This is a genomic window from Nonomuraea roseoviolacea subsp. carminata (assembly GCF_024172185.1).
Taxonomy (GTDB): domain Bacteria; phylum Actinomycetota; class Actinomycetes; order Streptosporangiales; family Streptosporangiaceae; genus Nonomuraea; species Nonomuraea roseoviolacea.
Map to the genome: position 1 here is coordinate 8,829,826 of NZ_JAMZEC010000001.1, position 55,651 is coordinate 8,885,476.

General features: G+C 73.9%; 54 protein-coding genes and 1 pseudogene (2 of these 55 running past the window's edge). 23 read left to right on the plus strand and 32 right to left on the minus strand.

What is annotated here, in order from left to right:
- The 3 genes from HD595_RS41115 to HD595_RS41125 form a co-directional block, all read left to right on the plus strand.
- On the plus strand, window positions 1-2,380 hold the 3' portion of the coding sequence (locus HD595_RS41115; protein ID WP_253779110.1) for a sensor histidine kinase. It extends 161 nt beyond the left edge of the window; the window shows 2,380 of its 2,541 coding nt (coding positions 162-2,541); its start codon lies off the left edge, out of view; the stop codon is at window positions 2,378-2,380.
- A gap of 88 nt (window positions 2,381-2,468) precedes the next feature.
- Complete coding sequence (gene nhaA, locus HD595_RS41120) at window positions 2,469-3,731, plus strand: Na+/H+ antiporter NhaA (protein WP_253779112.1); 1,263 nt, start codon at window positions 2,469-2,471, stop codon at window positions 3,729-3,731.
- Window positions 3,732-3,911: 180 nt separating this feature from the next.
- Window positions 3,912-5,048 carry a low temperature requirement protein A gene (locus tag HD595_RS41125; protein ID WP_253779115.1) on the plus strand — a complete coding sequence of 379 codons (1,137 nt, stop codon included), beginning with the start codon at window positions 3,912-3,914 and terminating at the stop codon, window positions 5,046-5,048.
- Between the two features lie 3 nt (window positions 5,049-5,051).
- Here the strand turns inward: HD595_RS41125 and HD595_RS41130 are convergent, their stop codons facing one another.
- Window positions 5,052-5,591 (minus strand): hypothetical protein, encoded by a 540-nt coding sequence (locus tag HD595_RS41130; protein WP_253779118.1) that lies wholly within the window; start codon window positions 5,589-5,591, stop codon window positions 5,052-5,054.
- Between the two features lie 248 nt (window positions 5,592-5,839).
- Between HD595_RS41130 and HD595_RS41135 the strand changes: the two genes are divergently transcribed.
- Together HD595_RS41135 and HD595_RS41140 are read left to right on the plus strand one after the other, a co-directional pair.
- Window positions 5,840-6,367 carry a hypothetical protein gene (locus HD595_RS41135; protein ID WP_253779121.1) on the plus strand — a complete coding sequence of 176 codons (528 nt, stop codon included), beginning with the start codon at window positions 5,840-5,842 and terminating at the stop codon, window positions 6,365-6,367.
- Window positions 6,364-7,755: a NucA/NucB deoxyribonuclease domain-containing protein gene (locus tag HD595_RS41140; protein WP_253779124.1), complete on the plus strand. Its 1,392-nt coding sequence runs from the start codon at window positions 6,364-6,366 to the stop codon at window positions 7,753-7,755. The genes HD595_RS41135 and HD595_RS41140 overlap by 4 nt, the downstream gene beginning before the upstream one ends.
- A 107-nt stretch (window positions 7,756-7,862) precedes the next feature.
- Here the strand turns inward: HD595_RS41140 and HD595_RS47055 are convergent, their stop codons facing one another.
- Complete coding sequence (locus tag HD595_RS47055; RefSeq protein ID WP_253779127.1) at window positions 7,863-11,870, minus strand: nSTAND1 domain-containing NTPase; 4,008 nt, start codon at window positions 11,868-11,870, stop codon at window positions 7,863-7,865.
- 185 nt (window positions 11,871-12,055) lie between these two features.
- Window positions 12,056-12,664: a helix-turn-helix domain-containing protein gene (locus tag HD595_RS41150; protein WP_253779129.1), complete on the minus strand. Its 609-nt coding sequence runs from the start codon at window positions 12,662-12,664 to the stop codon at window positions 12,056-12,058.
- A 15-nt stretch (window positions 12,665-12,679) separates the two neighbouring features.
- On the opposite strand from HD595_RS41150, the gene HD595_RS41155 reads away from it, so the two are divergent.
- Together HD595_RS41155 and HD595_RS41160 are read left to right on the plus strand one after the other, a co-directional pair.
- Entirely contained in the window at window positions 12,680-13,567 is an 888-nt protein-coding gene (locus tag HD595_RS41155; protein WP_253779132.1) for an MBL fold metallo-hydrolase, read from the plus strand.
- Between the two features lie 561 nt (window positions 13,568-14,128).
- Window positions 14,129-15,784, plus strand: a complete 1,656-nt coding sequence (locus tag HD595_RS41160; RefSeq protein WP_253779135.1) for an alpha/beta hydrolase — start codon at window positions 14,129-14,131, stop codon at window positions 15,782-15,784.
- Window positions 15,785-15,790: 6 nt separating this feature from the next.
- On the opposite strand, the gene HD595_RS41165 is transcribed toward HD595_RS41160, so the two are convergent.
- Window positions 15,791-16,816 (minus strand): ArsR family transcriptional regulator, encoded by a 1,026-nt coding sequence (locus HD595_RS41165; RefSeq protein ID WP_253779138.1) that lies wholly within the window; start codon window positions 16,814-16,816, stop codon window positions 15,791-15,793.
- A gap of 59 nt (window positions 16,817-16,875) precedes the next feature.
- On the opposite strand from HD595_RS41165, the gene HD595_RS41170 reads away from it, so the two are divergent.
- Window positions 16,876-18,072: an MFS transporter gene (locus tag HD595_RS41170; protein ID WP_253781481.1), complete on the plus strand. Its 1,197-nt coding sequence runs from the start codon at window positions 16,876-16,878 to the stop codon at window positions 18,070-18,072.
- A 25-nt stretch (window positions 18,073-18,097) separates the two neighbouring features.
- On the opposite strand, the gene HD595_RS41175 is transcribed toward HD595_RS41170, so the two are convergent.
- Entirely contained in the window at window positions 18,098-19,528 is a 1,431-nt protein-coding gene (locus tag HD595_RS41175; RefSeq protein ID WP_253779142.1) for a carboxylesterase/lipase family protein, read from the minus strand.
- Window positions 19,529-19,641: 113 nt separating this feature from the next.
- A pseudogene (locus tag HD595_RS41180) lies at window positions 19,642-19,803 on the minus strand (response regulator); the annotation flags it as partial.
- Between the two features lie 104 nt (window positions 19,804-19,907).
- On the opposite strand from HD595_RS41180, the gene HD595_RS41185 reads away from it, so the two are divergent.
- Entirely contained in the window at window positions 19,908-20,078 is a 171-nt protein-coding gene (locus tag HD595_RS41185) for an alpha/beta hydrolase (protein WP_301311316.1), read from the plus strand.
- Window positions 20,079-20,089: 11 nt separating this feature from the next.
- Here HD595_RS41185 and HD595_RS41190 read toward each other — a convergent pair whose 3' ends face one another.
- A complete protein-coding gene (locus HD595_RS41190; RefSeq protein ID WP_253779148.1) occupies window positions 20,090-20,455 on the minus strand; it encodes a winged helix-turn-helix transcriptional regulator in 366 nt (121 codons plus the stop codon).
- A 127-nt stretch (window positions 20,456-20,582) separates the two neighbouring features.
- Between HD595_RS41190 and HD595_RS41195 the strand changes: the two genes are divergently transcribed.
- Entirely contained in the window at window positions 20,583-21,545 is a 963-nt protein-coding gene (locus tag HD595_RS41195; RefSeq protein ID WP_253779151.1) for an NADP-dependent oxidoreductase, read from the plus strand.
- 42 nt (window positions 21,546-21,587) lie between these two features.
- Here HD595_RS41195 and HD595_RS41200 read toward each other — a convergent pair whose 3' ends face one another.
- From HD595_RS41200 to HD595_RS41225, 6 genes are all read right to left on the minus strand, one after another.
- Window positions 21,588-22,232, minus strand: a complete 645-nt coding sequence (locus tag HD595_RS41200; protein ID WP_253779154.1) for a response regulator transcription factor — start codon at window positions 22,230-22,232, stop codon at window positions 21,588-21,590.
- A complete protein-coding gene (locus tag HD595_RS41205; RefSeq protein ID WP_253779157.1) occupies window positions 22,223-23,386 on the minus strand; it encodes a sensor histidine kinase in 1,164 nt (387 codons plus the stop codon). The genes HD595_RS41200 and HD595_RS41205 overlap by 10 nt, the downstream gene beginning before the upstream one ends.
- Before the next feature lie 9 nt (window positions 23,387-23,395).
- Window positions 23,396-24,328: an ABC transporter permease gene (locus tag HD595_RS41210; protein WP_253779160.1), complete on the minus strand. Its 933-nt coding sequence runs from the start codon at window positions 24,326-24,328 to the stop codon at window positions 23,396-23,398.
- Entirely contained in the window at window positions 24,325-25,239 is a 915-nt protein-coding gene (locus HD595_RS41215; protein ID WP_253779163.1) for an ABC transporter ATP-binding protein, read from the minus strand. Before HD595_RS41215 ends, HD595_RS41210 begins: the two co-directional genes overlap by 4 nt.
- A gap of 99 nt (window positions 25,240-25,338) precedes the next feature.
- Complete coding sequence (locus HD595_RS41220) at window positions 25,339-26,742, minus strand: serine hydrolase domain-containing protein (protein ID WP_253779165.1); 1,404 nt, start codon at window positions 26,740-26,742, stop codon at window positions 25,339-25,341.
- Window positions 26,743-26,758: 16 nt separating this feature from the next.
- Window positions 26,759-27,019: a hypothetical protein gene (locus tag HD595_RS41225; protein ID WP_253779168.1), complete on the minus strand. Its 261-nt coding sequence runs from the start codon at window positions 27,017-27,019 to the stop codon at window positions 26,759-26,761.
- Between the two features lie 224 nt (window positions 27,020-27,243).
- Here HD595_RS41225 and HD595_RS41230 point away from each other — a divergent pair, with 224 nt between their 5' ends.
- A complete protein-coding gene (locus HD595_RS41230) occupies window positions 27,244-28,185 on the plus strand; it encodes a GbsR/MarR family transcriptional regulator (protein ID WP_253779171.1) in 942 nt (313 codons plus the stop codon).
- 171 nt (window positions 28,186-28,356) lie between these two features.
- Window positions 28,357-29,178, plus strand: coding sequence for an alpha/beta hydrolase (locus tag HD595_RS41235; protein ID WP_253779174.1), 822 nt, complete (start codon window positions 28,357-28,359; stop codon window positions 29,176-29,178).
- Between the two features lie 118 nt (window positions 29,179-29,296).
- On the opposite strand, the gene HD595_RS41240 is transcribed toward HD595_RS41235, so the two are convergent.
- Window positions 29,297-29,902 (minus strand): TetR/AcrR family transcriptional regulator, encoded by a 606-nt coding sequence (locus HD595_RS41240; RefSeq protein ID WP_253779176.1) that lies wholly within the window; start codon window positions 29,900-29,902, stop codon window positions 29,297-29,299.
- A 303-nt stretch (window positions 29,903-30,205) separates the two neighbouring features.
- On the opposite strand from HD595_RS41240, the gene HD595_RS41245 reads away from it, so the two are divergent.
- A complete protein-coding gene (locus HD595_RS41245) occupies window positions 30,206-31,714 on the plus strand; it encodes a serine/threonine-protein kinase (RefSeq protein WP_253779178.1) in 1,509 nt (502 codons plus the stop codon).
- A 25-nt stretch (window positions 31,715-31,739) separates the two neighbouring features.
- On the opposite strand, the gene HD595_RS41250 is transcribed toward HD595_RS41245, so the two are convergent.
- From HD595_RS41250 to HD595_RS41260, 3 genes are all read right to left on the minus strand, one after another.
- Window positions 31,740-32,753: a CU044_5270 family protein gene (locus tag HD595_RS41250; RefSeq protein WP_253779180.1), complete on the minus strand. Its 1,014-nt coding sequence runs from the start codon at window positions 32,751-32,753 to the stop codon at window positions 31,740-31,742.
- Window positions 32,753-33,325, minus strand: coding sequence for an RNA polymerase sigma factor (locus HD595_RS41255; protein WP_253779182.1), 573 nt, complete (start codon window positions 33,323-33,325; stop codon window positions 32,753-32,755). The genes HD595_RS41250 and HD595_RS41255 overlap by 1 nt, the downstream gene beginning before the upstream one ends.
- Before the next feature lie 67 nt (window positions 33,326-33,392).
- Complete coding sequence (locus HD595_RS41260) at window positions 33,393-34,445, minus strand: aldo/keto reductase (RefSeq protein ID WP_253779184.1); 1,053 nt, start codon at window positions 34,443-34,445, stop codon at window positions 33,393-33,395.
- A 123-nt stretch (window positions 34,446-34,568) separates the two neighbouring features.
- On the opposite strand from HD595_RS41260, the gene HD595_RS41265 reads away from it, so the two are divergent.
- Window positions 34,569-34,973 (plus strand): MerR family transcriptional regulator, encoded by a 405-nt coding sequence (locus HD595_RS41265; protein WP_253779185.1) that lies wholly within the window; start codon window positions 34,569-34,571, stop codon window positions 34,971-34,973.
- Between the two features lie 69 nt (window positions 34,974-35,042).
- Here the strand turns inward: HD595_RS41265 and HD595_RS41270 are convergent, their stop codons facing one another.
- From HD595_RS41270 to HD595_RS41300, 7 genes are all read right to left on the minus strand, one after another.
- Window positions 35,043-35,654: a TetR/AcrR family transcriptional regulator gene (locus HD595_RS41270; RefSeq protein ID WP_253779188.1), complete on the minus strand. Its 612-nt coding sequence runs from the start codon at window positions 35,652-35,654 to the stop codon at window positions 35,043-35,045.
- Between the two features lie 67 nt (window positions 35,655-35,721).
- Window positions 35,722-35,934 carry a hypothetical protein gene (locus HD595_RS41275; RefSeq protein ID WP_253779191.1) on the minus strand — a complete coding sequence of 71 codons (213 nt, stop codon included), beginning with the start codon at window positions 35,932-35,934 and terminating at the stop codon, window positions 35,722-35,724.
- Window positions 35,935-35,968: 34 nt separating this feature from the next.
- Window positions 35,969-36,943 carry a helix-turn-helix transcriptional regulator gene (locus tag HD595_RS41280; protein WP_253779194.1) on the minus strand — a complete coding sequence of 325 codons (975 nt, stop codon included), beginning with the start codon at window positions 36,941-36,943 and terminating at the stop codon, window positions 35,969-35,971.
- Window positions 36,944-36,994: 51 nt separating this feature from the next.
- Window positions 36,995-37,756: a TSUP family transporter gene (locus tag HD595_RS41285; RefSeq protein ID WP_253779196.1), complete on the minus strand. Its 762-nt coding sequence runs from the start codon at window positions 37,754-37,756 to the stop codon at window positions 36,995-36,997.
- 153 nt (window positions 37,757-37,909) lie between these two features.
- Window positions 37,910-38,323 carry a DUF7144 family membrane protein gene (locus HD595_RS41290; protein WP_253779198.1) on the minus strand — a complete coding sequence of 138 codons (414 nt, stop codon included), beginning with the start codon at window positions 38,321-38,323 and terminating at the stop codon, window positions 37,910-37,912.
- Between the two features lie 161 nt (window positions 38,324-38,484).
- On the minus strand, window positions 38,485-38,844 hold the full coding sequence (locus HD595_RS41295; RefSeq protein WP_253779200.1) for an STAS domain-containing protein: 360 nt from the start codon (window positions 38,842-38,844) through the stop codon (window positions 38,485-38,487).
- Window positions 38,845-38,870: 26 nt separating this feature from the next.
- Entirely contained in the window at window positions 38,871-39,215 is a 345-nt protein-coding gene (locus tag HD595_RS41300) for an STAS domain-containing protein (protein ID WP_253779203.1), read from the minus strand.
- 177 nt (window positions 39,216-39,392) lie between these two features.
- On the opposite strand from HD595_RS41300, the gene HD595_RS41305 reads away from it, so the two are divergent.
- Window positions 39,393-39,710, plus strand: coding sequence for a helix-turn-helix transcriptional regulator (locus tag HD595_RS41305; RefSeq protein WP_253779206.1), 318 nt, complete (start codon window positions 39,393-39,395; stop codon window positions 39,708-39,710).
- A 65-nt stretch (window positions 39,711-39,775) separates the two neighbouring features.
- Here HD595_RS41305 and HD595_RS41310 read toward each other — a convergent pair whose 3' ends face one another.
- From HD595_RS41310 to HD595_RS41320, 3 genes are all read right to left on the minus strand, one after another.
- Complete coding sequence (locus tag HD595_RS41310; protein ID WP_253779209.1) at window positions 39,776-40,987, minus strand: cytochrome P450; 1,212 nt, start codon at window positions 40,985-40,987, stop codon at window positions 39,776-39,778.
- Complete coding sequence (locus HD595_RS41315; RefSeq protein ID WP_253779212.1) at window positions 40,969-41,637, minus strand: TetR/AcrR family transcriptional regulator; 669 nt, start codon at window positions 41,635-41,637, stop codon at window positions 40,969-40,971. Before HD595_RS41315 ends, HD595_RS41310 begins: the two co-directional genes overlap by 19 nt.
- Before the next feature lie 74 nt (window positions 41,638-41,711).
- The gene (locus tag HD595_RS41320) at window positions 41,712-42,932 is read right to left on the minus strand and encodes a DUF418 domain-containing protein (protein WP_253779214.1); all 1,221 of its coding nucleotides are present in this window, start codon (window positions 42,930-42,932) and stop codon (window positions 41,712-41,714) included.
- Window positions 42,933-43,289: 357 nt separating this feature from the next.
- Between HD595_RS41320 and HD595_RS41325 the strand changes: the two genes are divergently transcribed.
- Together HD595_RS41325 and HD595_RS41330 are read left to right on the plus strand one after the other, a co-directional pair.
- Window positions 43,290-44,405 (plus strand): S1 family peptidase, encoded by a 1,116-nt coding sequence (locus HD595_RS41325; protein WP_253779216.1) that lies wholly within the window; start codon window positions 43,290-43,292, stop codon window positions 44,403-44,405.
- A gap of 97 nt (window positions 44,406-44,502) precedes the next feature.
- Window positions 44,503-45,462, plus strand: coding sequence for an IS481 family transposase (locus tag HD595_RS41330; protein ID WP_253765462.1), 960 nt, complete (start codon window positions 44,503-44,505; stop codon window positions 45,460-45,462).
- A 77-nt stretch (window positions 45,463-45,539) separates the two neighbouring features.
- On the opposite strand, the gene HD595_RS41335 is transcribed toward HD595_RS41330, so the two are convergent.
- Entirely contained in the window at window positions 45,540-46,643 is a 1,104-nt protein-coding gene (locus tag HD595_RS41335; protein WP_253779218.1) for a TetR/AcrR family transcriptional regulator, read from the minus strand.
- Window positions 46,644-46,679: 36 nt separating this feature from the next.
- Here HD595_RS41335 and HD595_RS41340 point away from each other — a divergent pair, with 36 nt between their 5' ends.
- Window positions 46,680-48,485, plus strand: coding sequence for a right-handed parallel beta-helix repeat-containing protein (locus tag HD595_RS41340; RefSeq protein WP_253779220.1), 1,806 nt, complete (start codon window positions 46,680-46,682; stop codon window positions 48,483-48,485).
- 63 nt (window positions 48,486-48,548) lie between these two features.
- On the opposite strand, the gene HD595_RS41345 is transcribed toward HD595_RS41340, so the two are convergent.
- The 3 genes from HD595_RS41345 to HD595_RS41355 form a co-directional block, all read right to left on the minus strand.
- On the minus strand, window positions 48,549-49,412 hold the full coding sequence (locus HD595_RS41345; protein ID WP_253779222.1) for an SMP-30/gluconolactonase/LRE family protein: 864 nt from the start codon (window positions 49,410-49,412) through the stop codon (window positions 48,549-48,551).
- 129 nt (window positions 49,413-49,541) lie between these two features.
- Window positions 49,542-50,018, minus strand: coding sequence for a DUF1493 family protein (locus tag HD595_RS41350; protein WP_253779224.1), 477 nt, complete (start codon window positions 50,016-50,018; stop codon window positions 49,542-49,544).
- Window positions 50,015-50,377 (minus strand): hypothetical protein, encoded by a 363-nt coding sequence (locus HD595_RS41355; RefSeq protein WP_253779228.1) that lies wholly within the window; start codon window positions 50,375-50,377, stop codon window positions 50,015-50,017. The genes HD595_RS41350 and HD595_RS41355 overlap by 4 nt, the downstream gene beginning before the upstream one ends.
- A gap of 187 nt (window positions 50,378-50,564) precedes the next feature.
- Between HD595_RS41355 and HD595_RS41360 the strand changes: the two genes are divergently transcribed.
- Complete coding sequence (locus HD595_RS41360; RefSeq protein ID WP_253779231.1) at window positions 50,565-50,768, plus strand: DUF4236 domain-containing protein; 204 nt, start codon at window positions 50,565-50,567, stop codon at window positions 50,766-50,768.
- Between the two features lie 82 nt (window positions 50,769-50,850).
- Window positions 50,851-51,045, plus strand: a complete 195-nt coding sequence (locus tag HD595_RS41365) for a DUF4236 domain-containing protein (protein WP_175590468.1) — start codon at window positions 50,851-50,853, stop codon at window positions 51,043-51,045.
- A 154-nt stretch (window positions 51,046-51,199) separates the two neighbouring features.
- Here the strand turns inward: HD595_RS41365 and HD595_RS41370 are convergent, their stop codons facing one another.
- Window positions 51,200-51,907, minus strand: a complete 708-nt coding sequence (locus tag HD595_RS41370; RefSeq protein WP_253779234.1) for a helix-turn-helix domain-containing protein — start codon at window positions 51,905-51,907, stop codon at window positions 51,200-51,202.
- Between the two features lie 170 nt (window positions 51,908-52,077).
- Here HD595_RS41370 and HD595_RS41375 point away from each other — a divergent pair, with 170 nt between their 5' ends.
- From HD595_RS41375 to HD595_RS41385, 3 genes are all read left to right on the plus strand, one after another.
- Window positions 52,078-52,899 carry an oxidoreductase gene (locus tag HD595_RS41375; RefSeq protein WP_253779237.1) on the plus strand — a complete coding sequence of 274 codons (822 nt, stop codon included), beginning with the start codon at window positions 52,078-52,080 and terminating at the stop codon, window positions 52,897-52,899.
- 526 nt (window positions 52,900-53,425) lie between these two features.
- Window positions 53,426-55,126, plus strand: a complete 1,701-nt coding sequence (locus HD595_RS41380) for a sensor histidine kinase (protein WP_253779241.1) — start codon at window positions 53,426-53,428, stop codon at window positions 55,124-55,126.
- Window positions 55,123-55,651: the 5' portion of a response regulator gene (locus tag HD595_RS41385; RefSeq protein ID WP_253779245.1), read on the plus strand. 131 nt of this gene lie beyond the right edge of the window; the window shows 529 of its 660 coding nt (coding positions 1-529); the start codon lies at window positions 55,123-55,125; the stop codon falls past the right edge of the window. The genes HD595_RS41380 and HD595_RS41385 overlap by 4 nt, the downstream gene beginning before the upstream one ends.

The window sequence follows — 55,651 nt, forward strand, 5'->3', positions numbered from 1 at the left end:
CGGCATGGAGGTGCTGCCGCGCCGCACCCTCGTCCACCGGGGCGCGAGCTTCACCGAACTGGACGTGGACGCGGTCATCGCCCGCGCCCCGAGGGTGGCGCTGGTCGACGAGCTGGCCCACACCAACGTGCCCGGCTCGCGCAACGCCAAGCGCTGGCAGGACGTCGACGACATCCTCGACGCCGGCATCGACGTGGTGACCACGGTGAACATCCAGCACCTGGAGTCGCTCAACGACGTCGTCCGCGAGATCACCGGGGTGTCCCAGCGCGAGACCGTGCCCGACGAGGTGGTGCGCCGCGCCGACCAGGTCGAGCTGGTGGACATGTCGCCGGAGGCGCTGCGCCGCCGGATGGCCCACGGCATCGTCTACCCGGCCGAGAAGATCGACGCCGCCCTGTCCAACTACTTCCGCGAGGGCAACCTGACCGCGCTGCGGGAGCTGGCGCTGCTGTGGGTGGCGGGCAAGGTGGACGAGCAGCTCGACCGCTACCGCGCCGCCCACGGCATCGAGGACTCATGGGAGGCGCGCGAGCGGGTCGTGGTGGCGGTGACCGGCGGTCCGGAGGGCGACACGCTGGTGCGGCGGGCGGCCCGGATCGCCGCGCGGTCCAAGGGCGCGGACCTGCTGGCCGTCCACGTGACCACCGGTGACGGCCTGGCCGGGGCCGATCCGGCCGGCCTGGCCCGGCACCGGGCGCTGGTGGAGTCGCTGGGCGGCACGTACCACCAGGTGGTCGGCGACGACGTCCCGCGCGCGCTGCTGGACTTCGCGCGCGGTGTCAACGCCACCCAGCTCGTGCTCGGCGCGTCGCGGCGCGGCCGGTTCGCGCAGATCCTGTCGCCGGGGGTGGGCGTCACCACCACGGCCCTGTCCGGCCCCATCGACGTCCACCTGGTCACCCACGAGGGAGCCCGCAAGGGGCGGCGGCGACCCCGCGGCGGGGCGGCGCTCACCCGGCGCCGCCGGCTGCTCGGCTGGGCGATGGCCGCGCTCGGGCTGCCCGCCCTCACCGCCGTCCTGCACGCGCTGCGCGACACGCTGGGGCTGCCGAGCCAGATCCTGCTGTTCCAGATGTGGGTGATCGCCGTGGCCCTGGCCGGCGGCCTGTGGCCGGCGCTGGCCGCGGCCGTGGGCGGCGTGCTGCTGCTCAACTACTTCTTCACCCCGCCCTACCGGAGCCTGCTGGTCTCCGATCCGGAGGCGCTGCTGGCGCTGGCCGTGTTCGTCGTGGTGGCCGCGGCGGTGAGCGCCATCGTGGACCTGGCCGCCCGCCGTACCCGGGAGGCCGCCCGCGCGAGCGCCGACGCCGAGCTGCTGTCCACGCTGGCCGGGCACGTGCTGCGCGGCGACTCCGCGCTGCCCTCGCTGCTGGGGCGGCTGCGCGAGACGTTCGGCCTGACGTCCGTCACGCTGCTCGAACGCGGCGGCGCGCCGGTCCCCGACGACCAGGCGCAGCCGGAGGCGTGGCACATCGTGGCCACCTCCGGCGGCCGGCCCGCCACCTGCCCGGACGCCGCCGACACCGACGTGACCGTGGACGACCGCCTGGTCCTGGCCGCGCGCGGCCGGCTGCTCGACGCGGCCGACCGGCGGGTGCTGGAGGCGTTCGCCGCCGAGGCCGCGGTCGCGCTGCGCCAGGAACGGCTGCGCGAGCAGGCCGCCCGCGCCGAGCCGCTGGCCGAGGCCGACCGCATGCGCACCGCGCTGCTCGCCGCCGTCAGCCACGACCTGCGCACCCCGCTCGCCGCCGCCAAGGCGGCCGTGGACAGCCTGCGCGGCACCGAGGTCGACTGGTCGCCCGAGGACCGGGCGGAGCTGCTGGCCACCGCCGACGAGTCGCTCACGACCCTCGACCGGCTGGTCGCGAATCTGCTCGACATGAGCCGGCTGCAGGCCGGCGCGCTCGGCGTCGCCCTCCAGCCGGTGGCGCTCGACGAGGTCGTGCCCCTGGCCGTGGACGAGCTCGGGCCGCTCGCCCCCCGCGTCCGCGACGCCGTCTCCCTCGACCTGCCCGAGGTGGTCGCCGACCCCGCCCTGCTGGAGCGGATCGTCGTCAACCTCGTCTCCAACGCCGTCCGCTACAGCCCGGCCGGGGAGAAGGTCCTGGTCACCGCGGGCAGCCATGCGGGGCAGGTGCAGCTCCGCGTCGTGGACCGCGGGCCGGGCGTGCCGCCGGAGGCGCGGGACAGCATCTTCCTGCCGTTCCAGCGGCTCGGCGACCGGCGCGACCACCACGGTCCGGGCCTGGGGCTGGCGCTGTCGCGCGGTCTGGCGGAGGCGATGGGCGGCACGCTGGCGCCGGAGGAGACGCCGGGGGGCGGCCTGACGATGGTGCTGACGCTGCCCGCGTCGCGGCCAGGTCAGGGGTATGCGTGACATATGCGCTTATGGGTAAGGTTGTCGGCGGTGTGCCGGGAAGTCTGGTCGGCTGGTCCGTCGCCGACCCTTCCAGGGAGTCCTTGCCATGAGCCGCACCCCGTCCACCCGTGTCCTGCGCCTGTTCGGCCTGGGCTCCCGCGCGGAGTCCCGGCGCGTCGCCGACATCCTGCGCGCCGAGACCGTGGGCGGAGCGCTCCTGCTCGCCGGCGCCCTGCTCGGCATGCTGTGGGCCAACTCCCCGTGGGCGCACGGGTACGAGGCGCTGCGTTCCTTCGAGGTCGGCCCCGCCGCCCTGCACCTGCGCCTGGACCTGGCCACCTGGGCGGCCGACGGCCTGCTGGCCGTGTTCTTCTTCGTCGCCGGGCTCGAGCTCAAGCGCGAGTTCACGGCAGGCGACCTGCGCGACCCCAGGCGGGCGGCCGTGCCCGTCGCCGCCGCCGTCGGGGGCGTGCTCGTGCCCGCCGTCGCGTACCTGGTGACCACCTCACTCGCCGGGGCGGCGGACGCCGGCCGGGGGTGGGCGATCCCGACCGCCACCGACATCGCCTTCGCCCTGGCGGTGCTCGCGGTGATCGGCCGGCACCTGCCGGCCGCGCTGCGCACGTTCCTGCTCACGCTGGCCGTGGTCGACGACCTGCTCGCCATCGTGATCATCGCCGTCTTCTACACCGAGCACCTGGCGCCGCTGCCGCTGCTGGGCGCGGCCGTGCCGCTGGCCGTCTTCTCCCTCCTCGTACGGCGGGGCGTGCGCGCGTGGTGGCTGCTGCTGCCGCTGGCCGCGCTCACGTGGGCCCTGGTCCACGCCTCCGGCGTGCATGCCACGGTGGCCGGGGTGCTGCTGGGCTTCGCCGTGCCCGCGCGGGGGGACGCGACGGTGGCCGAGCACTTCGAGCACCGCTTCCGGCCGCTGTCGGCGGGGGCGGCCGTGCCGGTGTTCGCGTTCCTGTCGGCCGGGGTGACGATCGGCGGCGTGGACGGGCTGGGCCGCGCGCTGACCGACCCGGTCGCCGTCGGCGTCGTCGCCGGGCTGGTGCTCGGCAAGCCGCTGGGCGTCATGGCCGCCACCTGGCTGGTGTCGCGGCTGACGCACGCCGAGCTGGACGAGAACCTGGCCTGGGTGGACGTGGCGGGGCTGGCGGTACTGGCGGGCATCGGGTTCACCGTGTCGCTGCTCGTCGGCGAGCTGGCCTTCGGGGCGGGCAGCGCGCGCGACGCGTACGTGAAGATCGCCGTGCTGGCGGGCTCGCTGACGGCGGCGCTGCTGGCGGCGGTCGTGCTGCGCCTGCGCGACAACGTCTACCGCCGCATCGAGCAGGCGCAGGCCGGTCAGGCGGTCACCGACTCCTGACGGATCGTCCTCCGTCTCCTTCACCAGCCCTGGTGGGTGATCTCCGGCTCTACGATGAGCTGTCATTGGCGACATACCGGACTCCCCTGTTGTGTTTCGCCTGTGTTGTGATTCGCCTGTTCGTGGAGGAAACCAGTGCCAGCGCAGATCCTTCGCCCTCGTGGCGAAACCGCCCGGGTCATGCCGGTCGAGCTGTTCTTCGACCTCGTGTACGTGTTCGCCATCACCCAGCTCTCGCACCTGCTCCTCGCCCACCTCGACATGGCCGGGGTAGGGCAGACGGTGCTGCTCACGCTGGCGGTGTGGTGGGCGTGGATGTACACCACCTGGACCACCAACTACTGCGATCCCGACCATCCGGTGCTGCGGCTGACGCTGACCGGCGCCATGCTGGCCGGGCTGGTGATGGCGGCGGCGCTGCCGCAGGCGTTCGGGCCACGCGCGATGTGGTTCGCCGGTGGTTACGTCGCCCTCCAGGTGGGGCGGACGCTCGTGGTGTCGATCGCGGCGCGCGCGCACCCGATCGGCGTGACGTTCCGGCTGGTGCTGGCCTACCACGTGCTCAGCGCGGTGCTGTGGGTCGCGGGCGCCGCGCTCGGCGGGATCGCCCAGGGCGTGCTGTGGGCCCTCGCGCTGGCCGTGGAGTACGCGGGGCCGTGGCTCGGCTACCGCATGCCGTTCCTGGGCCGCGTCACCACGACCGACTGGACGATCGACGGCGCCCACATGGCCGAGCGCTGCCAGCTCTTCGTCATCATCGCGCTGGGCGAGTCGGTGCTGGTGACCGGGGTGTCGCTGGCCGACCACCCGCACCTGAGCGCCGCCGCCGTGGCCGCGTTCGCCATCGCGTTCCTCGGCAGCGTGGCCACGTGGTGGGTGTACTTCCACCGCACCGCCGAGGCCGCCACGGAGACCGCCGCCCACGTGGACGACACCGGGCGGCTCGGCAGGTCCGCGTACACCTACATCCACATCCCCATGGTGGCCGGCATCATCGTGGCGGCCGTGGGCGACGAGCTGGCGATCGCGCACCCGTTCGACCGGATCACGGCGGGCGCGGCGCTCACGCTGCTGGGCGGCCCGGCGCTGTTCCTGGCGGGGCACGCGCTGTTCGTGCGGGCCGTGTTCGGGTGGGTGCCGGTCAACCGCCTGGCGGGGCTCGGCGTGCTGGCGGCGGCCGGGCTGCTCGTCGTCCTGGCGCCCGGCCTCGTGCCGCCGCTGGTGCTCGCCGCCGTCGCCACGCTGGTGCTGGGCGCGGTCGCCGCCACGGACGGTCCGCGCGACCGGGCCCCCGCCCCGGCCGGGCTCACCCCGTGACCGTCAGTTCACGCAGTCCTGGTCGTTGAGTTCGAGGGCGAGCGTCTCGACCTTGTTCCGCCGGTCGACGCCGAAGTAGTAGGACGCCTTGCGGTTGCCCGGCACGCTCACGTGGTAGCCGTTGATCTCCTTCTGGACCTTCGGGTACGCCTTCTGCACCTGGCGCAGGGTGGAGCCCACGGCGACCCCCTCGGGGGTGCGGGCCCCGCGCGGGGCGGAGATGACGGCCACGCCCTTCTTCTTGGAGATGTACAGGCTCACCTCGTCGCGGGGGTTGGGGTGGGCCTTGTAGTCCCAGCCGGAGCAATAGTCGCGCGACTTGAGCACGATCTTGCCGGTCGCCTTGGCCTGCTCGGCCGTCATCCCCAGCTTGACGCCGCCGTAGCCGTACGGGCCGAAGGAGCCTGGCGCGGCGGCGGCCGGGGTCGGCGCGGCGGCCGCCTGAGCCTGCGCGGCGGTGGCGGCCCCGGCCGGGCTCGCGATCAGCAGCGCGGTGGTCGTGGCCGCCAGTGCCGCGGCCGCCACCAGTCGAGTCGTGTGCATCCCCGTCCCCGTTTCGTCGATCAGGTTGTTCGTGTCCTTCTCTTCGATGCCGCGGACGGGCGAAAGGTTTGCCCCTTCGGCTCCATGGGCCCACGAGGCCGTTGTTCGAGGTTGATTGTTCGCCTTCGCCGCCCCGAATCCGAACAACTTCACTCGGCTAGACAGTCAGCGGACCGGCAGGAAGATGCCGATCTTCTCCCTTCCCTCCTGATTCGGCGAGTTCCGCCGACCCTTCGCGAAGGAGAACCATGTCCGCTGTCAGGCGTCTGACAGGTGTCGCGGCGGTGTGCGCGTTAGCCGCCACCGCACTCGCCACCTCACCCGCCCGAGCCGCCGCGCCACCCGGCGCCCCGGCCGTCGAGCCGGTGCCGTCCGCCACCGCGCCGCCCGACGGCTGCTGGGGTGCGGGACCGGTCGCGACCGACCCCATGGGCGTCCGCTGGGCGACCCGTTACTGCCGCGCCTACCGCGCCGGCGACGTCTACAACTACGTCGGCGGCGTGTGGCAGCCCATCGGCAGGCTGAACGCGGGCGACAGCTGGTTCGCCTGCCAGGCCCACGGTCCGGAGAATCCGCCCGTCCAGCAGTGGCTGAACGACATCTGGCTCTACACCGAGGCCGACGAGTTCTGGGACGCCGGGGGCTGGGGCGGGTTCCCCGCCACCCACGTGAGCGGCGGCGTCAACTACGGCCCCATACCGAACCTGCCGTGGTGCCCCTGGGAGAACACGCTCGCCGGGCGCGGCGTGCCGGAGGACACGGGGGCCCGGTCATGAGCCGCCCTTCCTCCTTGACGCGCGCGGTGCTCGGCCTGGCCCTCGTGACGGCGACCTGCCTGGGCGCCTCCTCCGCGACGGCGGCCACCGCGACGACCGCACCCGCGGCAAGCGCAACCGCAGCCTCCCGGATCGCCTCCTCACCCTCGCCCTCGGACGCCGAGGCCCACGAGCGGGCGCTGCGGATGGCCCGGGAGCTCGGCGACCACTCCTACTTCGACGCCGACAAGGCCCCCCGGAGCCGCCCCGAGCACGGCCTGCTCGCCGCCGCGGCCGATTTCCCGGCCACTCCTCCCCAGCCCGACACCAATGACTGCCTCGTCCAGCGCGAGGCGCGGCGGCTCCAGGGCTGGACCTACAACCGCCTCCTGTGGTGCCAGGAGATCGAGCACGAGACGCGCTACGAGAAGACCGACCAGGCGGGAAACCGCTTCTACGTGGGCAGCGTCTGGATCCGGTGGGAGATGGTCGCGCTGGGCAGCAACACCCAGCGCACCATCCGGGTGTTCTGGCGGCCGGTGCCCGCCACGGTGCGCTACGTGGACTGGACGGCTCCGGAGGACCCGAGCCGGCTGTTCTTCGGGGTGCACGCCGAGTGCGTCCAGGGCCGGCAGAACCCCGCCTTCTGCTGGACCGACCAGTCACAGGACAAGACCACGTGGCAGGCGTGGAACACCACGACCCAGTGGACGTCCTGGGACATCCAGGCCCCGGCCCAGGCCGGCGACTCCAGCCGCGAGAAGATCACCCGTCCCGACTGGTACCTGGTCACCGACAGCAGGTCGCTCACCTTCCCCGAGCAGGACCGCGTCGGCCACACCCTGCCCCTGCCCCTGCGCTGCGACTCGGCCGACTACTTCTCCATCTTCGGCCGGCCGTACGACAAGGCGTGCGTGTTCACCGCGGTGATCCCGCACATCCAGTACAACCTGTCCAGCACCAAACACGGCGCGGTCGCCCGGCACATCCGCGACGCGCAGCTCGACCCGGACGGCACCTACCCCATCGAGAACCACCGGAAGGTGTTCCCGGGCTGGTGGGAGCCCGGTGACAGCCCGCCGAACCCGCTGCACCGGGTCGAGAAGGAGGGCACCATCGGCAACGCCAACGAGACGTGGAAGGACTACGCCTGCAAGAGCGGCGGCCCCTACACCGCGGCGACGCGGCTGCCGCCGCGGACGCCCCAGCAGGTGGCGGAGGGCTGGCAGTGCGACGAATACCCCTTCCGGGCGACCGCCGAGGGGGCGAGCAGCGGCACCTGGGACTTCTCGGTCCGCTGGGTCCCGCCCGGTGACAACACCTCGGCCGGCGGCTCGTTGAGCGGTTTCTTCTGGAGGGACCGGATCCTGTTCGTCAACGACCCCTTCTGGGTCAAGATCAACCCCTGAGGCCCTCTGCTCCGGCCGGGCGTCCCCTCTGTTCTCGTCCACGTACGGGGACACAGGGGACGCCCGTTCCCGTGGGGCGGACATGCGCGTGCTCGGGGAGCGTGCCTTCACGGGCACGGCGGCCGGTAGGGCAGGTCGGCGAAGTACTGCGCCCACTCCGCCCGCGTGATCCGGGGCCGGGCGAGCTCGCAGACGCGCGCGGCGACGCCCCCGAGGTCGTCGCGCCACAGCCGCGCCGACCGGTCCTCGCTCGTGCTGACGAGGGTGTGCCCGTCCGGTCCGTACGCGACCGAGTAGACGCGGTCGGCGTGGCCGGACAGCACGGCGAGCGGCGCGGGGGCACGCCCGCGCGTCACGTCCCACAACCGCACCGTGCGATCGAGGCTCGCGGTGGCCAGGGTCCGGCCGTCCGGGGCGTACGCGAGCCCCCGCACCGCGTCGGTGTGGCCGGACAGCACCGCGAGCGGCGCGGGAGCGCGCCCGCGCGTCACGTCCCACAACCGCACCGTCCGGTCCAGGCCGGCGGTGGCCAGGGTCCGGCCGCCGGGGGCGAACGCGACGGCCTGCACCGCGTCGCCGTGCTCGCCGGTCGAGCCGAGGCGGGCCGGCCGGCCCGGGTCGGTGACGTCCCACAGCACCGCGGCGTCGAGCAGGCTGGTCGCCAGGGTGCGCCCGTCGGGGCTGAACGCGACCGACAACGTGCCGTCGCCCTGGCTCGGCAGCGCCCCGGCGGGACGGGGCCGTCCGGGGTCGGCCAGGTTCCACAGCCGTACGACGGGATCGCTCGGACTGGCCGTGGCGAGCAGGGCGGCGGCACCGCCCGGACGGAACGCGATGGAACGGATTCCCTCCGCGTGCGCCCGGAAGACGGCCACCGGCCTGGGCCGGGCCGGGCCGGCGACCCCCCAGAGGCGGACGGTGCCGTCGATGCTCCCCGTGGCCAGCAGCCCGCCGTCCGGGCTGAACGCGACCGACTCGACCTGGCCGGTGTGGCCGGTGAGCAGCGACAACGGCCGGGGATGGTACGGGTCGGCGACGTCCCAGAGCCGGGTGGTGAAGTCCTCGCCCCCCACGGCCACGGTGCGCCCGCCGGGGCTGAACGCGGCGGTGGAGACGGCCGAGTCGCCGGTCGACAGGACGGGGCCGGGCAGGTCGGTCAGGAGCGCGCTGTGGTCGGAGCTGGCCGAGGCCAGGAGACGGCCGTCCGGGCTGAAGGTGAGCGACCAGACGGTGTTGGCGTGCGCGGTCAGCGTCGTGACGAGGAGCGGGGTGCGCGGGCGGGCGACGTTCCACAGGCGCGTGGTGTGGTCCCACCCGGCGGTCGCCAGCGTACGGCCGTCGGGGCTGAAGGTGACCGCCTGGAGCGGCCCGGAGTGGCCGGTCAGGCGCGACAGGGGGACGGGGCGGCGCGGGTCGCGGACGTCCCACAGCCGGGTGACGTGGTCCCAGCCGGCGGTCGCGAAGGTACGGCCGTCGGGGCTGACGGCCGCCGACGTGAGGCTGCCGTCGCCGTGGCGCACGCGGCTGAGCAGGCGCGCCCGGTGGTCGCCGGTGAGCCGCCACAGGGCGGCGGTGCCGTCGTCGCCGGACGTGACCAGGCCACCGGGGAGGAACGCGACGGCGGTGACGCGAGCCGGCGGCACGGCGGCCGTGCTGACGCCTCCCGGATGCACGGCGGCCGTGATGACGCCGGCCGGGTGCGCGGCGGCCGTGGTGACGTGAACCGGTGGCGCACCAGCCCCGGCGGCCTGAGCCGGGTGCGCGGCGGCCGTGGTGACCAGGCGCGGGGTCCGCGGGTCGGCGAGGTCCCACACGCGCAGGACGCCGTCGTCGCCGCCCGTGGCCAGCAACCTCCCGTCCGGGTGGAACGCCAGGCCGAACAGCGCCTTCGGGCTTGCGGCCACGGTCGCCACCGGCCGCAGGGCGCCGCCCGCGACCCGCCACAGGCGCAGCACGCCGTCGTAGAGGACGCCGGCGAGCAGGGTTCCGTCCGGGCTGAAGCGCAGCGTCTCCACGTCGTCGCTCAGTCCGGGGACCTCGGCGGTGAGGCGCGGGCGGTGCGGGATGGCGAGGTCCCACAGGCGCAGCGTCCGGTCGTCGCCGCCGGTCGCGATCACGCGCCCGCCGGGGGTGAAGGCCACGGTGTTGATCTCGTGGTCGAGCCGCGTGGTGAACGGCGTGGTGAACGCGCCGAGCAGGCTGCCGCGCGCCTCAAGGGTGGGCGCGAGCCGGTCGGCGGCCAGGCTGAGCTGCGCCGCGAGCGGCGGGTTGACCGCGCGCAGGCCGATCGCCTGGTCGGCGACCCGCTGCGACAGGGCGATGTCACGCTGCCCGGTCGCCGCCTCCTGGGCGGCCACGGCGTACCCGGTGGCGGTCCCCGCCACGACGAGCAGCACGCTGAGCAGCGCGACCAGCAGCCTGAGCCGCCGGGTGCGGCGGCGGGCCACGATCGCCTCGCGCGCCTCGGCGGCCATGCCCGCGGACAGGAACTCCCGTTCCCGGGCGGTGAGCGCCGCGTCGTGACGACCGGCCCACTCGCTCGCCAGGGCGAGGGCCGTCCCGCGGTAGAGGGATCCGGGGTCGCGGCCGAGCGCCGCCCACGCCTCGGTCGCCTCGGCGAGCCGGTGGTGGACGCGCAGGCCCTCGCGGTCCTCCGCCAGCCAGTCGCGCAGGCGCGGCCAGGAGCCGATGAGGGCCTCGTGGCTGATCTCGACGCTGTCGCGGCCGAGGGTGACCAGGCGGGCGCGGGCCAGATGCTCCAGGACGGCGCCCGTGGCGGGGTCGTCGTCGAGCTGGTGGCGGCGGATGCGGCGCTTGGTGTCCTGGGTGCCCTCGCCGAGCGCGGTCAGGCGCAGCAGGATCTGCCGGGCGAGCTCCCGCCGGGACGGGTCGAGCGCGGTGTAGGCGTCCTCGGCGGTCCTGGCGACGGCCTGGCTGAGGCCGCCCGCCGCCTCGTACCCGGCGAGCGTCAGGGTGGTGCCGCGCCGCCGGTGCCAGGTCTCCAGCAGGGCGTGGGAGACCAGCGGGAGTGCGCCGGGCTGGCCCGCGGCGTCGGCGACGATCCGTGCGGCCAGCGCGCCCTCCACGATGCAGCCCGCCCGCACGGCCGGCTGGACGACGGCCTGACGCAGCTCGTCGGCGGTCATCGGGCCGAGGGGCAGGTGGGCCTCGCGCAGCGCCTCCAGCAGCGCCGGGTGGCTGGTGCAGTGGGCGTAGAAGTCGGCTCGTACGCCGAGGACGAGACGGCAGCGGCTGCCGTCGGCGCGGGCGGCGGTGAGGAGCAGGCCGACGAACCGGGCGCGTTCCTCCTCGTCGTGGCAGAGGGTGAAGACCTCCTCGAACTGGTCCACGATGACGAGGAGCTCCGTGCCCGGGGGCTCGTCACCGAGGAACTGGCGGGCCAGGCGGTGCAGGGCGCGGGGGTCGGCGGCGAGCTCGTCGCGCAACGGGCCGGGGGTGCCGCCGGACAGGCGGGCCAGGTGGATCGCGCACTCCTCCAGCGGGTGCGCCCCTGGCGTGAACAGCAGGGCCCGCCAGGGCCGGTCGCCCGCCCGGCCGGAGACCGCGGGGCCCGAGACCGCCTGGCCCGAGACCGCTTGGTTGTGGACCGCCCGGCCGGGGGCCGCGGGGGCCGGGCGCCCCCGCTCCTGGACGGCGGCCAGCAGCCCGGCGCGCAGCAGCGACGACTTGCCCGCGCCCGACGCGCCGAACACCATCACGATCCGCTGCTCGGTGACGCGTCGCAGCAGCTCGCCGGTCACCCGTTCGCGGCCGAAGAACCGCGCCGCGTCCTCCGCCTGGAAGGAGGCCAGTCCCACGTACGGTGCGGCGCCGTCATCGACGGGCTCGGCCCGCTCCTCGCTGATGCGCCGCCAGCGCTGCTCCCATTCGGCCTCGTCGCCGCCGCAGGCGCGCACATAGGCCAGCGTCACCGGGAGCGTGGGCAGCCGGCGGCCCGCGGCGGCCTCCGACAGGGTCGCGGCCGAGTAGTGGGCGAGCCGCGCGAGCCGGCGGTAGGTGGGGTCGCCGGCCTTCCTGCGCAGCGCCCTCAGGTCGGCCGCGAAGCGTAGTAACGGGCTGTCTCCGGCGTCCAGGGGACGCTCTGGCCGAGGCACCTGCCCTGTCCTCCTCCGGGTCCGCGGGGACGCCGACGAGATGATCGCCCCTGATCCAACAACCGCCGCTCACCGCGTGCAAGGGGTGTTGTGACGGGCGGCCGCTTCGTGACGCGCCTCGGCTTCGCGTGCGCCGGCCGTCGACGCGCCACGGTCACGGCGACCGGCCGCGAACCGGGCGCCGATCAGGTTCTGCGCGAGATGACCATGATGTATTCGCAGGGAGCGTTCGTCCGGTTGGCGAAGCCGTGGTCCGCGTCGGCCTGGAAGAACAGGGAGTCGCCCGTGTTCAGGGTCTCGTTGATCCCGCCGATCGCGACCGTGAGGGTGCCTTCGAGCACCACGAGTTGTTTCTCCGTACCCGGCGGATAGGCGGGCAGCAGCCCGGTGGAGACCTGCGCGGGGAGGTGGTGAACGATCATCTCGGCTCCTCCCGCGCCCGGGGCCGCTGACACCATGTGCCGTTCGAAGCCGGTTTCCGGGTCACGGAACACGGGGCGATCGTTCTTGCGCATGACGACGGCCACACCGGACGCGGCACCGGCCGGAGCGCCGATCAGGTCCGAGAGCGACGTGTCGAGCGCGTGGGCGATCCTGGACGCGACGCCGATCGTCGGGCTCTTCTCACCGCGTTCGACCTTGGACAGCATCGCCCGGCTGACCGACGACTGTGTGGACAGCTGCTCCAGCGTCAGGCCCGCCTCCTCGCGGCGTCGCCGCACGTTGCCGCCGAACGCGCCGGCCAGGTCGTCACCGTGCTGCGGTCCGGCCGCGTTCCCGTCTTGCTTGACCACCGTGCTCCTTGATCGATGAGGGTCTCGTTCGCCCATAGTGTAGGGTTTCTACTAAAGAAGACAGTTTCTTCTATTGGAGAATCCATGCGGTTGATCTCACGTGGCCGGCACCATGCCAGGTTCGCATTCGGCGATCTGCAGGTGATCTCGCTGCGGGACGGGTACATCGACATGCCGCCGACACGGCTCCGCGACGAGGAGGGGCGCACGCTCGATGAGCTGCCGCCCGCCGTCCCGCTGGCGGGCGGCAATCTGCGGCTGTCGGTCAACGCCTTCTTCGTCACCGACGGCACGCGGTCGGTCCTCGTCGACACCGGCGCGTCCGACAACTGGCACGACCCCACCATGGGATTGATCTACGACGCGCTCGACGAAGCGGGAATCGACCGCGCGCTTGTCACCGATGTGGCCATCACCCACGACCACGAAGACCACGTGAGCGGCCTGATCATGCCGGACGGGTCAGAGGCGTTCACCGGACTCGAGCGGGTGTGGATCGGCGCGGGCGACGCCTCGGTGTTCACCGGGCGGCTTGAGCCTCTCCGCGACCGGGTCGTACCCGTGTCGGAGAAGATCGCGATCAACGACTGGGTCACCGCGATCCCGACACCGGGCCACACACCCGGTCACACCGTGTACGAGGTCAGGAGCGCCGCCGGCCGCCTTCTCGTCTGGGGCGACACCGTTCACGTTCCCACGCTCCAATTCGAGCAGCCGAACGTGTCCTGGGAGTTCGACGGCGACCAGCCCCAGGCCCGCGCCGCGCGAGCGGCGCTCCTCGAACGGCTGACCCAGCCCCACCATTTCGTGGCCGGCGCCCATCTCGACTCACCCGGCATCGCCCGCGTGACCGCCTCCGGCGACGGTTACGCGCTGGAGTACCTCGCGCCACCGATCGGCTGATCGAGCCTGTCGGCACCGGCCTGAGACCGACGGTGCGGCGTCCGACCGAAGTCGAGGACGTCCGATGCGGCGCCCAGCCGAAACGGGAGACCGCCGGTCCGACGGTCGGCCGAACGGGAAACAGCTCGGTGCGGTAATCAGCCGAACGGGAGGCGGCCGACGCGGCGAACAGCCAAACGGGAATCCGCCGGTTCGGCGCCCAGCCGAACGCGAGGGCCCAGGTGCAGCGCCGGTCGAACACCAGGACGTCGGTGCGGCGCCCAGCCGAACGCCAGGACGTCGGTGCGGCGCCCGGCCGAACGGAGGTCGGCGGTGGGGCGGTCGGCGTGCGACCGCGGTCGGCGGTGGGGCGGTCGGCGTGCGACCGCGGTCGGCGGTGGGGCGGTCGGCGTGCGACCGCGGTCGGCGGTGGGGCGGTCGGCGTGCGACCGCGGTCGGCGGTGGGGCGGTCGGCGTGCGACCGCGGTCGCAGAGCGGGTGGCACGCGTCATACCAGGGTGGCACCCTTCGCTGGACGTTGGGCCGATGCCCGGCGAGGGGCCGTTCCTCGACGATGATCGGGTGAACGCAGCGATACTCGGCCTGTCCCCCGTGGAGTTCGCGACCCTGGTGGCCGCGCTTGTGCCGGTCCCGGCCCGTCTGCTCCCGCCCGGCGCGCGCAGGCCGGTGACGCTGGCGTGCGCGGCGGTCTTCGCGTCGTGCGCGGTGGCGTTGGCCGTGTCCGGCGTCCGCTGGCCCGTCGTGCCGGTGCTCGCGGGTGGGGCGCTCGCGCTGGCGGTCACCGTTCCGCCGCTGTTCGGGCGGCGTGCCGAGCGGCCCGTGCGGTGGAGGCGGTGGGCGGCCCGGCTGGGGTCGGCGGCGGCACTGGTCGTCGTCCTGGCCGGGGCGGTGACGGCGTGGGCACTTCCTGTGCCTGTGTTCCCCGAGCCGCCGGGCCCGTACGCGGTCGGCACCACGGTCGTGCAGTGGACCGACACCGCCCGGCCGGAGCCGGCCACGTCCCGCCGCGACGACCGGCGCGTGGTCGTCGTCCAGCTCTGGTACCCCGCGACCGGCGTCACCTCGGCGGACGCGCGGGCGCGCTATCTCGGACGCACCGAGCGGGAGGCGCGGACCGTCGCCCGGGGCACGGCCGCCTACCTCGGCATGCCGGGGTTCGTGCTGGACCAGGCATCGCTGGCGACCACCTGGTCGGTGCCCGGCGCGCCGGTGGCGGGCGGGCGGTTCCCGGTGGTGCTGTTCTCGCCGGGGCTCGGCGGGGTGCGCACCCAGAACACCGCCTGGGCCGAGGAACTGGCCGGGCGCGGGTACGTGGTGGCGGCCCTCGACCATCCGTACGACTCGGCCGTCGTGACGCTCGCCGACGGCCGGGTGATCCGGACGCGGCTCGCGGCCACCGGCGACCCGGCGGAGGACGACCGGAGGGCGGCCGCGTGGACCGCGGTGCGCGCCGCGGACCTCCGCTTCGTCCTCACCCAGCTCGGCCGCATCGACTGCGGTGAGCTCCCGGACCCGCTCGCCGGACGCGCTGATGGCGCCCGGCCACCGGCCCCGCCCGCGCCCCGCCTCGACCATGCCGCGTCGCCCCGCACTCTGGCCACCCGCCACCACCAAGCCCCGCCCCCGAGCGCCCTCGCGGCTCACCTCCTCCACACCGCGCCCCCGAACACCCTCGCCGCCCACCTCCACCACGCCGCGCTGCCGAGCACCCTCGCCACCCGCCACCATCAAGCCGCGCCCCCGAGCGGCCTGGCCGGGCGGCTCGACACCGGGCGGGTCGCGGTGACCGGTCACTCCCTCGGGGGTGCCGCCGCCCTGCTGGCCGCCCGTGAGGATCACCGGTTCGCCGCCGTCATCGACATCGACGGCTATCCGCGGGACCCCGCCCCGGGGCCGTTCCCCCAGCCCGCGCTCGCGCTCGTCCACGACATCGAGCCCGGCCAGGAGCGCGACTACCTCGACCGCCTCACCCGGGTGCTGGGGCTCAGCACGGCGGCGGGCTACCGGCTGACCGTCCCCGGCTCGGCGCACCTGACCTTCACCGACGCGCCGCTCTTCCTGCCGCCCCTCCCCTCGCTGGTGGGCTCGGGGGGCCGCGACGCCGGGCCGCGCCGCACCGCCGCCGTCACGGCCGCCTTCCTGGACGCCACCCTGCGGGGCGCGCCGGGCGACCTGGCCACGAGCTTGTCCGCGTACGGCAGGCTGACCGTCCTGTAGCGGCCCTCAGCCGCCGCCCTCGCCCTCGCCCTCGACCTCGTCCTCGCCCTCGACCTCGCCCTCGACCTCGCCCTCGACCAGGGCGTCGCCCAGCCTCGTCCGGGAGTACAGGACGGACCGGCCGGTGCGGCGCCGCCGGACCAGGCGGGCGTCCAGCAGGACCTTGAGATGCCGGCCCACCGACCCCAGCCCCTGGCCGGTCAGCGCCACGAGCTGGGTCGTGCTCTTGGGGTCGTCCAGGAGGACGAGGACCCCGGCGCGGGCGCGGCCCAGCAGCCTGCCCAGCGCGTCTGGCGGCGGCGGAGGGTCGCCGGCGGCCAGCGGCCCCCAGCACGGGTACACCACCGCGCACCGGTGCGGCAGCGGCTGCCGGCTCACCCAGCCGGTGCTCGGCGTCACCGGCACGAACAGCAGCCGGGCGCCGGCCAGGTCCCGCGGCGGGTGGTCATGGGCGTTGATCTGCAGCCGGCCCTCCCCCAGCCAGCGCATGTCGGGCCGCATGCCGCCCAGCGTCGCGACCCAGCCGCCCTGGCTGAGCCGTTCCGACCGGGCGGCGATGTCGGCCTCGATGACCCTGCGGCGGCGCGGCCAGGTGGGCAGCACGGTCTCCCGCCACACCCAGTCCAGGAGATCGGCGGCGCGTCCGGCCAGGTCGTCGCGGTGCTCCAGCGCGGCCGGGAGCGGCCCGCGCAGCGCGACCGCGAGGTCCGCGCGGACGGCCTCGGCGGGGGTCGCGCGGACGCGTTCGAGCTCGTCGTCGAAGGCCGGATCCCCCTCGCCGGTGGGAGTGGGGGTGAGGACGTCGGCGATCCAGTGGTGCCCGAGCGCGGCCTGGACGAACAGCGCGGTGACCGGGTCGGCGGACAGGCGGCTCCGGTAGGCGGGCAGGTGGGCGTCGAGCCAGGCGCGCTCGCCCGGGTGCCCGGCCGTGGCCTTCGCCAGGACGAGGAAGCCCGCGATCGTCTCGGTGAGCGGGGAGATCACGAACCGGCTTCCGGCGAGGGTGTCGGCGTCGACCTGCCACCAGCCCATGGTTTCGCCTCCCCGCGAAACCTTAGCAAGCAGATCCCCGGGGCCGATGAGATTCACGCATGCGTACGTATGGGGATCTTTTCCGCGTCCCGCAGTTCGCGCCGCTGTTCGCCTCCTCCGCCGCGCAGACGATGGGCACGACGGTGAGCGGGCTGGCCCTCGGCACGCTCGTCTACGCCGCGACCGGCTCACCGCTCCTGTCGGCCCTGAGCATGTTCGGCTCGTCGTTCGCCCAGGTGGTCGGCGCGACGGTGCTGATGTCCGCGGCCGACCGGCTGCCGCCGCGCGCCGCGCTGGCCGTCCTGGCCGCGGCCCTCGGAGCCGGCACGGCCGTCCTCGCGATCCCCGGCCTGCCGATATGGGCGCTGTTCGCGGTGCTCCTGGGTCTCGGGCTGGTCGCCTCGCTGGGCGGCGGGGTGCGTCAGGGGCTGCTGACCGAGCTGCTTCCCGAGCGGGCATACGTGCTCGGCCGCTCCGTGCTCAACGTGTCGGTGGGCGTCACGCAGATCTGCGGGTTCGCTCTCGGCGGCCTGCTGCTGAACGCCCTGACGCCGCGCGGCACGCTGCTGGCCGCGGCGGCGCTCGACCTCGCCGCAGCGCTGATCGCCGGCCTCGGCCTGCGCCGCCGCCCGCCCCGGGCCGCCGGGCGGCCGTCCGTCTCCGCCACCTGGCGCGTCAACGTCCGGCTGTGGTCCTCGGCGCCGCGCCGGTACGTCCTCCTGGCCCTGTGGGTGCCGAACGGGCTGATCGTCGGCTGCGAGGCGCTGTTCGTGCCGTACGCGCCGGGCCACGCGGCGCTGCTGTTCGCCCTGGCCGCGGCCGGCATGCTGGCCGGGGACGTCCTGGTGGGCCGGTTCGTCGCGGCGCGGTGGCGGGAGCGGCTCTCGGCCCCGCTGCGGCTGCTGCTCGCCGTCCCGTACCTGGTCTTCTTCCTGCGCCCGGCACCGGTGGTGGCGGCGGTGGCCGTGACCGTGGCCTCGGTGGGGTACGCGGCGGGCCTCATGCTGCAGGAACGGCTGGTCGCCCTCACCCCGCCCGACGCGCGGGGGCAGGCGCTGGGGCTGAGCTCGGCGGGGACGATGACCATGCAGGGCGTGGGTGCGGCGCTGGCCGGCGCCCTGGCCCAGCAGGCGTCCCCGGCCGTGGCCATGTCGGTGATGGCGGCGGCCTCGGTGCTCGTCACGCTGTGCCTGGCGCCGGGGCTGCGATCCGATCCCGCGCGCCAGGAACGCGTGTCCGAGCCGGTCGGCTTGTGAGAGATCCGCGTCCCGGGCGGGGCCGTCAGCCGATGACCGGGAAGCCCGTCCTCGACCAGAGCGCGCGGGAGGCCGCCTCCGGGTCCTCGGCGTCGGACGGCACGGCGTCGAACAGGCGGGTGACGGCGGTGGCCGGGTCGTGGCGCGGCCAGCCGGGGTCGCCCGTCGCGGCGAAGCCGGTCCAGGCGGCGACGAACTGCTCCGACACCTTGGGCAGGTCCGGCGAGCCGCCGGTCAGTCCGACGGCCATCTCGTCGCCGACGTTGCCGAAGACGAGCGGCACCTCCAGCCCGTGGCAGGCCCGGAAGGTGTCCGTGGGCGACCAGGTCAGCTCGTAGGCGTAGGTGGTGCCGGTGTGCGCGTCGGCCAGCAGCGCGCTCGGCATCCGGAACATCCAGTCCGACATCAGCACCTCGTACAGCTCGGCGTCGGACGCCTCCGGCCGCATCCGCCGGTAGACCTCCTCCGCTCCGCCGGGGGCGAGCGTCGCCAGGGCGCCGGCCAGGTCCACCGGCCGCCCGCCGAGCATCGAGGCGAACAGGCGGAACTCGTCCCTGGTGAAGCCCACGACCAGCTCGACGTCGCGGGCCGCGCCGGCCGTCAGCGCGTTCCACGGCGTGTCGGGCAGCACCTCGCCGTCCACCACCGGCGCGAACGCCAGCCCCGCGTACCCCATCGGACCCCAGCGGCCCGGATCGCCGGCGATCACCTGCGTGGCGACGTCCTCCCCCGCCGCCACCAGCACCTCGGGCGCGCTGTCGCGCGGGGAGCGGCCGAGCCGCCGTTCGACCTCGGCGGTGACGCGGGCGGCGTGGGCGGGGGTGACGAACATGGACGACACGCTCTGCGCGACGGCCCGCCCGAACAGGCCCTCGGCCGCCGGCATCGCCAGCAGGCACGCGATGGCCGCGGCACCTGCCGACTGGCCGAACACCGTCACCTTGCCGGGGTCGCCGCCGAAGGCCGCGACGTTCTCCCGCACCCAGCGCAGCGCCGCCACCTGGTCGAGCAGCGCCCGGTTGTCCGGCGCGCCCTCCACGTGGCCGTAGCCCTCGAAGCCGATCCGGTGGTTGAAGGTGACCACCACCACGCCCCGGCCGGCCAGGTTCGCCCCGTCGTAGGCGGGCAGGTCGGCGTAGCCGGAGCGGAACGCGCCGCCGTGGATCCACACCATCACCGGCAGCCCCGAGCCGCCCGGGTCGGGCGTCCAGACGTTGACCGTCAGGCAGTCGAGTCCCGCCGCCGGGTCCCACGCGGGCATGCCCATGAACATCGGCGGCTGCGGCGGCCGCGGCCCGAACCGGGTGGCCTCCAGCACGCCGTCCCAGGGCTCGGCCGGCTCCGGCGCCGCGAACCTGAGCGGCCCGAACGGCGCCCGGGCGAACGGGATGCCCTTGTAGGCGGTGACGCCGCCCGTCTCGATGCCGCTCACCCTGCCGGTGCTGATCCTCGTCATCGGCAACCTCCCCGCGGTCGTGATCTTCTCCGGTCCTCAGTCTCCTCGCGGGGACGGCCGCCCCCTCAGCCGGGGCGGACATGGAGCTTTCGTGGCAGGTGCGGCGCGGCCTGCCGCACGTCGATCACGGCGACGTCCGGGCGGTGGCGGGTGAGGGCGTCCAGCAGCATCGGGCCGTTGTCCACGGCCTCGGCGACCTCGAAGCCGTGGGCCGTGAGCAGGCGGGTCAGGTCGTCGCGGAGGAGGGCGAGGTCTTCGGCTATGACAACGCGCAGTACCGGAGGGCCCGGCGCGCGAGAGCGGCTGCTGCCCGCCCGCGCCGCCGCCCGCCACGGGGCTGCCGTCGTTCCTGGGCGTCGGCTCCTGGACGGACTTCGGCCTGTCCGAGGACGTCGTGCGGCGGGTGCCGGGGTCGTTCGCGCTCCGGTACGAGGGCGACGGCCACGCCCTGTACACCAGCGGCGTCCCGTGCGTCATCGCCCACGTCAACCGCTACCTCCTCAGCCTGCGGCTGCCCGTGCCGGGCACGGTCTGCCGGCCCGCCGCCTGAGCGCGCGGCCGCTACGACCGGGCGGGGATCTCGTGCAGGTGCCGCTCCACCCAGGAGCGCAGCATGCCCAGCGGCACGGTCACGCTGCGGCCCAGCTCGGTCAGCGCGTACTCCACGTGCAGCGGCACGGCCGGGTACACGGTGCGGTCCACGAAGCCCGCGTCCTCCAGCCGCCGCAACGTCTGGGTGAGCACCTTGGGGCTGACGCCCTGGAGCTGCCGTTGCAGCTCGCCGAAGCGTCTCGGCCCGTCCTCCAGGGCGCCGATGGCCAGCGTCGACCACTTGTTGGCCAGCAGGTCGAGCACGTCGCGGCAGGGGCAGAGCGCCGAGTAGACGTCGTGGCGGTCGTGCTCGCCGGTGGCGCACCTCATGGTCATGGCTGGGACTCCTCTCGTACTACCCAACAGATAGTAAGACTCCTTGCGGGTTACTACCACCTTGCGGATAGCGTCCGGGATCGTCGCATCGAGCCCATCACGTGCTCATCAAGTGAGGAGAAACAGCATGTCCACGCCCACCATGCGTGCCGTCAGCCAGCCCGCGTTCGGCGGCCCCGAGGTGCTGGAGCCGGTCCACGTGCCCCGTCCCGAGCCCCTGCCCACCGAGGTCCTGGTACGGGTGCGCGCCGCCGGCGTCAACCCGGTGGACTGGAAGACCCGCTCCGGGGGCGGCATGGCCGGGGTGCTCGGCCAGCCGCCGTTCATCCTCGGCTGGGACGTCTCCGGCGTGGTCGAGGAGGTCGGCTTCGGCGTGACCACCTGGAAGCCGGGCGACGAGGTGTACGGGATGCCGTGGTTCCCCCGCGCGGCCGGCGCCTACGCCGAGTACGTCACCGCGCCCTCCCGCCAGTTCGCCCGCAAGCCGGCCACGCTGGACCACGAGCACGCGGCCGCCGTGCCGCTGGCCGCCCTGACCGCCTGGCAGGCCCTGACCGACACGGCGGGCGTCCGGGCCGGGCAGCGGGTGCTGATCCACGCCGGCGCGGGCGGCGTCGGCCACCTGGCCGTGCAGTTCGCCCGCCACCTGGGCGCGCACGTCGTCACGACGGCCCGCGCGGCCAAGCACGAGTGGCTGCGCAAGCTCGGCGCCGACGAGACGATCGACTACACCACGACCCGCTTCGAGGACGCCGTGGCCGACGTGGACGTGGTCGTCGACCTGGTGGGCGACGGGCACGACGACACCAGCACCCGTTCGCTGAGGGTGCTGCGGCGCGGCGGCCTGCTCGTGGCGGTCCCGTCCGGAGTGTCTCCCGAGCTGGCCGAGCGGGCCGAGGCGGCGGGGGTACGGGCCACGCCGTTCCTGGTCGAGCCCGACGCGCCGGCGCTGGCCCGCATCGCCGGCCTCATCGACCAGGGCGAGGTCGCCGTCGAGGTGGAGGACGTCCTGCCGCTGGAGCAGGCCGCCGAGGCGCACCGGCGCGGCGAGGAGGGACGCACCCGGGGCAAGCTGGTCCTCACCGTCTGACCCGCCGCCGTGCCCCCAGGCGGGCGAAGGTGGACGGGGCGGTCAGGCGTCGAGGTAGCGCAGGATGGCCAGGACGCGGCGGCTGTAGCCGGGGTCGCGCGGCAGGTCGAGCTTGTCGGTGATGGCGTTGATGTGCTTCTCGACCGTGCTGAGCGACACGTGCAGGCGCGCGGCGATCGCCGTGTTGACGTAGCCCTGGGCGAGGTGCCGCAGCACTTCCGTCTCGCGCGGGCTCAACCGGGACAGCGGGTCGGCGCGGACGGTGCGCGCCAGGAGCCGGCGGACCACCTCCGGGTCCACGACGGTGCCGCCCGCGTGCACCCGTCCGAGGGAGTCCAGGAAGTCGGCCACCTCCGAGACCCGGTCCTTGAGCAGGTAGCCGAGCCCCTCGGTACGGCCCCCGAGGAGGGTGGCCGCGTAGGTGGTCTCCACGTACTGGGACAGGACGAGCACGGCCACGTCCGGGAGGCGTTCGCGGATCTCCAGCGCGGCCCGCAGCCCCTCGCCGGTGTGTGTCGGTGGCATGCGCACGTCGACCACGGCCACGTCGGGGCGGTGCGCGCCGGCGGCGTCGAGCAACGCCGCGGCGTCGCCGACGGAGGCGACGACCTCGTGCCCGGCGTCCTCCAGCAGCCGGCTCAGGCCCTCGCGCAGCAGCACCGAGTCGTCGGCGAGGATCACCCGCACGGCGCCTGCCTGGGCAGTGTCGCCGCGATCGTGGTCGGCCCGCCCGGCGGGCTGTCGACGGTGAACGTCCCGTCCAGCGCCAGGACCCGCCTGGCCAGGCCGGACAGCCCGCCGCCCGCGGGGTCGGCGCCGCCGGCGCCGTCGTCGGAGATCGCCACACTCACCGTCTCCTCCTCCTCGGTCAGCACGACGAGGACGTCGTGCGCGCCCGCGTGCTTGACCGCGTTGGTGATCGCCTCGCGGGCGACGAAGTACAGGGCCGTCTCGACCTCGCGCACCGGCCGGGCGGCCAGCCCGTAGTGCACGGTCACCGGTACGCCCGCCCGCTCGGCCACGCCCGTGAGCGCGGCGCGCAGGCCCAGCTCGTCCAGGGCGGTCGGGTAGATCCGCCAGGCCACGCTGCGCAGCTCGTCCAGGAGCCGGCGCGACTCGGTGTGGGCCTGGGCGACCAGTTCGCCGGTCCGGGCGGGGTCGGCGGCGTGCCGGGCCCGGCCGAGCAGCATGGCCAGCGCCACGCCCCGCTGCTGGACGCCGTCGTGCAGGTCGCGTTCGATCCTGCGTCGTTCGTCGTCCACGGCGTGGACGATGCCGGAGCGGGTCGCGGTCAGCTCGGCGATGCGCCTGCGCATCAGCTCCTGCCGGCCCGGCCCGAGGAAGTGGCCGGCCAGGCGGCGCTCGGCGGCGCCGGCGGCGAGCGCCGCGGGCACGGTCAGCGCCAGCAGGAGCGCCGCGGTGACCAGCCCGACGACGCCGCTGTCGGTGACCATCCGCACACCGGGCAGGTTGACGGCCACGGCCTCGCCCTGCCCGGTGGCCAGGGCCCACAGCCCGCCGGCCAGGAGCAGGCCGGACAGGAACAGCCCGGCCGCGAACGCGTACCCCAGCACGGCGCCCAGGGCGGCGCGGGCGGCGAGGAAGCCGTAACCGCCGCCCGCCGGGTCGGTGTCGTGGCCGAGCCAGCGGGCGAGGCGGGCCCGCTCCAGCGACAGCAGCCGGGCCAGGCCGCGGGCGGCGACGGGCCGCGCGGGCGGGAGCAGCCGGGCCGGGACGGCCACGCAGAGGAAGGCCAGCTCCACGAGCCCGAGGGCGGCGCCCGCGAGCACCCCGGCCAACGTCCGCGCGACCCGATGACCTGACACTGCGGTACCTGACACGGCCGCAGTCTAGGCGTCGCGCCGGCGCAGCACCGCGTGGCCCACGGCCAGCGCCGCCGCCGTCCAGCCCACCAGCCAGGCCAGCCCCTCCCCCGCCGGGTACGGCATCGGGCCGCCGGTGATGGTGTCGGCGCTCTCCATGAAGGCGAGCCCGGCGAACAGCGGCATGCGCAACGACGCCTCCACCGCCGCGGAGCCGCCCGTCATCAGCAGGATCATCGGCGCGCCCATGAGCAGCATGAACACCACGCTCAGCGTTCCGGCGGCGCTGCGCACGGCGGCGCCCACGCCGACGGTCATCACCGACACCAGGGCGAAGAACAGGCCCATGCGCAGGAGGTCGAGCGCCGTCCGGGCCGGGGGCAGCGCCACGCGGGCGCCGAACACGTCGGCGGACAGCACCGCGGAGACGGCCCCGGTCGCCGCCGCACCGGACAGCACCCCCGCCACGGCCACGACCGGCGCCACCACCAGCGCCTTCGCGGCGAGCACCCGGCCGCGGACGGGCACGGCCTGGAGCGTGGCCCAGATGCCGCGCGAGGCGTACTCCGAGGTGATCACCAGTGTCGCCATCGCGGCCAGCGCGAACGGGACGAGCGCCGCGGCCGACACCACGGGCCCGCTGGCGGTGACGCGCGCACCCCCGGCGCCCGCGCGGGCCAGGTCGGTGGCCTCGCCGGCGCCGACCGTCACCGCGCCGAGCACCAGCAGGGCCGCCGCGCCGGCCAGGCACCACCAGGTGGAGCGGACCGACCACAGCTTCACCCACTCGGCGCCGACCGCCCGGCCCAGCAGCACGAGCCGCGTCGGGCGGTCCGCCCGGCCCAGCAGCGCGAGCCCCGTCGGGCGGTCCGCCCGGCCCAGCAGCGCGAGCCGTGTCGGGCGGTCCGCCGCCGCCCGCTCGCCGTGGCCTCCCCTTGTCGTGTGTCGCTCCACGTTCACGCCTTCGCCTCCCCGGTCGCGTACTCCACGCTGCCGGCCGTCAGCTCCTGGTAGGCCTGCTCCAGCGACGCCTCGCGGGTGCGCAGCTCGTGCAGCCGGATGCCCGCCTCGTACGCGAGGTCGCCGACGCGCTCGATCGTGACGCCGGTCGCGACCAGCTCGTTCTCGCCCAGGCGCTCCACCGTGACGCCTGCCGCGACCAGCCGCGCGGACAGCTCGTCCGCGTGCGGCGTGCGGACGGCCACGGCCGTCAGGGCGCTGCCGGCTATCACCTCGGCCAGCGGCGCGTCCATGATGAGCCGCCCCCTGCCGATCACGACGAGATGGTCGGCGGTGAGCTGCATCTCGCTCATCAGGTGGCTGGAGACGAACACCGTGCGCCCCTCGCCGGCCAGCGAGCGCATCAGGTGACGCACCCAGCGCACGCCTTCGGGGTCGAGGCCGTTGACGGGCTCGTCGAACATCAGCACCTCGGGGTCGCCGAGCAGCGCGGCAGCGATGCCGAGCCGCTGGCTCATGCCCAGCGACAGCGCCCCCGCCCGCCGACGCGCTCCCTCCGCCATGCCGACCCGTTCCAGGACCTCCGCCACCCGGCCGCGCGCGATGCCGTTGCTGCGCGCCAGCGCCGTCAGGTGCGCGTACCCGCTCCTGCCGGGGTGCAGCGCCCGCGCGTCCAGCATCGCGCCGACCGTCCGCAGCGGGTTCCTGAGCCGGTGGTACGGGACGCCGCCGATCAGCGCGGTGCCCGCCGTGGGTCGGTCGAGGCCCAGGACGAGGCGCATCGTCGTCGACTTGCCCGCGCCGTTGGGTCCGAGGAAGCCCGTCACGGCGCCGGGCCTGACCTCCAGCGACAGGTCCTCCACGGCCGTGCGGTCCCCGTAGCGCTTGCACAATCCCCTGAGACTGATCACACCGGCTGAGGCTAGGCGGCCGTCCGGGCGGCGACCATGGTGGCGAACCGCCGTCCTCGATGGCGGAAACCCGTAAAGCGGCGCCCCCCCGGCGGGCGGTCAGCGGGATGGGCCGGCCAGGGCGCCGGTGCGCGGGGTCACCCGGCAGTTGGTGTGGAGGTACCGCGCGGCCCCGTCCTCGAAGTCGTAGATCGCGACCGTCTGCGTGTCCTCGAGCGGATCGTCCGAGGGCATCAGGAAGTGCGTCTCGCTCACCGGGAGCAGGTCGTGGGTGACCCGCTCCGGCCTGCCGGTGAACCGGGCGGTCATCGGGTCCGTGACGAGGGTGAGCCGGAGCCGCCCGCCTTCGGCGTGGACCTCGTGGCGGGAGCCGGGCCGCTCGTAGACGCCCTCGTACCTGGACGGGTCGAGCCGCAGCGACGGATCGGGCTCGGGCAGGTCCGGGATGGTGACCGCGCCGAGGTCCGACAGGATCTCGTCGAACACCTTCTTGTAGAAGCTCTCGCGGGGTCCGCCGTTCGTCAGCATCGTGAGGGCGATGCCGGAGTCGGGCAGGATCCGCAGGCGGGCGTTCTGGCCGATGGTGCTGCCGTCGTGGGCGTACACGGTCTCGCCGTGCCAGTCGCACACGACGAGCCCGAGGCCCCACTCCGGCCCGAACATGTACGGGTCGGGCACGGCGACGCGGGAGGTCATCATCTCCCGCACCCCCTCGGCCGAGACGATCCGCGTGCCGTCGGCCGCCCTGCCCTCGTGCAGCAGGACGTGCGCCAGCGCGAGCACCTCGGCGACGGTGGAGGTGAGGTTGCCGCCGGGCCCGAAGGCGCGGGGCAGATGGCTCAGCGGCGAGACGATCGGCCCCTCGTCGAGCGAGCGCACGATGTGTCCCGTCGCGGCCCGCTCCGGGTCCACGTCCTCGTGCCGGCTGCTGGTGGCCGTCAGCCCGAGGGGGCCGAAGAGGCGGTCGCGCATGACGGCGTCCCACCCCTTGCCGTCGACCACCTCCATGACGCGGGCGAGGATCGCGTAGCCGAGGGCCGCGCTGTAGCCGTGGGTGCGGCCGAGGGGGTGGACCTGGGGCGCTCCGGCGATGTTCGCCACCATGCGGGCGTAGACGTCGTCGCCCTCGCCGGGGTCGCCGTAGTCCTCCTCGATGCCGTTGGTGTGGTTGAGCAGGTGGCGCGGCGTGACCTCGGCGGTGGTCACGGGGTCGGCGACCGCGAACTCGGGCAGGTAGGAGCGCACCGGCTCGTCCAGCCCGGCCCTGCCCTCGTCGACGAGTTGCATGAACGCGAGGGCGGTCCAGGTCTTGGTCAGGGAGCCGAGCTGGTAGACGGTGCCGGTCGTCGCCGGCTCGCCCGTCAGCACGTTCGTGACGCCGGCGGCGAGGCCGGTGACCCGCCCGTCATGGAGCACGCCGATCGCCGCGCTCGGGATCCGGTACTCGGCCAGGAGCTCGGTGACCCGTCCCCGGACCCGTTCCACGTCCCATGTCTCTGCCATCGGGGCCGTCACCCGGCTACTTCTTGGGGAGGCCGACCGCGTTGGCGGCGTCGGCCTCGAAGTACTCCGTCACGGCGAAGGGGCCGGTGGGCCCCTCGAAGAGGTCCCGGACGCCGTCGATCGAGTCGTGGACGACGACGTTCACCGCCTTCGTGCCGTCGCCGCTGGCCACGGCCAGGACCCACCGGGCGCCCTTGGGCAGCCGGCCGTACGCCTCCTTGAGCGCGGCCCAGAACCCGTCACCGTCGGAGATCGTGGAGATCGCCATCACGTGCATCGTCGCTTCCTCCTCTGACGCTTTCCCCGGCGTTTCCGGGTGACGAAAAGCTACATTGCGTTTCCTCAATCGTCAACGTATCGGAGAAGGTTGAGCGACGTTTTCGCAGGTAGATACATATAATCGTTGCAATCGCCTTGTCGGGTAATGCAACCGGCGCACGCCGTCCGTTGCAATAGAGTGTGGATGAACGCGACCCCGTCCACCCCGCAGGAGGCCGGCCGATGCCCGGAGCCCGACTCACCCACGAGGACCGCCGGATGATCGCGGCCTGGCTCGCCGAAGGGCTCGGATACGCCGAGATCGCCCGGCGCCTCGGCAGGCCGACCTCCACGATCAGCCGGGAGGTGGCCCGCAACGGCCTGCACGGCGGCTACCTCGCCGACCGCGCCCAGCAGGCCGCCGGACGGCGCGCCCGCCGGCGCGGACCGGTCGGCGGGCCGGACGCGGAGCCGCCGATCGACGGCCGGCCGTCCGAGGAGGTGCGCGGCTACGTGGACGAGCTGGCGACCCTGCTGGCGGGCACCGGCCTGACCCGGATGGCCTCCCGGGTGTTCGCCTGCCTGATCACCTCCGACGCGGGGAGCCTGACGGCCGCCGAGCTGGTACGCCGGCTCCAGGTCAGCCCGGCGTCGGTGTCCAAGGCCATCGCCGCCCTGGAGGCGATCGAGCTGCTCCGGCGCGAGCCCGACTCCCGGGGGCGGCGCGAGCGGTACGTCGTCGGCGACGACGTCTGGCGCCGGGCCTGGCGGGCCGACACCGGCGCGCACGCCGAGGTGGCCAAGGCCGCCCGGCGCGGCGCCGGCGTCTTCGGCGCCGGCACGCCGGCCGCGATCCGGCTGGAGCGGATGGGCCGGTTCTTCGCCCAGATCAGCGAGCAGATGGACGGCGGCGATCTCACCGAGGCCCTCGTGCTCGACGTGCTGACGGTGCTCGCCGCGCTGGTGCACGCCGGCCGGCCGCTCACCGGGGACGAGCTGGCCGCGGCGCTGGACTGGCCGCGCGGGCGGCTCGCCGCCGCCGTGGACGCGGTCGGGCGCCGCCCGATCATCGCCGACCCGCTCGCGCTGGAGCGCACCGGGTCCGGCGCGTACACCATCATGGCGCGGCCGGACCGCCTCAGCCCGGCCCAGCGCGCGGCCCTGAGCAAGCCCCGGACCGCCTGAGCCCCGCCCGACATGCGGCCCTGAGCAAGCCCCGGACCGCCTGAGCCCCGCCCGACATGCGGCCCTGAGCAAGCCCCGGACCGCCTGAGCCCCGCCCGGCACGCGGCCGCCCTACGCCAAGTCTCGTGCCGCTAGCCTTGGTCCCGCACCGGCCAGACGAGAGGCTCCCCCATGACCGTTCCCGACGTGTCGGCGCTGCGCGAAGGCACGCGCCTGCGCGCCGCCGCCCGCCCCCGAGGGCCCGAGCTGGCCCGCGTGGAGGACCTGAGCGGTCCGGGCGGGCTGCCGCTGCGCCACTACCGGCCGTCGGAGCAGGGCCGCCCGTTGGTGGTGTTCGCCCACGGCGGGGCCTTCGTCATCGGCGACCTCGACACCCACGACCGCACCTGCCGGCGCATCGCCGCCGCCTGCGACGTCGAGGTCATGGCGGTCGACTACCGGCGCGCTCCCGAGCACCCGTACCCGGCGGCCGTCGAGGACGTGGCGGCGGTGCTGCGCTGGGCGCGGCCCGCGGCGGTGGCCGGGGACAGCGCCGGAGGCTACCTGGCGACCATGGCGTGCCTGCGGCTGCGCGACGCGGGCGAGCCGCTGCCCGCCCTGCAGATCCTCATCTGCCCCAACACCGACCTGACGCTCTCGCAGCCGAGCGTCGCCGAGAAGGGCTCAGGACACTCGCTGGACGCGGACTTCCTCCAGTGGGCCGTCGCGCTGTGGACGCCCGATCCGGCCGACCGCGCGCACGCCAGCCCGCTGCTGACCGCCGACCTGTCCGGCATGCCGGACGCGATCGTCGTGACCGCCGAGCACGACGCGCTGCGCGACGAGGGCGACGCCTACGCCCGCCGGCTGGCGGAGGCCGGCGCGCTCGTGCGGCACCGGCAGGAGCCGGGCCTGGAGCACGGCTTCATCCAGAACATGGACCTGACCTCGGCCGAGGCCGCCGCCGCCCACGACCGCCTGTTCGGCGACATCGCCGCCCTGATCCACCGGTGAGCGCGGACCGCCGGCAGGCCGGCCCCGGGACGGACCACCGGGAGGCCGGTCCCCGGACGGGCCACCAGGAAGCCGGTCCCCGGATGGACCGCCAGAAGGCCGGTCCCCGGACGGGCCGCTAGGAGTCCGGTCCCCGGACGGACTGCCAGATCCGTTCGGGCAGCAGCCGGGCCGCCTCGTCGAGGTCGATGCCGGGCACACCGGCCAGCCAGCGGCGGACGGTCTCCGCGACCGGCCCGATCACGAGCATCTCGATGAGCGCCGGCGGCAGGTCCTGGATGCGGCCCGCCGCGACGTGCGGCGCGAACCACGCGGCGATGGCCTCCATTCGCTCCGCCTTGCCGGCCCGCATCCGCTCGGCGTGCGGGAGGACGCGCCCCGCGTACGGCGACACCAGCAGGAAGTGCGCCCGCGCCCGGTGCCCGGCGGCCCAGCGCAGGTAGCCGACGACCATGGCGCGGACGCCGGTGCGGGCGGTGCGCGTGGCGCGCAGGGCCGCGACGAGGTGGTCGAGCAGGTCGGCCATGCAGCGGCTCCACACCTCCGCGGCCAGCACGTCGAAGCTGCCGAAGTGGTGGTAGAGGCTGCCCACGCTCACGCCGCTGGCCTCGATGACCGCGGTCAGCGTGAAGCGCTCGGGGCCGCCCTCGGCGTAGACCGCCATCGCGGCCTCCACCAGTTGCTCCACGGTCTCCCGGCCGCGCGCCTGCTTCGCTGACTTCACGCCACATCCTTACCGGGGACGGCGGCCGATTGACAATCACAGGGTCGATCCAAAAAACTCTTCTAGAAAAATTCTCTAGAAAGGGTCGGTCTGCCGCCGGAGGCCGGTCCCGCCGAGGAGGGCTGCGATGGCCGGACCAGACCGCGAGACGAACGACGCGCCGCCCCCTGGGCGCGTCGCCACCCCGGTCGCGGGCGGGCGCCCGGGATCGCGCCGCGGTCCGTGGCCGGGACGGGCGACGCCCGGCCGGGCGCGGCGGCCCCTGCCGAGGGTCGCGGACAGGCAGAGGAGCCGGTGACCGGCGTGATCCATGCTCTGCGACCGGGCGACGCGCCCGTGATGGGGCCGTACCGGCTGGTGGGGCGGCTGGGCGGCGGCGGGATGGGAGAGGTGTTCCTGGGCCGCTCGCGCGGCGGGCTCCCGGTCGCTGTCAAGGTGGTGCGCCCCGACCTGGCCGGCGACGCGGAGTTCCGGCGCCGCTTCGCCCATGAGGTGGAGGCGGCCCGCAAGGTCGGCGGCTTCTACACCGCGCAGGTGGTCGACGCCGACACCTCCGCGGAGCGGCCGTGGCTGGCCACCGCCTACATCCCCGGTCCGTCCCTGGACGAGGCGGTGAGCCGCCACGGCCCGCTGCCCGCCGCGTCGGTCGCCGTCCTCGGGGCGGGCCTGGCCGAGGGGCTCGCCGCCGTCCACGCCTGCGGTCTCGTGCACCGCGACCTCAAGCCGGGCAACGTGATCCTGGCCGAGGGCGGCCCCCGCCTCATCGACTTCGGCATCGCCCGCGCCCTGGACCGCGTCAGCCACACCCACTCGCGCATGGTGGTGGGCACCCCCGCGTTCATGTCGCCCGAGCAGGCCCGCGGCCACGCGGTCGGGCCGCCGTCCGACGTGTTCGCCCTCGGCGGCGTGCTGGCCTACGCCGCGACCGGCCGCAGCCCGTTCGGCGTCGGCCACGGCGAGGCGCTCGGCTTCCGGATCGTGCACGAGCAGCCCGACCTGGCCGGGATCCCGGACGACCTCGCCGACCTGATCACCGCCTGCCTGGACAAGGAGCCGGCCGGGCGCCCCGGCGTGCCCGCCGTCATCGACCGGCTCGCCGGACCCGCCGTGGACGCGCCGTGGTGGCTCCCCCTGGACGTCACCAGGATGATCACCGAACGCGAGACGGCGATCCTCACCCCGGCACGCACACCGACGGACCCGCTCGGCAGGCCCCCGAGGAGGAGACGACCGCCGTGGCAGGCCGCCGGTGCCGCGATGGTGACCCTGTCGCTGCTCGCCCTGGCCCTCGGGGGCCTGGACGACGGTTTCGACTCCGTCATGAGGGCGGTCGACGGCACACCGTTCGAGGAGCTCTTCGACGACTCGCCGGGGCTGCGGGACGACGGCGTCACCTTCGCCACCGTGCTGGCCGCCATCACGCTTCTGAGCTGCTGCTTCGCCCTCGGGGCGTTGGCCACCAAGGTGACCGAGCGCGCCGTCGCCCCCGTGGCCGGCGCGATCGGCACCACCCTGCGCACCACCGCCATCACCGCGGCCTTCGTCGCGGGCCTGGCCGCGCCGCCCTTCGCCTGGACCGGGCTGACGAGCCTGCTGGGCGAGTGGATGGCGCCGATGACCGCGCTGTGCGTCGCGCTGGGCGCCGTCGCCGTCGCCCTGGCCATCGGGCTCGGCTGGAACGCCGAGGCCGTGAGGGCCGCCGAGGCTGTGCAGGCCGCCGAAGCCGCGGCCGGGAAAGCCGGCGACGCCGGAGGCGGGAAAGCGGACGGCTCCCGAGGCGGGAACCCGGGCGGCGCCGGCCGCGGCGCGTGAGACGCCGCGGCCGGGACACGGGCGGTCAGCCCCGCCGCGGTTTCTGGCCGACCTGGTCGACGACGCCCACAGCGGTGCGGGTGTAGACGTTCCAGGTGGTTCCCTTCTCGATGCTCCACTCCCGGTACGGGGTTTCGCGCTTGCCGTCCTTGTCGAACGCCTCGGTGCCGGGCCCTGGGAACATCTCGTCGTGGTCGGCGACCGCGGTCTCGCGCCAGCCTCGGGAGGCGTACGTCACCGGGTCCAGCAGGATCTCCACCTTGCGCCAGCCGTCGGCGACGCGGGAGACCGACAGCGCGGGACGGCCATCGGCGTCGGTGCCGGACTCGTCCACCGTCACGCCGGGGATCTTGGCCAGTGCCCGGTAGATCGCGGCCTCCTGCGCGGGAGGGACGATGCTCTGCTGGAGCGTCACGGCGAACCGCTCGAAGATGTAGTCGTCGTCGATCCGTGTGTACGTGCCGTGCATCTTACGGAACTCGGCCAGGAGCGCGTCGGGGTCGGTGGGCAGGGCCATCAGGAGGGCGTAGGTGTTCTCCGGCGTCCGCTCACCGGGATTGCTGGTCATCAGCCTGCCGTTCACCAGGTAGCCGACCCGCCTGCCGTCGGCGCGCGTCCAGAAGTCACTGACGTCGGTCCTGAGCGGCGTACGCGGCGTGAACCGTGCACCGCGGGGCATGCCCTTGAACAAGTGGCCCTGCCTGCGGGTCTCGATGTAGATCCACTGGTCGTCGCGGGGCGGCGTGAAATCCTTCTCCTGCACGGCCGCGGCGATCCTCGTCAGCACCACCTGGGCGTTGGCGGGGGGCAGGGCGCTCTCCCCGCCGGTCACGGTCTGGACCACGGTCGCCCCCGTGGCGATCACCACCGTGGCGGCGGCCACCGCCAGCGCCCGCACCGCCCACAGGCTCCTCCGGCTCCTCCGGCGGGGCGGCCCGGCGGCTCTGGCCAGCAGGGCGGCCCTGGCCGCAGCCCGGGCGCCGGGAGCCGGCGGCGCCGGCCGCTCCCAGGTCTCGCGCAGCGTCTCGATGTCGTTCATCACGCGTCCTCTCCGAGAGCGGCCTGGATCTTCTTGCGGGCCCGGTGCAACCGGGAACGCGCCGTGCCGGCCGGGATGCCGAGCGCGTTGCCCGCCTGCTCCGAGGTGAGCTCGGCCCAGGCGACGAGGAGCAGCACGTCCCGGTCGCCGTCGGCGATCTCGGCCAGGGCCGCGGCGAGCCGGGCCGTGCGCGCTCCCGCATCGACCGCGCCCGCGACCCGCTCGGCGTGGTCCTCCGCCGCGTCGTCCGCGCCCGCTCTGGCCAGCGCCCGGTACTGGCGCACCTCGGCGCGGCGGTGGCGAGCGATGAGGTTGGACGCTATGCCGTACAGCCAGGGCCGCGCGTCGGGGTGCGACACGTCGTAGCCGGCGCGCTTGTCGAAGGCGATGAGGAACGTCTCCGCGGCCACGTCGTCGGCGAGGCCGCCGCCGAGCCTGCGCGCGGCGTAGGCGTGGATGCCGGCGTAGTGGCGGTCGAAGACGGCGGCGAAGCGCTCGGGGTCGTGCCAGGACTGCTCGATGATCACGACGTCCGCGTCCTGCGCCGGCAGCGCGCGGGGTATCGCGGTCACCTCTTGATCCTCTGGTTCATGACCTCCTTTCGCCGAACCCGGCGAGGGTGTTCACGGTGACCCGGAGTCAGACCGCCGCGGCGCGGTCGGTGACCGGGCGGCGGCGCAGGGCGGCGTCGGTCAGCACCCGCGGCCGCCAGGCCCCGTCGGCCTGGTAGAGGTCGGCGCCCGGCGGCACGATGGCGTCGATCCGGTCCAGCGTCCCGTCGTCCAGCGTCAGCGACGCCCCGCTCAGCAGCGCCTCCAGTTGCTCCATGGTCCGCGGCCCGATGATCACCGAGGTGACGCCGGGATGCGCCGCCGGGAAGGCCACGGCCAGTTCCGGCAGCGAGCAGCCGATGCTCTCGGCCACGGCCGCCAGCTCCTCGACGGCGTCGTACTTGGCCGCGTTGCCCGGCAGCGCCGGGTCGAAGCGGGCGGGCGTGAGCGCGGCCCGGCCCGTGGACAGGTCCGCCGGGCGGCCCTTGCGGTACTTCCCGGTCAGGAAGCCCGAGGCCAGGGGGCTCCAGGTCAGCACGCCCATGCCGTACCTCTGGCAGAGCGGCAGCACCGCCGTCTCGGCCCCGCGGCGCAGCAGCGAGTACGGCGGCTGCTCGGTGCGGAAGCGCATGAGGCCGCGCCGCTCGGCCACGTGCCGCGCCTCCACGATCTCCTCGACCGGGAACGTCGAGCAGCCGAACGCGCGGATCTTGCCCGCCCGCACCAGGTCGGTCAGCGCCCACAGGGTCTCCTCCAGGTCGGTCCGCTCGTCGAAGCGGTGCACCTGGTACAGGTCGATCCAGTCGGTGCCCAGGCGGCGGAGGCTGGCCTCGACCTCCCGGACGATCCAGCGGCGCGAGGCGCCCCCGCGGTTGGGGCCCTCGCCCATCGGGAAGTACACCTTGCTCGCCAGCACCACGTCGTCGCGGCGGCCCTTGAGCGCCTTGCCGACGATCTCCTCCGACTCGCCCGCCGAGTACATGTCGGCGGTGTCGACGAAGTTGACGCCGCGGTCGAGCGCCGCGTGCACGATGCGGACGCAGTCGTCGTGGTCGGGGTTGCCGACGGCGCCGAACATCATCGTGCCGAGGCAGTGGACGCTCACCTCGATGCCGGTGCCGCCGAGGACGCGATAGCGCATGCACGTGCTCCTTGTGCGAAGGAAGGGGGATCGCCGGCCCGCTCCCGAGGCGGCCGGACGCGTCGCACGCTAGCCCCTAGAGGCGGCTCTAGGTCAACTTCCGCCGGCGCTATGCTGGCCCGCATGCCGGATGCCGCCGCCCCAGGGCTCACGATCAGCCAGGTCGCCGAACGGACCGGGCTGAGCGTCCACGCGCTGCGCTTCTACGAGCGGGAGGGCATCCTCGCCCACCCGGTGCGGCGGGAGGCGGGCGGGCGGCGCGTGTACGCCGAGCGCGACGTGGAGTGGCTGTCCGTGTGCGTCGTCCTGCGCGCCTCCGGCATGCCGCTGCCGGACATCCGCGCCTACACCGACCTCGTCCGCCAGGGGCCGGGCAACGAGGAGCAGCGCCTCGTGCTGATGCGCCGGCACCAGGAGCGGGTGGTCGAGCAGATGGCGCGCCTCAGCGAGAGCTACGACCTGATCAGCTACAAGGTGCGGGTGTACGAGGACCTGGTGGAGCAGGGCGGCGAGGCGCGCGCGTGCTGACGGCCCCGTGCCGGGTGCGGCGGGCGCGTGCCGTCGGCCCCATGCCGGACGCGGCGGGCGCGCGGCGGGTCAGCCGCACTCGGGCATGAGCAGGGCGGTCTGCTCCCGCGTCAGGGGCGGCGCGGGCAAGGGCCGGGTCTGCGAGGCCGAGGAGGCGCGCAGGCCGTCGAGCGTCAGCGCGAGGTGGCGGCGCCAGGCTCCGGGCGCGACGCGGAACGTCGCCCGCACCGTCGCGGCGATACCCCAGGTCACGAACGCCATGTCCTCCAGCGTGACGTCCGCGCGGAGCTGGCCCGACGCGTGGGCGCGATCGACGATGCGCCGCATCAGGCTGTAGCCGCCGGCGGGGTCTCCCCCTGCGGCGCCGCGGACGGCGACGTCGTTGTAGCCGAGGTCGGCCGCCTGCAGCTCGCACACGCCGGTCAGGAACGCGACGAACCCCTCCCAGGCGTCGTCGGCGGTCAGCGCCTCCTCGGCCAGCCGGGCCACCGTGGCCGTGCGGTCCTCGAAGACCGCCTCGACCAGCGCCTGCCGGGTGGGGAAGCGGTTGTAGAGGGTGCCGATGCTGACGCCGGCCGTGCGGGCGATCTCCTCCAGCGGCACGTCGAGCCCCCGGTCGGCGAACAGCGACCTGGCCGCCCGCAGGAGGCGCTCGCGGTTGTGCACGGCGTCCTTGCGCATGGACCCGATCCTAACGAAGGTGAGGCGCCTCTCAGGTTACGGATGGTGGGTCCGGCGGCCGAGCGGGTCAGCGCCGGCCGTACTTCTTGTGGACGGCCTGCTTGCTGACGCCGATCGCGTCGGCGATCTGCGCCCAGGGCAGTCCGGCCACCCGGGCCCTGCGGACCTGCACGGCCTCCATGCGCTCGATCTCGTGGCGCAGCGCCGTGGTGGCCTGCAGCGCCACCAGCGGGTCGTCGTCCCGCGCCTGCCGCACGAGGGAAGCCAGGTCGTCGGTCATGTCCCAACCGTAGACGAACCCGCCGGGAAACCCCTCATCCGTCGTACATCTTGGCCAGCTCGGCGACCGCCTCGGCCATCAGCTCGCGCAGCTCCGGCGGGCTCACCACCTCGACGAGCGCGCCCATGCGCAGCAGCAGCCAGCGGGCGTGCCGCAGCGACTCGACGGGGACGGTCATCGTGCGCCAGCCGTCGGCGTCGGCCGGGCCGGCCTCCTCCATCGCGGCGGCCACGGCGTCGCCGCCCATCGTGTACGAGAACAGGCCGTCGGCGCCGGGGGCCAGCCTGACGACGGCCTCGGCGGTGTACATGCGCTCGCGGAACTCCTTGGCGTACGCGTGCCAGAACTCCGTCAGGTCGAAGCCCTCGGGCCGGTCGAAGCGGCCGGGAAGCGTCTCCAGCGTCAGGATCCGCGAGACGCGGTAGGTGCGCGGTGTCCCGCCGGGCGGCGCGGCGACCAGGTACCACGAGCCGCCCTTCAGGACCAGCCCGTACGGGTGGACCATCCGCTCGACCTCCTGGTTGCCCCAGCGCCGGTAGGTCATCCGGATCGGCCGCAGGTCCCACACGGCCTCGGCCACGGCGCTCAGGTGGGGAGCCTCGTCCGGGCCCCGGTACCAGCCGGGCACGTCGAGCAGGAAGCGCTCGCGCATGCGGGAGGCGTACGAGCGGGGCTCGGGCGGGAGGGCGGCGAGCAGCTTCAGCTCGGCGGTGGCGGCGACGTCGGCCAGGCCCAGCTCGGCGGCCGGGCCGGGCAGGCCCGCGAGGAACAGCGAGGACGCCTCCTCGGCGGTCAGGCCGTTCAGGCGGGTGCGGTAGCCGTCGAGGAGCTGGTAGCCGCCGGCCGGGCCGCGGTCGGCGTAGACGGGCACGCCGGCGGCGGACAGCGCCTCGACGTCGCGGTAGACGGTGCGGACGGACACCTCCAGCTCCTCGGCCAGCTCGGTGGCGGTCATGCGCCCGCGCGTCTGCAGGAGCAGGAGGAGGGACAGGAGGCGGCTGGCGCGCATGCCGCCAGTCTAGGGACGCCCGGCGCCCGGCGCGGGTCCCCCGCGGGAGCGTCAGGTGAACTGCTGCCAGCCGAGCCGGATCACCATGGCCACGACGACGACCAGCAGCACGATCCGCACGAAGTCCGTGCCGCGCCGCAGCGCCATCCGCGCCCCGACCTGCGCGCCGGCGATGTTGCACACCGCCATGCCGAGCCCGAGGCCCCACAGGATGTGCCCCTGCCAGGCGAAGACGAACAGCGCGCCCAGGTTCGTCCCGGTGTTGATGATCTTCGCGGACGCCGACGCGGAGACGAAGTCGAGGCCGAGGATCGTGGTGAACGCGATGATGAGGAACGTCCCGGTGCCGGGGCCCATGATGCCGTCGTAGAAGGCGATGCCGACGCCGGCGACCGTCACGGCGGCCGTGATCCGGCCGCGGGTCCGCAGGTGGGGCTGCGGGACGGAGCCGAGCGCCGGCCGTAACGTCACGAAGGCGGCCACGCCCAGCAGCACGGCCATCACGACCGGCCGCAGCACCTCGGCGGAGATGGCGGCCGCGGCCGAGGCGCCGAGGCCGGCGCTGACCACGGCGAGGCCGGCGCCGGGCAGCGCCACCTGGCGGTCCAGCTTGGTGGTACGGGCGTAGGCCACGGCGGCGGACGCCGTCCCGAACACGGACGACAGCTTGTTGGTGGCCATGGCCTGGACGGGCGGCACCCCGGCCACCATCAGCGCCGGCAGCTGGAGCAGCCCGCCGCCGCCCACGACGGCGTCGACCCATCCCGCGCCGGCCGCGGCCACCAGCAACACGAGCACCTGTTCCAGTGGCACGCCACTCCCCTGACCGACGACTCGACCCAGATCAACCCAGACGAGGTTATACGTCGGCTTTCATCCGCTTGGGCGGCGGGCCTGGCGCGGACACGAAGACGCCCGGCGTGCGGCGTCAGGGAGGTGACGGCCGCGCGCCGGGCGGACGCTCTGTCAGCCTTCGGCCATCTCCTTGGCCTCGCGGCCGTGGACGATGAGCGCGTACAGGACGACCATGTCCACCGCGATGACCACGAGCGACCACCAGGGGTTGACGGCGATCCAGATGAGCTGCGTGATCGCGTTGAGCATGACGAGGATGACCCCGATGACGCGCGCCCACGTCTGCCCGACCATCAGGGCGACGCCGACCACGAACAACAGGATCCCCAGCAGCAGGTGCACCCATCCCCACCCCGTGAGGTTGAACAGGAACAGCCGCCGGGCCGTCTCGACGTAGAAGTCGCCGCTGAAGATGGCGTACAGGCCGGAGATCACGTTGAACAGGCCCGACATGATGATCATGATGGCCGCGAACCACACCCAGCCCACCCAGCCGGTGACGTGGTGCCGCGCTTGATAGGTCATGGCGAATCCCCCCGAAAGACTGCCTCAAGCCGCATTCCACCCATGACGCTACGGAACGCGTTATTTACCGACAGTACTGATGGAGGGGCGCATGCGGTTCTTGCTGCGGTAAATGTTGTGGCTGCGCCTCTTGGTGCGGGGTGGACCGGCGCGGACGCCGGTCAGGCGCCCAGTTCGTCCAGGGGGGCGGTGAGGGCGTGGTCGACCGTGGCGTGGATCCGCAGCACGTCGGCCGTGCCGGTGATCTCCAGGAGCCGGGCCGGCGCCGGCCGCATCCCGGCCAGGTGCAGGCTGCCGCCGACGTCGCGCAGCAGCGCGTCGGCGGAGATGAGCACCCGCAGGCCCGGGCTGGCCATGAACGGCATCTCGCTCAGGTCCAGCACGAGCCGCTCCCCGGCGCCGGGGCACGCGTCACGGATGAAGCCCTCGAGCTGGTCGGCGGTCACGGCGTCCACCTCGCCGCCGACGGCGATCACACGGGCGCCGGGCAGCTTCCGCGTGGTGAGGGTCAGCATGGTCATCGGGGTCCTCGCGCTCTGCCGGTCGGCTACAGGGTCTGGTGGAGCATGGCCAGCAGGCGGCGCAGCTGGGCGGGCACCTCGCTCACCGTGGCCGCGCCCTCGCGGACGAGCCCGAGCAGCACGCGCACACCGGAGACGTCGACGAACGACAGGCGCGCCGCGTCGATCACCAGGCTACCGCCGAGCCCGGCGGCCTCGCGCAGGACGCGTGCCAGGGCGGGACTGTTGGTGCGGTCGACCTCGCCGACGAGCGCGACCGAGGGCGCGCCGGAGCGCTCGCCCGAGGTGACGCGCAGGAGCCTGTCGGCGTACAGCACCCGCTCGCCCACCTGGGTCTCGCCTCGGAAGCGCGGAGTGTCGCCTTTGAGCACGTCGTCACCTCCCCTTGCCGGTCGCCCTTCTTACGGGAGATCACCAACCTTCGCGGCGCTTCTTGTAGCCCCCAAGGGTAAGCGTGTATGAGAATACAGGAAAGATTTTTCGCTATAAAATCTTGTGCGACATCCAGCCGGGCCCAGACCTCCGCCCGGATCTACGGAGTGAGTTTCATGGGCAACGTCACCGGCGGCCAGTCCCGCTGGACCTTCCTCACCAACCACGCGCGCGTGCTGCTGGAGATCGCCCGCAATCCCGAGGTGCGTGTGCGCGAGATCGCCGCGACGATCGGGATCACCGAGCGGTCGGCGCAGGGCATCGTCACGGACCTGCGGGAGGCGGGCTACCTCAGCCCCACCCGCGTCGGCCGGCGCAACCACTACAGCATCAACGCCGAGCGCAGCTTCCGGTACCACACGGAGGCCGACATGCCGGTGCGGGTGCTGATCGAGATGTTCACCCACCGCGACCACGCCGGCACCCCCGGCTGAGCGCGCGGACGGGCCCGCCCGCACGGAGGGGGGACCGTGCGGGCGGGCCCGAGGCGATGGGCCGCTCAGGCGGCCGTCGTGAAGCGGACCGGCATCCGCTTGATGCCGTTGATGAAGTCGGAGCGCATCCGCCGGACCGGCCCGGCGTGCTCGGCCGCCGGGAAGCGGCGCAGCAGCTCCCTGATCATGCAGGTGATCTGCAGGCGCGCCAGGTTGGCGCCCAGGCAGAAGTGCGGGCCGCCGCCGCCGAACGTCACGTGGTCGTTGGGGTCGCGCCGGATGTCGAAGGTGTACGGGTCGGGGAAGACCGTCTCGTCCCGGTTGGCCGACATGTAGAAGGTGACCACCTTCTCCCCCTCGGCGATGCGCTGCCCGTGCAGCTCGGTGTCGCGGGTCGCCGTGCGCCGGAAGTTGTGGATGGACGACCCCCAGCGCAGGAACTCCTCGGTGGCGGTGTGCCACAGCTTGTCGTCGCCCAGGCCGGCCGACAGCTCGCGGTAGCTGTCCGGGTGCTCGATGAGGGCGTTCATGGCGTGCGCGATGAGGTTGCGGGTCGTCTCGTTGCCCGCGACGCAGAGGATCACGAAGAACGCGTCGATCTCCTCCCGGGTCAGCCGGTCGCCGTCGATCTCGGCCTGGACCAGGCTGGTGAGGATGTCGTCGCGGGGGTGCTTGCGCCGCTGCTCGACCAGGCCGTCGCAGTACTGGAAGATCTCGGCGGCGGCGATCTCGCCGTCCTCCGGAGTCGTGCGGAAGTCGGGGTCCTGGAAGCCGACCATGCGGTTGGACCACTCGAAGATCATCGCGTGGTCCTCCTCGGGGACGCCGATGAGGTCGCAGATCATCTGCAGCGGGAGGTACTCGGCGACGTCGGTGACGAACTCCACCTCGCCGCCCTTGTCGAGGACGCCGTCGGCGATGCGCTCGGCCCGGCGCCGCACCTGGTCCTTGAGCCGGGCGATCGTCCGCGGGGTGAAGCCGGCGCTGACCAGGCGCCGGTAGCGGGTCTGCTTGGGCGGGTCCATGTTGAGCAGCATGAGGCTGGCCACCTCGATGAACTCCGGGGTCTGGTCGCGCAGGAACGCCGTGCCGACCTCGGTGGACCAGGTGCGGGTGTCGCGGCTGATCGCCTTGACGTCGTGGTAGCGGGTCACGGCCCAGAAACCCGTGTCGCCGGGGATGTCGTGCCAGTGGACGGGGGCGTGGCGGCGGAGGTAGGCGAACTGCTCGTGCGGTACTGCTTGCTCCCAGGCGTCCTCTAACAGGTTGATCCGCATGGGTGCTCCCCTTTCGGCGCGAGTCGGGAGAGGTGGTGGTCGTGCGGTGGGCCGTCCGGGAGGCCGAGCAGGTCGCGCAGACCCTCGACGACGGCCCTGGTCTCGACCGCCGGCGGGTCGAGACGGTGCTGCACCGCGCAGCCGATCAGCAGGCCGAGCACGGCCGTGGCCGTCCGCTCGGGCGAGCGCCGCAGGGGCACCCCCGCCGTGTCGGCCCAGTCGGCCAGCCCTTCGGCCAGCCGGGCGCGGATGCCGGCGTACCTGCGGGCGAGGGGCTCGCCGATCTCGGGATCGCGCGCGCCGTGCAGCCACAGCTCCATCTCCAGCAGGAGCCATGACGCACCGCGATCACCGTCGTCGCGGGTGAGCACCTCGAACAGGGCCGCCAGCCGCTCGTCGAGGACGATGACGTCCTCGAACCCGGCGAGCAGCTCGGCCGCCGTCTGGTCCTTCCACACCTCCAGCAGGGCCAGCAGCAGCCCCTCCTTGCCGCCGAAGTGGTTGTAGAGGGCGCCGGTGGTGCGGCCGGCCGCCTCGGCGACGGCCTCGGCGGAGACGGCGTGGAAGCCCTTGCGGGCGAACAGGTCGGCGGCGGCGTCGATCAGCCGGGCCCGGGTCTCGGCCCGCCGCTGGTCCTGGGTACGGGCCACGGCCGCCTCCCGGCTGAATATCGGGTTCCCTACATATGTCTACGACCTGATATATCTCCCAACCGAGCGCTCGGTCAAGAACGGGCGGGCCCGTTGGTGAGGCGGCGCAGGCCGTACTCGACCGGGCCCTGGCGGTGGGAGCGCAGCCACCAGGCGCTCAGCGTCAGCAGCACGGCGTAGATCGCGGCGGCGACCCCCATGACCGCGATGGGCGCCAGCCGCCCGCCGAGCGCCAGGCCGTACCCGGTGAAGACCAGGGCGACCAGCAGCGACTGGCCGAGGTAGTTGGAGGCGGCCATCCGGCCGGCCGGCGCCAGGGCGCGGCCCACGGCGGGGAAGCGGCCGATGACCCGCACCAGCGTGGCGACGTAGGCGGCGGCGAGGAGCAGGGAGGTGACGGTGTTCACGGCGAGGCCGGCGACCTCGGCGACGCCGCCGCGAGGGGTGCTCCACGCGTACAGGACGCCGCCGGGCAGGCCGGCGCCGAAGCCGATCCACTGGACCCGGCGCAGCAGGCGGGTGCGCGCCCCGAGGCCCTCCAGCAGCCGCGACTTGCCCGCCGCCAGGCCGAACAGGAACATCGCCAGCGCCGTCGGCCCCTGGAACACCCAGACCATGAGCGCCATGGGCGGGTACAGGCCGGCCTGCATCCGCAGGAAGTCCAGCGGCCCGCCGGTGGCCAGGGCCAGAACGCGGGCGGCCTCGGCGGGGTCGGCCGTCGCGGCCGGGGCGGGGGACGGGCCGAGCGCGGACAGCGCCGCGAGCGCCGCCATCACCAGGGTGAGCGTGCCGATGATCGCGGCACCGGTGATGACGGCCGTCCTCGGCCGCAGGCCGCGCAGGGCCAGCAGGGCCACGCCGAGCAGGGCGTACAGGGTGAGGATGTCGCCGACCCACAGCAGGAAGCCGTGCGCGACGCCGATGAGGAACAACCCCAGGCAGCGGCGCAGCGTGCGGGCCCGCACGCTCGCCCCCGCGCGCTCGGCGGCCCGCATCTGGAGCGTGAACGAGTAGCCGAACAGGAACGAGAAGATCACGTAGAACTTCGTCAGGACCAGGGCGACGATCGTGTACGCGACGGGCCCGTCGGGGATCGGCATGACGCCGGTCAGGGCGTATCCCGGGTCGGCCAGGAAGCCGATGTTGGCCACGAGGATGCCCGCGAGGGCGAACCCGCGGACCGCGTCGACCTCGTGGACCCGGCCGGGCGGGGCGTTCTCGTGCCCCCGGCCCGCCGGGGCGTTCTCATGGCCCCGGCCCGCCGCGGCGGCGGAAGGGGTGGACGGCTGCGTCATGCCGCGACGCTAGGCGCGGCACGCACCCCGCCACATCGGACCTTGGTCGGCCCGCACCCCCACCAAAGACGCCGCCGCCCGCGTCCAAAGGCGGTGGGCGCGAGGGCGCGGGAGGGCGCACAACCGGGCCAAAGGCGCGAAAGGGAGGGGCTCGCCGGGGCCGGCCGGGGTCGTTGGGATCGGGATCAAGGTGCCGTACGGTGATCGTCGTGTGGATCGGCACGGACGGCCACGGAGGGCTGCCGTCCGTGACGGTTCGCTGGTCCGCCTCCATACCACGGTGATAGGTGGCCTTTGACGACTAGCCGGATCCACCCCAGTCGGTACTTTGACAGCACCCCCCACAAAGGAGTGCACATGTGGAGTAAGCGCATGGGCCTGGTCGGCGCCACGATCGTCGCCGCAGTCCTGGCCACACCCCTCACCCCCGCGGTCGCCTCCCCCACTCCTCCCGGCGACGAAGCTCCACGCGAAGTGGTGAACGCCCTCCAGCGCGACCTCGGCCTCACCGAGCAGCAGGCGCTGACGCGCCTGGCCAACGAGCAGCGCGCCGCCGCCACCGAGGCCCGGCTCAGCTCCTCGCTCGGCGCCTCGTACGGCGGGTCCTGGCTCAACGCGGACGCCTCCAAGCTCATGGTCGCCACCACCGACCCGGCGGCCACGGCCTCCATCGAGGCGCAGGGCGCGCAGCCCGTGGTGGTGGCGCGGACCCTCGCGCAGCTCACCTCCGTCAAGGACCGGCTCGACCAGGCCGCGGCCGGTACCAGGGCGAACCTCTGGTACGTCGACGTGACGACCAACTCGGTCGTCGTCGTCGCCCCCGACCAGCGCTCCGGCGACCGGCTCGCCGCGAAGGCGGGCGCCGAACAGGGCGTCGTCAAGGTGCAGGTCAGCAACGAGAGCCCGCAGACGTTCATCAACCTCGTCGGCGGCGCGCCGTACTACATCGGCTCCAGCCGGTGCAGCATCGGCTTCTCGGTGACCCGCGGCAGCACCCCCGGCTTCGTCACCGCCGGTCACTGCGGTCAGGTCGGCTCCCGCACCACGAACCCGACGGGCACCTTCCAGGGCTCGTCGTTCCCCGGCAACGACTACGCCTGGGTCGCCGCCCCCGGCAACACCCCGACGCCGTACGTGCGCGGCTCCGGCGGCGCGAACGTGACCGTGCGCGGCTCCACGCAGGCGTCGGTCGGCGCCTCGATCTGCCGCTCCGGCTCCACCACCGGCTGGCGCTGCGGCACCATCCAGCAGCACAACGCCACCGTGCGCTACGCGCAGGGCACGGTCACCGGGCTCACCCGCACCAGCGCGTGCGCGGAGCCGGGCGACTCGGGCGGCTCGTTCATCTCGGGCAGCCAGGCCCAGGGCACGACCTCCGGCGGGTCCGGCAACTGCTCGATCGGCGGCACGACGTACCACCAGCCGGTCAACGAGGCGCTGTCGGCGTACGGGCTGACCTTGACGGTCGGCTAGCTGTATTGACCACGAGCGTTGTTAACAGTGGGGTCTTGATCAAAGGAGAGGCCTCCGGTGTGGTGTAGGTGTCGAATCTTCACCGCGCGGAGGCCTCGTGTCCCACCGTAACGCCCGGCTGACCATTCATGGCCGGCGTCTGCTCGTTGAACGCGTCCTGTCCGGCAGGCCGGTCGCGCATGTGGCCGCTGAAATGGGCATCTCCCGGCCCACCGCCCACAAATGGATACGTCGATGGCGCGAACAGGGCGAGGCGGGCCTGCACGACCGTCCCAGCCGGCCCCACACCACGCCGCACCGCACCCCCGCCCACATGGAGCGTCAGGTATGCCGGCTGCGTACCAGCCGTAAGCTCGGTCCGGCCCGTATCGGGCCCATCCTCGGGCTGGCGACCTCCACCGTGCATCGGATCCTCACCAGACATCGCCTGCACCGGCTGGCATGGCTGGACCGGCCCACCGGCCAGCTGATCCGCCGCTACGAACGCGATCGCCCCGGCGAGCTCGTGCACGTGGACGTCAAGAAGATCGGCCGCATCCCCGACGGCGGCGGCTGGCGCATCCACGGCCGCGACCAACGCAGCCACCACCCCAGCCGCACCGTCGGCTACGACTACATCCACTCGGCCGTCGACGACCACACCCGCATCGCCTACAGCGAGATCCACCCTGACGAGAAGGCCACCACCTGCGCCGCCTTCCTACGCCGCGCCACCACCTACTTCGCCGGCCTGGGCATCCCCACGATCGAACGCGTGCTGACCGACAACGCCCTGGCCTACCGCCGCAGCACCACCTGGCGCCAAGCCCTGGCCGACATCGGAGCGACCGGCAAACGCACCCGCGCCTACCGGCCCCAGACCAACGGCAAGGTCGAACGCTTCAACCGCACCCTGCTGGAGGAATGGGCCTACATCCGCCCCTACGCCAGCAACGACGAACGCACCGCCGCTCTGCAAGACTTCCTGCACACCTACAATCACCACCGCTGCCACACCGCTCTCGGAGGCCGACCCCCGATCACTCGCGTCAACAACGCTGCGGGTCAATACAGCTAGCCTCCGGCGGTGCCGGCCGACGGATGACGGATGACGGCGGCGTGCCCGGGACCTCGTGCCCGGGCACGCCGTTTTCGCTAGGGAGATTCGGCGGCGCGGCGTTCGCGGTAGGCGCGCTGGCGGCAGGCCGGTGAGCAGTACGCACGGGGACGCCCGGACTGCGGCCGTTCGACCGGCGTGCCGCACATCCGGCACACCAACCTTTCGTCACGCGTTTCGTCACGAGCCCCGGCGCCGGAGCGTCGCCGGACGAGCAGTTCGATCCCGTCGAGCAGCCGGGCCAGGCCGAAGGCGAAGGAGTCCTCGGGGTGGTCGTAGCCGCCCTCCTCCCACAGCCGCGTGAGCGTCGGATAGCGCTCGAACCGCTCGAACAGCGCCTGCCGGGCGCCCCACCACTCCTCGTCGCTCACGCCGCTGCGGCGCTCGGCCTCGGCGGCCTCCACGAGCCGCAACGCCTCGGCGTCGACGAACCGCCCGACGAGACCCACGACGGCGAGCACCTCCGAGGGGGACAGGCCGGTGCCGGCGACGGCGGCCAGCATGCGCTCGTAGTAGGCGACGGCGTTCGGGCCGGGCAGGTGGCGGACGCCGCGCGTCTCCGCGAGCCACGGGTGACGCCGCCGGATCACCCAGCCCTGGCGCGCGAACGCCTCCAGCCGCTCCCTCCAGCCCTCACGACGCCTCGCACCGCGCTCTTGGCCGTGCCCCTCACCAGGCCCCTCACCAGGCCCCTCGCCAGGCCCCTCGCCAGGCCCCTCGCCAGGCTCCTCGCCGCGCCCCTCACCGCGATCTTCGCCGTGCCTCTCACCGGGCCCCTCGCCGTGCCGCTTGCCGCGCTCCCCGTCAGACCCCTCCTCGCGCGTCCCGGACGGCTCGGCGAGCTCGGCGAGGACGGCGTCGCGCATGAGGTCGACGAGCTGGTCGCGCCCGGGCACGTGCCGGTAGAGCGACATGGTGGTGAACCCGAGCCGGTCGGCCACCTTGCGCATGGACAGCCCGGCCAGCCCTTCGGCGTCGGCCAGCTCGACGGCCGCGCGCACGATCCGGTCCAGGTCGAGCCCCTGCCGCGCCCCGCGCCTCGCACCGCCGCCGGCGTCGCCCGCACCACCGGCGTCGGCGTCGGCGTCGCGCCACAGCAGCTCCATGCCACGCCGCGGATCCTCCGCCTCGCTTCTCGCCATCACGTTTATGGTATACACCTTGTGTACGCCATAAACATGCGAACCGTGGAGGACCCGTTCATGATCGAGATCTTCGTGGCCCCGGGCGGGGACGACTCCGGGCCCGGCACGCGCGAGCGGCCGTTCGCCACACCCGGCCGGGCCCGCGACGCGGCCCGCGCCGCCGCCGGGGAGGTGCTGGTCCAGTTCCGCGGCGGGACGTACCCGCTGGCGGAGCCGCTGGAGCTGACCGCGGCCGACTCCGGCCGCGACGGCCACCGGATCGTCTACCAGTCCTTCGGCTACGGCACTCCCGGCCAGGAGGAGGTGGTCCTGAGCGGAGGACGCGGGGTGACCGTGCGGGAGGAGAGCGGCGGCGTGTGGACGGCCGTCGTCGGCGGCCTGGAGCCGCGCCAGCTCCACGTGGCGGGACGCAGGGCCGAGCGCGCCTCGATCGACGCCCTGCCCGGCGCGGCGGCCATGACCGAGACCGGCTACACGACCGACAGCCCCGGCCCGCTCGGCTGGCGCAGCCCTGGCGACGTGGAGTTCGTCCACCGGGGCGTCTACCCGTGGACCGAGGCGCGCTGCGGCGTGGCCGCCGTCGCCGCCGAGGACGGCACGACGGTCGTCACCATGGCGCAGCCCGCGTTCGGCCGGGCCCTCGACCTGTACAACTCCACCTGGCAGGGCATGACCACGCGCGGCCCCGGGTTACCCACCAGGATCGAGAACGACGCGACGTTCCTCACGCGGCCCGGCACGTTCGTGGTGGAGCGCCCGGCGCCCGGCGCCCACGTCCTGCGCTACCTGCCGCGGCCGGGCGAGCGTCCCGAGGACGTGGTCGTCCCGGCCCTGGAGACGCTGCTGCGGATCACCGGCGCGCGGGACGTGTCGCTGCGCGGGCTGACGTTCGCCGACGCCACCTGGACCCGGCCGAGCGGTCCCGAGGGGTTCCTCCACTACCACGGGAGCGGCTTCTACGAGGGCGGCCCGATCTTCACGGTGTCGCTGGGCGAGGGCGTGGGCTCGGTCAGCGTGCCCGCCGAGTCCGTCACGATCCCGGCGTGCGTGGTGCTCGACGACGTGTCCGGGGTGACGGTCGAGGGCTGCCGCTTCACCCGGCTGGGCGCCACCGGCCTCGGCGTGAGCGGCGGCGCGGACGTCACGGTGCGCGGCTGCGACTTCGACACGCTGTCCGCCGGGGCCCTCACGGTCACGCGGGGCGCCCGCGACGTGCTGGTCGAGGACAACTGGATCCACCACGTCGGGCTCGACTACCCCGGCTCCCCCGGCGTCGCCGTCCAGGGCACGACCAGATGCACGGTCTCCCGCAACCACGTCGCCGAGACGCCGCACTGCGGCATCGTCGCCGGGCCCGGCCGGGGCACGCGCATCCTGGGCAACGTCACCACCGGCACGATGAGCGTCCTGGCCGACGGGGGCGGCGTCTACCTGTCCGGCCCCCAGGGCGAGTCGCACGAGGACGGCGCGGTGATCCGCGGCAACGTCATCACCGACACCCGCACCCCGTACAACTTCGGCCTGTACTGCGACTACGGCGCGGCGTGGGTCACCGTCGAGGACAACGTGGTGGCGCGCGCCGACACCACGGCGATCCTGCACGTGTCGCCGCCGCTGGAGCACCTGGTGTACCGGGGCAACGTGTGGGACGCCGACCCGATGGGCGCCGACGCGCCGCCGCCGGGCGTGACGTACGAGGGCAACACCACGCTCACCGACGAGGCCGAGCTGCTGGCCGCGACGGAGGCGGTCCGCTCGCGGGCGGGCCTGCTGACGCCCCGCCCGGGGCTCCCGGCGGAACCACCGGCCCTCTGGTCGACGAACGGCCCGAACGGGTGAAGGAGACGTGAAGGGCGCGGCCGTCGCGGTTCCGCGACGCTGAGCGGTTTCGTCACCGCATCGTCACAGCGTCGTCTGGAGGACCGGCCGGCCGGGGACGCCCGGGTCGGCCGCGAAGACCGCGCCGGCGGCCGGCTGCTCGGCCCGGTCCACGCCGTGGGCCGAACTGGTGACGAACAGCCGGTCCAGCCCCTCCCCGCCGAACGTCACCGCCGTCACGTTGACCACCGGCAGCTCCACGACCGCCTCCAGCGTCCCGTCGGGACCGTAGCGGTGGACGGCGCCGCCGCCCCACAGCGCCACCCAGACCCCGCCCTCGGCGTCCACGGTCAGGCCGTCGGGGGCGCCCCGTTCCGGATCGACGGACACGAACGGCCGCCGCTCCCACAACCCGCGTCCCGGTTCGTAGTCGAACACGTCGACCCGTCCCGTCGCCGTGTCGGCGTAGTAGGCCAGCGTCCCGTCCGGGCTGAAGTCGAACCCGTTGGAGATCGTCACCCCGGGCACCACCACGCGCAGCGAACCGTCCGGCTCGGCCACGTACAGGTCGCCGGCCCCGGGCGTCTCGTCGTAGGCCATGGTGCCGATGTAGAAGCGCCCGTCGGGGTCGCAGCCGCCGTCGTTCATCCGGATGCCCGGGTCGCTCCACCGCTCCCCCAGCGAGCGCAGCGGCGCGTCCAGGTCGTCGGCGTCGGCGAGCAGCAGCTCGCGTTCGCCCGCCACCACGTAGCCGCCGGCCGCGCGGGGCCGGAGGGCCGCCGCCACCTTCCCGGTGCGGCGGCGGCGCACGGTCCCGTCGGCGTCCAGGTGCAGCACGTCACCGGCCAGCATGTCGACCCAGCGCAGGCCGCCCCAGCGGGCGCACCACACGGGTCCTTCGGCGTGCTCGGCGACGGGGCCGGTCACGGGCTCGACGGCGATGGTCATGGCGTGCTCCTCTCGGTGCGGCCGCGTTCGCCGCGTTGCCGCCAAGAGGCAGACTGCCACGGACCCGCCCCGCATAACGTCAGGCCGGCGAGCGCGTCCCGTTCTCCTCCGGGTACGCCCGGGATCACGTCAGGCGGACGCCCGCGTCCTGCTCTCCTCCGGCACGCCCGCCCGTCGCGGTGCGGCGAACGTGGCCAGCACGAGCAGGAGGGCGCTCTGGGCGAGCATGCCGGGCGCGAGGGGCGGGGTCGGCCCGACCGTCTTCGACAGGGCGTACCACCACTGGGTGAGCGGGCCGAGCGTGTCCCACGTGTCCGCGTACCGCTGGTCGAGCGGGCCCGAGGCGAGGTTGACGGACACGTGCTCGTACACGCCGAACAGCGCGGCCAGCAGGACGACCCCGGCGAGCACCCGGACGACGGCGGCCCCGCGCGGCGAGCGGCCGAACGCGCACAGCGCGAGGGCGAGCACGAGCACCCCCAGCGTGGCCCACGGCACGAGCTGCTCCCACGACTGCCAGTGGCGTTCCGCCGCCAGCTCGAAGGCGGCGCCGCCGACGCTGATCGCGGCGACGGCGAGCAGGCCATGGCGCAGGGTCAGGGTCATGGCGTCAGCGCCGATACGATCTTGTTGACGGTGTCCTCGCCCGGGTTGTACTTGGCGAGGTTCTGCCGCAACGAGGTGAGATCGGCGTCGTCGGCCGCGTACGGGCGGTACTCGACGACCTCCTCGGCCCACCGCTCGGGGTTGTCCACGCCGGCGGCCTTGAGGGCGGCGGCGATCTTGGACTCGTCGGCGGTGTTCGCCGAGACCTTGCCTGCCGTGGCGGCCGTCGTCGCTGTCGTGGCTGTCGTGGCTGTCGTGGCGCCGGCGGCGGGCGCCTGGTCGCTCGCCGTCCCGGACGCCGAGCAGGCCGCCGTCGCGAGCCCGGCGACCAGGGCCGCCGCCACGAGCTTGATCTTCATGGGTGTCATCTGAGCCCATTCGGTACGGGGTTCTTGCGTTGACTCCCACGTTCTCCGGTTTGTCTCAAAGCTTTCTCGCCGCTTCATGAAGATCTGCTGAGAATGTGCCGTTGTCCGTTTTAGCCGGTTTGCTGGAACCGCGCCCGGACGCCGCTCGTTGTCCCGGTACCTACGCCGAAGGAGGAACATGGGCTGGCACTACAGTAAGTCGATCAAGGTCGGGCCGTTCCGGGTCAACCTGTCACGGCACGGCGTGAGCCACAGCTTCGGCGGGCGCCGGTTCCACGTCACCTCCACGCCCGACGGCCGCCGGCACGTGTCGGTACGGCTGCCCGGCGGCTTCCACCTCGGCAAGACGTTCGGCGGACGGCACTACCGCGGACATTACTAAACCCGATATATCGCGCTTTTCGTGGGTAGCTGATCGTCGTTCCGACATCTCTGCAGTCGAGGAAAGTCCAGGGAGGACGGCGATGGGCTGGAGCTACCGGAAGTCGATCAACGTGGGGCCGCTGCGGCTGAACCTGTCCCGGAGCGGTGTCGGACACAGCTGGGGCAACCGGCTGTTCCGGGTCACCAAGACCGCTGACGGCCGCAAGACCCTGTCGGTGAACCTGCCGGGCGGATTCCACTGGCGCAAGACGCTGAGCAGCCGTGCCAGAGACTGAGGCAGGCCGCCCGCCCCGAGAGGGCGGCGCGCCTCATGAGCCCCGGCCGGGGCCGCCATGTCATCACCGGCGGCCCCGGCCCTTCGCGTCCACGCCGCGTCCGCGCACCTGACGCCGCGCGGCCGGTGGCCCGGCCTCGGCGCCCGCCGCCACGTCACCGCCGGCTTCGCATGGACAGGGCCTGCCGCCAGTGCTCGGCCGCCTGGCCCATGTCGTGGCCGAGGAACTCGAAGAACTGGCTGGTGGTACGGAGCCGGTCGCCGGTGGGCGTGTCGGCGCCGAAGATCCCGGCACCGTGCCGCGTGATGTCGGCGAAGATCCTTATCGACCTGGCGCTGGCCGCCCACGTGTGGTACCAGACGTCCACGTCGACGAAGTACCGCACCCGGCGCGCCTCACGCTCCCGGGCGACCATCCCCCTCTCCTCCAGCCACTTGGCGGCGTGGGAGATCGTCGCCGGGCTGACATGGAGCTGCTGGGCGAGCTCCGTGGCGGTCAGGCTGCCGGCCTCGCCGAGGAACAGCGCGGCGAACACCCTGGCCGCCATGGGCGCCATCCCGCCCTCGATCAGCATGGCGACGAACTGTTCCTCGAACTCCCGCGCCGTGCGGACGTCACGGTCGTCGGTGGTGTGCGGAACGCCGGCCTGGGGAGCGCGTTTGCGGCGGCGGGCGCGCCAGTTCGTCGCGTGTTGCGCGCGCGCCGCCCGGTAGCCGTGCGGGCCGCCGTTCCTGGCGATCTCGCGGGTGACGGTGGACCTGGAGCGCCCCAGCCGGCGGGCGATCTCCGCGTAGGTCAGGCCGGCCGCGAGGCCCTCGGCGATGCGGCGGCGATCCTCGGCGGTCAGCCGGCCTCCTGGCATGTCGTCCTCCCGGTCGAGCCCTCGCGGTACGCCACTGGAAGGCGGTTGCACTCAGCAGCAAGCTCATTGCACCAATAAACCGCATCTGACCTGCGCATACGAGTTAAGCGAGTTGTCGCGTCGCGGAACGCGAGCCTAGCGTTTCCCCGGATCGAAGAGGAGGTTCCACCATGAAGAAGGTCGTTCTGATCACCGGCGCCTCCGCCGGCATCGGCAAGGCCACCGCGTTCGAACTCATCCGCGCCGGCCACACCGTCTACGGCGCCGCGCGGCGCGTGCACCGGATGGACGACATCCGCGACGCCGGCGGACACGTCCTGGCCCTGGACGCACGCCGGCCGGAGGACCTGGAGCGCGCCGTCGGCGCCGTCGTCGCCGAACAGGGGCGCATCGACGTACTGGTCAACAACGCCGGCACCGTCCTGCACGGCGCGGCCGAGGACATCCCCATCGACCTGGCGCGCGACCAGTTCGAGGTCAACGTGTTCGCCCCGGCCCGGCTGGCCCAGCTCGTCCTTCCGCACATGCGCGCGCAGGGGTCAGGCACGATCGTCAACGTCTCCTCCATCGGCGGCGAGATCGCGCTGCCGCTCGGGTGCTGGTACTACGCGACCAAGCACGCGCTGGAGGCCTACTCCGACAGCCTGCGCATGGAGGTGGAGCCGTTCGGCATCGACGTCGTGATCATCCAGCCCGGCATCATCAAGACCGGGTTCGAGGACCACACGGCACGGGACCTGCGCGAGATCTCCGGCGCGACCGCGTACGGCGACATGGCCGAGGCCATGGCCAGGCGAGCCGAGACGCAGCTCGGTGAGAACACCCAGGGCAGCGACCCCGGCGTCGTCGCCACCGCCATCCGGCAGGCCGTCGAGGCCGGCAGACCCGAGACGCGCTACGCGGTCGGCTGGATGGCCGACAAGCTCCTGGAGCTCAACAAGACGCTGCCGGACCGCGAGTTCGACAAGCTCGTCACGAACGTCGCGAAGTAGCCCGCCACGAGGTCACACCCGTGACCGGCCAGGCCGCCCGACGCCGACGTCCCTGATTCAGCCGGACATCACCAGTCACCCGGACCCGAGCCCGACGAGAAGAGCCGGCCTACGAGGCGCACCGGGCGGTGGTACGTCAAGCGCGAGCGCGTCGGGCGGCGGCGCGCCGAGCAGGGGGCCGAGCGGAGGCCACGCCGAGCGGAGAACACGCCAAACGAAGGGCACGCCAAACGAAGGGCGCGCCGAACGGAGACGTGTCGAGCGAGGGCGCGCCCATCCGGACCGCCCGGTGGGACAGCGGCGGCTCGAACGCTCCGTCATCCACCGGAGAGATCATGACGCCGACCCTCGACCCCGCCCACCCCCGGTCGTCCCAAGAACCCCCATCGCCTCGCCGGGGAAGACGCCCCCGCCTACGTCTACCAGGCCCGGCGTACGCCACCCGCCCCCTACAACCCTGGGAGTACGTCCCAGATCAGACCTGGAGCCGACGAGACCCCCCACCCTCACCCTCTACTGTTCATCCATGAAGCTCGTCCGCACCCCCGACCTGGCGCTCGCCCTCGTGGTCGCCGTCCTGCTGGAGGGCGGCGCGCTGGCCTCTCCCGGCACGGGTCTCGTCGCCCACCTCACCGTGCTGGCGGGCTCGCTCGGGCTGGTCGTCTGGCGGGCCGCGCCGCTGGTCGCGCTCGCCGTGGCCACGGTCTTCATGCTGGTCTTCGTGGTCACCTCCAACCCGGGCCCGGCGGCGGCGTTCCCGGTGCTGGTGGCGATGTTCGAGACGGTCCGGAGCGGCCACCGGCTGGCCGCGGCGGTGGGCGCGGTCGCCTTCCTGGGCGGCAGCTTCGCGATCGGCATCGCCGATGCGGCGGGGCAGCCGCTCCAGCCGCTGGCGGAGCGCACGGTCCTCATGCTCGGCTGGTTCCTGGCCGCGGCGGTCGCGGGCAGCGCGAGCCGGGGCTGGCGCGCCTACCTCGACGAGGCCGAGCACCGGGCCGCCGAGGCGGAGCGCACCCGCGAGGAGGCGGCGCTGCGGCGGGCCGGCGAGGAGCGCCTGCGCATCGCCAGGGAGCTGCACGACTCGCTCACCCACAGCATCTCCATCATCAAGGTGCAGGCCGGGGTGGCCGTCCATCTGGCGCGCAAGCGCGGCGAGGAGGTCCCAACGGCCCTGCTGGCGATCCAGGAGGCCAGCCGCGAGGCGATGCGGGAGCTGCGCGCGACGTTGGAGGTGCTGCGCGACTCGGCCGACGACCCTCCGGCCACGGGCCTGGACCGGCTCGACGACCTGGTGGGCCGCGCCCGGGCGGCCGGCCTGCCCACCACCGTGACGATCGAGGGCGACCGGCGTCCGCTGCCGGCCGAGGCCGACCGGGCGGCGTACCGCATCGTCCAGGAGGCGCTCACCAACATCGCCCGTCACGCGGGCCCCGCGACGGCCTCGGTCCGCATCCGGTACGCCGACGAGACGCTGCTGGTGCAGGTGGACGACGACGGCCGGGGCTCCCCGGCGACACCTCCGGTGCCGGGCGTGGGCCTGCGCGGCATGCGCGAACGCGTCACGGGCCTCGGCGGTCACCTCCGAGCGGAGCCCCGCCTCGGCGGCGGCTTCACCGTCCAGGCCGAGCTTCCGCTCACCGGCTCCCCCGCCGCCGCCCCCTCTGCCCTAGCCGGCCACCCCCAGCCCGAAGCTCCGGGAACGCCAGCAGTCCCCGCCCCAGAGCAATCACCAGCCGGCTTCCCAGGAAGGACGTCAAGCAAGGGATCAGACAGCACCCCGGCCATGACGCCCAACACGACCCCCACCACCTCCCCAGACATGGCGCCCAGCTCCACCTCGACCACGCCCCCAGACTTGACGCCCGGCGCCACCTCGACCACGCCCCCGGACTTGACGCCGGACACGACCCCGACCACGTCCCCAGCCATCGCGTCCGGCATCACCTCAGCCGCATCCCCGGACATGGCATCCGACACGACCTCCACCAGATCCTCCGGCAAAACCCCGGCCAGGACGTCGGCCCGGCCCTCAAGCAAGTCCTCCGCCAGTACCTCGACCAGGCCCTCAGGCAAGACTTCGGCCCGACCCTCAGACAAGACCTCGACCAAGACCTCGACATCCAAGACGGCGACCGTGTCCACGACCAAGACCTCGGACAAGCCTTCGGACAGGCTGCCCTCCGGCGAGGGGCCGGAGCCCGTCGCCCCTCTCGGAGACGCGTCATGATCCGCGTCCTGCTCGCCGATGACCAGGCGCTGATCCGGGCCGGTTTCAGTGCCCTGCTCAACGCGGAGGACGACATCGAGGTGGTGGCCGAGGCGGCGAACGGGGAACAGGCGGTGGCCCTGGCACTGGAGCACCGCCCCGACGTGGCGCTCGTCGACGTGCAGATGCCGGTGATGGACGGCATCGAAGCGACCCGGCGCATCGCCGCCGACGATCGGCTGGACGACGTGCACGTGGTGATCCTCACCAACTACGGCCTGGACGAGTACGTGTTCGACGCGCTGCGCGCCGGGGCGGGGGGTTTCCTGGTGAAGGACACCGAACCCGCCGACCTGCTCCAGGGCGTGCGGATCGCCGCGCGCGGGGACGCCCTCCTGTCGCCCTCTATCACCAGACGCCTGATCACCGAGTACGTGGCCCACCGCCCCGAGCCGTCCCCGGCGGGCCTGGAGGTGCTGACGAACCGGGAGCGGGAGGTGACGGCCCTGGTGGCACGTGGCATGTCCAACGACGAGATCGCGGCCC

Bases quoted from the DNA above. Each gene is read 5' to 3' on its own strand.
- nhaA (WP_253779112.1), top strand. From the start codon at position 2,469: ATGAGCCGCACCCCGTCCACCCGTGTCCTGCGCCTGTTCGGCCTGGGC.
- HD595_RS41125 (WP_253779115.1), top strand. From the start codon at position 3,912: ATGCCGGTCGAGCTGTTCTTCGACCTCGTGTACGTGTTCGCCATCACC.
- HD595_RS41130 (WP_253779118.1), bottom strand. From the start codon at position 5,591: ATGCACACGACTCGACTGGTGGCGGCCGCGGCACTGGCGGCCACGACC.
- HD595_RS41135 (WP_253779121.1), top strand. From the start codon at position 5,840: ATGTCCGCTGTCAGGCGTCTGACAGGTGTCGCGGCGGTGTGCGCGTTA.
- HD595_RS41140 (WP_253779124.1), top strand. From the start codon at position 6,364: ATGAGCCGCCCTTCCTCCTTGACGCGCGCGGTGCTCGGCCTGGCCCTC.
- HD595_RS41155 (WP_253779132.1), top strand. From the start codon at position 12,680: ATGAGGGTCTCGTTCGCCCATAGTGTAGGGTTTCTACTAAAGAAGACA.
- HD595_RS41165 (WP_253779138.1), bottom strand. From the start codon at position 16,816: ATGGGCTGGTGGCAGGTCGACGCCGACACCCTCGCCGGAAGCCGGTTC.
- HD595_RS41170 (WP_253781481.1), top strand. From the start codon at position 16,876: ATGCGTACGTATGGGGATCTTTTCCGCGTCCCGCAGTTCGCGCCGCTG.
- HD595_RS41175 (WP_253779142.1), bottom strand. From the start codon at position 19,528: ATGACGAGGATCAGCACCGGCAGGGTGAGCGGCATCGAGACGGGCGGC.
- HD595_RS41190 (WP_253779148.1), bottom strand. From the start codon at position 20,455: ATGACCATGAGGTGCGCCACCGGCGAGCACGACCGCCACGACGTCTAC.
- HD595_RS41195 (WP_253779151.1), top strand. From the start codon at position 20,583: ATGTCCACGCCCACCATGCGTGCCGTCAGCCAGCCCGCGTTCGGCGGC.
- HD595_RS41220 (WP_253779165.1), bottom strand. From the start codon at position 26,742: ATGGCAGAGACATGGGACGTGGAACGGGTCCGGGGACGGGTCACCGAG.
- HD595_RS41225 (WP_253779168.1), bottom strand. From the start codon at position 27,019: ATGCACGTGATGGCGATCTCCACGATCTCCGACGGTGACGGGTTCTGG.
- HD595_RS41230 (WP_253779171.1), top strand. From the start codon at position 27,244: ATGCCCGGAGCCCGACTCACCCACGAGGACCGCCGGATGATCGCGGCC.
- HD595_RS41235 (WP_253779174.1), top strand. From the start codon at position 28,357: ATGACCGTTCCCGACGTGTCGGCGCTGCGCGAAGGCACGCGCCTGCGC.
- HD595_RS41250 (WP_253779180.1), bottom strand. From the start codon at position 32,753: ATGAACGACATCGAGACGCTGCGCGAGACCTGGGAGCGGCCGGCGCCG.
- HD595_RS41260 (WP_253779184.1), bottom strand. From the start codon at position 34,445: ATGCGCTATCGCGTCCTCGGCGGCACCGGCATCGAGGTGAGCGTCCAC.
- HD595_RS41265 (WP_253779185.1), top strand. From the start codon at position 34,569: ATGCCGGATGCCGCCGCCCCAGGGCTCACGATCAGCCAGGTCGCCGAA.
- HD595_RS41270 (WP_253779188.1), bottom strand. From the start codon at position 35,654: ATGCGCAAGGACGCCGTGCACAACCGCGAGCGCCTCCTGCGGGCGGCC.
- HD595_RS41275 (WP_253779191.1), bottom strand. From the start codon at position 35,934: ATGACCGACGACCTGGCTTCCCTCGTGCGGCAGGCGCGGGACGACGAC.
- HD595_RS41280 (WP_253779194.1), bottom strand. From the start codon at position 36,943: ATGCGCGCCAGCCGCCTCCTGTCCCTCCTCCTGCTCCTGCAGACGCGC.
- HD595_RS41290 (WP_253779198.1), bottom strand. From the start codon at position 38,323: ATGACCTATCAAGCGCGGCACCACGTCACCGGCTGGGTGGGCTGGGTG.
- HD595_RS41295 (WP_253779200.1), bottom strand. From the start codon at position 38,844: ATGACCATGCTGACCCTCACCACGCGGAAGCTGCCCGGCGCCCGTGTG.
- HD595_RS41305 (WP_253779206.1), top strand. From the start codon at position 39,393: ATGGGCAACGTCACCGGCGGCCAGTCCCGCTGGACCTTCCTCACCAAC.
- HD595_RS41310 (WP_253779209.1), bottom strand. From the start codon at position 40,987: ATGCGGATCAACCTGTTAGAGGACGCCTGGGAGCAAGCAGTACCGCAC.
- HD595_RS41320 (WP_253779214.1), bottom strand. From the start codon at position 42,932: ATGACGCAGCCGTCCACCCCTTCCGCCGCCGCGGCGGGCCGGGGCCAT.
- HD595_RS41325 (WP_253779216.1), top strand. From the start codon at position 43,290: ATGTGGAGTAAGCGCATGGGCCTGGTCGGCGCCACGATCGTCGCCGCA.
- HD595_RS41335 (WP_253779218.1), bottom strand. From the start codon at position 46,643: ATGGCGAGAAGCGAGGCGGAGGATCCGCGGCGTGGCATGGAGCTGCTG.
- HD595_RS41340 (WP_253779220.1), top strand. From the start codon at position 46,680: ATGCGAACCGTGGAGGACCCGTTCATGATCGAGATCTTCGTGGCCCCG.
- HD595_RS41345 (WP_253779222.1), bottom strand. From the start codon at position 49,412: ATGACCATCGCCGTCGAGCCCGTGACCGGCCCCGTCGCCGAGCACGCC.
- HD595_RS41350 (WP_253779224.1), bottom strand. From the start codon at position 50,018: ATGACCCTGACCCTGCGCCATGGCCTGCTCGCCGTCGCCGCGATCAGC.
- HD595_RS41355 (WP_253779228.1), bottom strand. From the start codon at position 50,377: ATGAAGATCAAGCTCGTGGCGGCGGCCCTGGTCGCCGGGCTCGCGACG.
- HD595_RS41360 (WP_253779231.1), top strand. From the start codon at position 50,565: ATGGGCTGGCACTACAGTAAGTCGATCAAGGTCGGGCCGTTCCGGGTC.
- HD595_RS41365 (WP_175590468.1), top strand. From the start codon at position 50,851: ATGGGCTGGAGCTACCGGAAGTCGATCAACGTGGGGCCGCTGCGGCTG.
- HD595_RS41370 (WP_253779234.1), bottom strand. From the start codon at position 51,907: ATGCCAGGAGGCCGGCTGACCGCCGAGGATCGCCGCCGCATCGCCGAG.
- HD595_RS41375 (WP_253779237.1), top strand. From the start codon at position 52,078: ATGAAGAAGGTCGTTCTGATCACCGGCGCCTCCGCCGGCATCGGCAAG.
- HD595_RS41380 (WP_253779241.1), top strand. From the start codon at position 53,426: ATGAAGCTCGTCCGCACCCCCGACCTGGCGCTCGCCCTCGTGGTCGCC.